Annotated in this window: 51 protein-coding genes and 1 tRNA gene (1 of these 52 cut by a window edge); 18 read left to right on the top strand and 34 right to left on the bottom strand. The window is 58.5% G+C overall.

What is annotated here, in order from left to right; genetic code table 11:
* The 5 genes from iscU to trmJ all read right to left on the bottom strand — a co-directional run.
* Window positions 1-368: the 5' portion of a Fe-S cluster assembly scaffold IscU gene (gene iscU, locus KW849_RS11055; protein ID WP_007982746.1), read on the bottom strand. It extends 19 nt beyond the left edge of the window; 368 of the gene's 387 nt are visible here — the first part of the coding sequence; the start codon lies at window positions 366-368; the stop codon falls past the left edge of the window.
* Between the two features lie 101 nt (window positions 369-469).
* Entirely contained in the window at window positions 470-1,684 is a 1,215-nt protein-coding gene (locus KW849_RS11050) for an IscS subfamily cysteine desulfurase (RefSeq protein ID WP_218429447.1), read from the bottom strand.
* Window positions 1,685-1,734: 50 nt separating this feature from the next.
* Entirely contained in the window at window positions 1,735-2,226 is a 492-nt protein-coding gene (gene iscR, locus KW849_RS11045) for a Fe-S cluster assembly transcriptional regulator IscR (protein WP_038362955.1), read from the bottom strand.
* Between the two features lie 267 nt (window positions 2,227-2,493).
* The gene (gene cysE / locus KW849_RS11040) at window positions 2,494-3,270 is read right to left on the bottom strand and encodes a serine O-acetyltransferase (protein ID WP_007998676.1); all 777 of its coding nucleotides are present in this window, start codon (window positions 3,268-3,270) and stop codon (window positions 2,494-2,496) included.
* A gap of 2 nt (window positions 3,271-3,272) precedes the next feature.
* Window positions 3,273-4,043: a tRNA (cytosine(32)/uridine(32)-2'-O)-methyltransferase TrmJ gene (gene trmJ, locus KW849_RS11035; protein WP_218429446.1), complete on the bottom strand. Its 771-nt coding sequence runs from the start codon at window positions 4,041-4,043 to the stop codon at window positions 3,273-3,275.
* 146 nt (window positions 4,044-4,189) lie between these two features.
* Here trmJ and suhB point away from each other — a divergent pair, with 146 nt between their 5' ends.
* Both suhB and KW849_RS11025 read left to right on the top strand, forming a co-directional pair.
* Window positions 4,190-5,008, top strand: a complete 819-nt coding sequence (suhB, locus tag KW849_RS11030) for an inositol-phosphate phosphatase (protein WP_008053258.1) — start codon at window positions 4,190-4,192, stop codon at window positions 5,006-5,008.
* Between the two features lie 102 nt (window positions 5,009-5,110).
* Window positions 5,111-5,275 (top strand): hypothetical protein, encoded by a 165-nt coding sequence (locus KW849_RS11025; RefSeq protein WP_218429445.1) that lies wholly within the window; start codon window positions 5,111-5,113, stop codon window positions 5,273-5,275.
* Here KW849_RS11025 and KW849_RS11020 read toward each other — a convergent pair.
* From KW849_RS11020 to queA, 6 genes are all read right to left on the bottom strand, one after another.
* Complete coding sequence (locus KW849_RS11020) at window positions 5,269-5,817, bottom strand: glycine zipper 2TM domain-containing protein (RefSeq protein WP_218429444.1); 549 nt, start codon at window positions 5,815-5,817, stop codon at window positions 5,269-5,271. The two genes, KW849_RS11025 and KW849_RS11020, sit on opposite strands and share 7 nt — an antisense overlap.
* 120 nt (window positions 5,818-5,937) lie before the next feature.
* Window positions 5,938-6,852, bottom strand: a complete 915-nt coding sequence (gene secF / locus KW849_RS11015) for a protein translocase subunit SecF (protein ID WP_108216509.1) — start codon at window positions 6,850-6,852, stop codon at window positions 5,938-5,940.
* 9 nt (window positions 6,853-6,861) lie between these two features.
* Window positions 6,862-8,730 (bottom strand): protein translocase subunit SecD, encoded by a 1,869-nt coding sequence (gene secD, locus KW849_RS11010; RefSeq protein ID WP_218429443.1) that lies wholly within the window; start codon window positions 8,728-8,730, stop codon window positions 6,862-6,864.
* Window positions 8,731-8,794: 64 nt separating this feature from the next.
* On the bottom strand, window positions 8,795-9,130 hold the full coding sequence (yajC, locus tag KW849_RS11005; protein WP_007982729.1) for a preprotein translocase subunit YajC: 336 nt from the start codon (window positions 9,128-9,130) through the stop codon (window positions 8,795-8,797).
* 43 nt (window positions 9,131-9,173) lie between these two features.
* Window positions 9,174-10,289 (bottom strand): tRNA guanosine(34) transglycosylase Tgt, encoded by a 1,116-nt coding sequence (gene tgt, locus KW849_RS11000; RefSeq protein ID WP_177413271.1) that lies wholly within the window; start codon window positions 10,287-10,289, stop codon window positions 9,174-9,176.
* A 14-nt stretch (window positions 10,290-10,303) separates the two neighbouring features.
* On the bottom strand, window positions 10,304-11,353 hold the full coding sequence (gene queA, locus KW849_RS10995; RefSeq protein ID WP_218429442.1) for a tRNA preQ1(34) S-adenosylmethionine ribosyltransferase-isomerase QueA: 1,050 nt from the start codon (window positions 11,351-11,353) through the stop codon (window positions 10,304-10,306).
* 108 nt (window positions 11,354-11,461) lie between these two features.
* Here queA and KW849_RS10990 point away from each other — a divergent pair.
* Window positions 11,462-11,546: transfer RNA gene (locus tag KW849_RS10990), tRNA-Leu, on the top strand.
* 182 nt (window positions 11,547-11,728) lie between these two features.
* Window positions 11,729-12,058 carry a hypothetical protein gene (locus KW849_RS10985; RefSeq protein ID WP_218429441.1) on the top strand — a complete coding sequence of 110 codons (330 nt, stop codon included), beginning with the start codon at window positions 11,729-11,731 and terminating at the stop codon, window positions 12,056-12,058.
* A 128-nt stretch (window positions 12,059-12,186) separates the two neighbouring features.
* On the opposite strand, the gene alr is transcribed toward KW849_RS10985, so the two are convergent.
* The 6 genes from alr to KW849_RS10955 all read right to left on the bottom strand — a co-directional run bounded on the left by alr (window position 12,187) and on the right by KW849_RS10955 (window position 18,279).
* Window positions 12,187-13,428: an alanine racemase gene (gene alr, locus KW849_RS10980; RefSeq protein WP_218429440.1), complete on the bottom strand. Its 1,242-nt coding sequence runs from the start codon at window positions 13,426-13,428 to the stop codon at window positions 12,187-12,189.
* A 344-nt stretch (window positions 13,429-13,772) separates the two neighbouring features.
* Window positions 13,773-15,200, bottom strand: a complete 1,428-nt coding sequence (locus tag KW849_RS10975; RefSeq protein WP_218429439.1) for an amidase — start codon at window positions 15,198-15,200, stop codon at window positions 13,773-13,775.
* A 4-nt stretch (window positions 15,201-15,204) separates the two neighbouring features.
* A complete protein-coding gene (locus KW849_RS10970; protein ID WP_218429438.1) occupies window positions 15,205-15,888 on the bottom strand; it encodes an amino acid ABC transporter permease in 684 nt (227 codons plus the stop codon).
* Complete coding sequence (locus KW849_RS10965; protein WP_019582764.1) at window positions 15,885-16,541, bottom strand: amino acid ABC transporter permease; 657 nt, start codon at window positions 16,539-16,541, stop codon at window positions 15,885-15,887. Before KW849_RS10965 ends, KW849_RS10970 begins: the two co-directional genes overlap by 4 nt.
* Entirely contained in the window at window positions 16,541-17,329 is a 789-nt protein-coding gene (locus tag KW849_RS10960) for an amino acid ABC transporter ATP-binding protein (RefSeq protein ID WP_256357168.1), read from the bottom strand. The genes KW849_RS10965 and KW849_RS10960 overlap by 1 nt, the downstream gene beginning before the upstream one ends.
* Window positions 17,330-17,406: 77 nt before the next feature.
* Window positions 17,407-18,279, bottom strand: a complete 873-nt coding sequence (locus KW849_RS10955) for an ABC transporter substrate-binding protein (protein WP_218429437.1) — start codon at window positions 18,277-18,279, stop codon at window positions 17,407-17,409.
* 98 nt (window positions 18,280-18,377) lie between these two features.
* On the opposite strand from KW849_RS10955, the gene KW849_RS10950 reads away from it, so the two are divergent.
* Both KW849_RS10950 and KW849_RS10945 read left to right on the top strand, forming a co-directional pair.
* A complete protein-coding gene (locus KW849_RS10950; protein ID WP_218429436.1) occupies window positions 18,378-19,487 on the top strand; it encodes a GlxA family transcriptional regulator in 1,110 nt (369 codons plus the stop codon).
* Between the two features lie 721 nt (window positions 19,488-20,208).
* Window positions 20,209-20,538 (top strand): hypothetical protein, encoded by a 330-nt coding sequence (locus KW849_RS10945; RefSeq protein ID WP_218429435.1) that lies wholly within the window; start codon window positions 20,209-20,211, stop codon window positions 20,536-20,538.
* A gap of 163 nt (window positions 20,539-20,701) precedes the next feature.
* Here KW849_RS10945 and KW849_RS10940 read toward each other — a convergent pair whose 3' ends face one another.
* Both KW849_RS10940 and KW849_RS10935 read right to left on the bottom strand, forming a co-directional pair.
* Window positions 20,702-21,388, bottom strand: a complete 687-nt coding sequence (locus KW849_RS10940; protein ID WP_218429434.1) for a hypothetical protein — start codon at window positions 21,386-21,388, stop codon at window positions 20,702-20,704.
* 255 nt (window positions 21,389-21,643) lie between these two features.
* Window positions 21,644-22,144, bottom strand: a complete 501-nt coding sequence (locus KW849_RS10935; RefSeq protein WP_218429433.1) for a hypothetical protein — start codon at window positions 22,142-22,144, stop codon at window positions 21,644-21,646.
* 873 nt (window positions 22,145-23,017) lie between these two features.
* On the opposite strand from KW849_RS10935, the gene KW849_RS10930 reads away from it, so the two are divergent.
* The 10 genes from KW849_RS10930 (at window position 23,018) to KW849_RS10885 (ending at window position 35,282) form a co-directional block, all read left to right on the top strand.
* On the top strand, window positions 23,018-25,939 hold the full coding sequence (locus KW849_RS10930) for a DEAD/DEAH box helicase (RefSeq protein ID WP_218429432.1): 2,922 nt from the start codon (window positions 23,018-23,020) through the stop codon (window positions 25,937-25,939).
* Between the two features lie 533 nt (window positions 25,940-26,472).
* Window positions 26,473-26,784, top strand: a complete 312-nt coding sequence (locus tag KW849_RS10925) for a DUF3077 domain-containing protein (protein WP_218429431.1) — start codon at window positions 26,473-26,475, stop codon at window positions 26,782-26,784.
* Window positions 26,785-26,955: 171 nt separating this feature from the next.
* Window positions 26,956-28,092: an ImmA/IrrE family metallo-endopeptidase gene (locus tag KW849_RS10920; protein ID WP_218429430.1), complete on the top strand. Its 1,137-nt coding sequence runs from the start codon at window positions 26,956-26,958 to the stop codon at window positions 28,090-28,092.
* The gene (locus KW849_RS10915; RefSeq protein ID WP_371319130.1) at window positions 28,089-28,193 is read left to right on the top strand and encodes a DUF4411 family protein; all 105 of its coding nucleotides are present in this window, start codon (window positions 28,089-28,091) and stop codon (window positions 28,191-28,193) included. The genes KW849_RS10920 and KW849_RS10915 overlap by 4 nt, the downstream gene beginning before the upstream one ends.
* A 213-nt stretch (window positions 28,194-28,406) precedes the next feature.
* On the top strand, window positions 28,407-28,718 hold the full coding sequence (locus KW849_RS10910) for a DUF3077 domain-containing protein (RefSeq protein WP_218429429.1): 312 nt from the start codon (window positions 28,407-28,409) through the stop codon (window positions 28,716-28,718).
* Between the two features lie 315 nt (window positions 28,719-29,033).
* The gene (locus tag KW849_RS10905; protein ID WP_218429428.1) at window positions 29,034-29,471 is read left to right on the top strand and encodes a hypothetical protein; all 438 of its coding nucleotides are present in this window, start codon (window positions 29,034-29,036) and stop codon (window positions 29,469-29,471) included.
* Window positions 29,472-30,149: 678 nt separating this feature from the next.
* On the top strand, window positions 30,150-30,626 hold the full coding sequence (locus KW849_RS10900) for a formate dehydrogenase subunit gamma (protein ID WP_218429427.1): 477 nt from the start codon (window positions 30,150-30,152) through the stop codon (window positions 30,624-30,626).
* The gene (locus tag KW849_RS10895) at window positions 30,623-32,185 is read left to right on the top strand and encodes an NADH-quinone oxidoreductase subunit NuoF (RefSeq protein ID WP_218429426.1); all 1,563 of its coding nucleotides are present in this window, start codon (window positions 30,623-30,625) and stop codon (window positions 32,183-32,185) included. Before KW849_RS10900 ends, KW849_RS10895 begins: the two co-directional genes overlap by 4 nt.
* The gene (gene fdhF / locus KW849_RS10890) at window positions 32,182-35,064 is read left to right on the top strand and encodes a formate dehydrogenase subunit alpha (protein WP_218429425.1); all 2,883 of its coding nucleotides are present in this window, start codon (window positions 32,182-32,184) and stop codon (window positions 35,062-35,064) included. The genes KW849_RS10895 and fdhF overlap by 4 nt, the downstream gene beginning before the upstream one ends.
* Window positions 35,061-35,282: a formate dehydrogenase subunit delta gene (locus KW849_RS10885; RefSeq protein ID WP_218429424.1), complete on the top strand. Its 222-nt coding sequence runs from the start codon at window positions 35,061-35,063 to the stop codon at window positions 35,280-35,282. The genes fdhF and KW849_RS10885 overlap by 4 nt, the downstream gene beginning before the upstream one ends.
* A gap of 135 nt (window positions 35,283-35,417) precedes the next feature.
* On the opposite strand, the gene KW849_RS10880 is transcribed toward KW849_RS10885, so the two are convergent.
* From KW849_RS10880 to KW849_RS10845, 8 genes are all read right to left on the bottom strand, one after another.
* The gene (locus tag KW849_RS10880; RefSeq protein WP_218429423.1) at window positions 35,418-35,759 is read right to left on the bottom strand and encodes a potassium channel family protein; all 342 of its coding nucleotides are present in this window, start codon (window positions 35,757-35,759) and stop codon (window positions 35,418-35,420) included.
* 334 nt (window positions 35,760-36,093) lie between these two features.
* Window positions 36,094-37,737: a fatty acid--CoA ligase gene (locus KW849_RS10875; RefSeq protein ID WP_218429422.1), complete on the bottom strand. Its 1,644-nt coding sequence runs from the start codon at window positions 37,735-37,737 to the stop codon at window positions 36,094-36,096.
* Between the two features lie 24 nt (window positions 37,738-37,761).
* Window positions 37,762-39,540: an acyl-CoA dehydrogenase C-terminal domain-containing protein gene (locus KW849_RS10870; RefSeq protein ID WP_218429421.1), complete on the bottom strand. Its 1,779-nt coding sequence runs from the start codon at window positions 39,538-39,540 to the stop codon at window positions 37,762-37,764.
* 7 nt (window positions 39,541-39,547) lie between these two features.
* On the bottom strand, window positions 39,548-42,067 hold the full coding sequence (locus KW849_RS10865; protein ID WP_218429420.1) for an RND family transporter: 2,520 nt from the start codon (window positions 42,065-42,067) through the stop codon (window positions 39,548-39,550).
* A 16-nt stretch (window positions 42,068-42,083) separates the two neighbouring features.
* A complete protein-coding gene (locus KW849_RS10860; protein ID WP_218429419.1) occupies window positions 42,084-43,175 on the bottom strand; it encodes a YCF48-related protein in 1,092 nt (363 codons plus the stop codon).
* Between the two features lie 168 nt (window positions 43,176-43,343).
* Window positions 43,344-44,702 carry a DUF1329 domain-containing protein gene (locus KW849_RS10855; RefSeq protein WP_218429418.1) on the bottom strand — a complete coding sequence of 453 codons (1,359 nt, stop codon included), beginning with the start codon at window positions 44,700-44,702 and terminating at the stop codon, window positions 43,344-43,346.
* Window positions 44,703-44,743: 41 nt separating this feature from the next.
* Complete coding sequence (locus KW849_RS10850; RefSeq protein ID WP_218429417.1) at window positions 44,744-46,747, bottom strand: DUF1302 domain-containing protein; 2,004 nt, start codon at window positions 46,745-46,747, stop codon at window positions 44,744-44,746.
* Between the two features lie 123 nt (window positions 46,748-46,870).
* Window positions 46,871-47,437, bottom strand: a complete 567-nt coding sequence (locus KW849_RS10845; protein ID WP_218429416.1) for an alpha/beta hydrolase — start codon at window positions 47,435-47,437, stop codon at window positions 46,871-46,873.
* Between the two features lie 356 nt (window positions 47,438-47,793).
* Here KW849_RS10845 and KW849_RS10840 point away from each other — a divergent pair, with 356 nt between their 5' ends.
* A complete protein-coding gene (locus KW849_RS10840) occupies window positions 47,794-48,810 on the top strand; it encodes an AraC family transcriptional regulator (protein WP_218429415.1) in 1,017 nt (338 codons plus the stop codon).
* Window positions 48,811-49,046: 236 nt separating this feature from the next.
* On the opposite strand, the gene KW849_RS10835 is transcribed toward KW849_RS10840, so the two are convergent.
* From KW849_RS10835 to KW849_RS10805, 7 genes are all read right to left on the bottom strand, one after another.
* Complete coding sequence (locus tag KW849_RS10835; protein ID WP_218429414.1) at window positions 49,047-50,057, bottom strand: YeiH family protein; 1,011 nt, start codon at window positions 50,055-50,057, stop codon at window positions 49,047-49,049.
* The gene (locus tag KW849_RS10830; RefSeq protein ID WP_218429413.1) at window positions 50,054-50,380 is read right to left on the bottom strand and encodes a Rieske 2Fe-2S domain-containing protein; all 327 of its coding nucleotides are present in this window, start codon (window positions 50,378-50,380) and stop codon (window positions 50,054-50,056) included. Before KW849_RS10830 ends, KW849_RS10835 begins: the two co-directional genes overlap by 4 nt.
* Complete coding sequence (locus tag KW849_RS10825) at window positions 50,377-51,039, bottom strand: DsbA family oxidoreductase (protein ID WP_218429412.1); 663 nt, start codon at window positions 51,037-51,039, stop codon at window positions 50,377-50,379. The genes KW849_RS10830 and KW849_RS10825 overlap by 4 nt, the downstream gene beginning before the upstream one ends.
* The gene (locus KW849_RS10820) at window positions 51,036-52,367 is read right to left on the bottom strand and encodes an MFS transporter (RefSeq protein ID WP_218429411.1); all 1,332 of its coding nucleotides are present in this window, start codon (window positions 52,365-52,367) and stop codon (window positions 51,036-51,038) included. The genes KW849_RS10825 and KW849_RS10820 overlap by 4 nt, the downstream gene beginning before the upstream one ends.
* A 92-nt stretch (window positions 52,368-52,459) precedes the next feature.
* Window positions 52,460-53,512, bottom strand: a complete 1,053-nt coding sequence (locus KW849_RS10815; RefSeq protein WP_046040235.1) for a 3-keto-5-aminohexanoate cleavage protein — start codon at window positions 53,510-53,512, stop codon at window positions 52,460-52,462.
* Window positions 53,513-53,640: 128 nt separating this feature from the next.
* Window positions 53,641-54,489 carry a TauD/TfdA family dioxygenase gene (locus tag KW849_RS10810; protein WP_108229043.1) on the bottom strand — a complete coding sequence of 283 codons (849 nt, stop codon included), beginning with the start codon at window positions 54,487-54,489 and terminating at the stop codon, window positions 53,641-53,643.
* Between the two features lie 13 nt (window positions 54,490-54,502).
* Window positions 54,503-55,483: a quinone oxidoreductase gene (locus tag KW849_RS10805; RefSeq protein WP_218429410.1), complete on the bottom strand. Its 981-nt coding sequence runs from the start codon at window positions 55,481-55,483 to the stop codon at window positions 54,503-54,505.
* A gap of 202 nt (window positions 55,484-55,685) precedes the next feature.
* Here KW849_RS10805 and KW849_RS10800 point away from each other — a divergent pair, with 202 nt between their 5' ends.
* On the top strand, window positions 55,686-57,605 hold the full coding sequence (locus KW849_RS10800) for an alkaline phosphatase D family protein (protein WP_218429409.1): 1,920 nt from the start codon (window positions 55,686-55,688) through the stop codon (window positions 57,603-57,605).
* Window positions 57,606-57,671: the final 66 nt, after the last annotated feature.

Genomic DNA, 57,671 nt, shown 5'->3' with positions numbered 1-57,671 from the left:
TGCTTGTAATCGCGAACAGCCGCCTTGATGGCGTCTTCAGCAAGTACCGAGCAGTGGATTTTCACTGGCGGCAGGGCCAATTCTTCAGCCAGCTGAGTGTTCTTGATGGTTTCCGCTTCGTCCAGGGTCTTGCCCTTCATCCACTCGGTGGCGAGGGAGCTGGAAGCGATGGCCGAACCGCAGCCGTAGGTCTTGAACTTGGCATCTTCGATGATGCCGGCGTCGTTGACCTTGATCTGCAGGCGCATCACGTCGCCGCACGCCGGAGCGCCGACCATGCCGGTGCCGACATCAGGATCTTCCGCATCCATCTTGCCGACGTTGCGCGGGTTTTCGTAGTGGTCGATGACCTTTTCGCTGTAAGACATGATTCTCAATCCTCACTCATCAGGGCCGCTCTTGAGGCCCTGCAGTTACGCTGCGTCTATCGCCGCGTTGCTACAGGGCCTGTATCCGGCGGCTTCTATAGTTAGTGTGCCGCCCACTCGATCTTCGAGATATCGACGCCGTCTTTGTACATATCCCACAGCGGCGACAGGGCACGCAGCTTGATAACGGCCTCGCAGACTTTCTGCGCGGCGTAGTCGATTTCTTCTTCGGTGGTGAAACGGCCGAAGGTGAAACGGATCGAGCTGTGTGCCAGTTCGTCGTTGCGGCCCAGGGCACGCAGTACGTACGAAGGCTCAAGGGACGCCGAGGTGCAGGCAGAACCGGACGAAACCGCCAGGTCCTTGAGCGCCATGATCAGCGACTCGCCTTCAACGTAGTTAAAGCTCAGGTTCAGGTTGTGCGGAACGCGGGCGGTCATGCTGCCGTTGACGTACAGCTCTTCCAGATGTTCGACCTGCTTGAAGAAACGGTCGCTCAACGCCTTGATTCGCGCGTTCTCGGCAGCCATGTCTTCCTTGGCTACGCGGAAAGCTTCGCCCATGCCGACGATCTGGTGGGTCGCCAGGGTGCCGGAACGCATGCCACGCTCGTGACCGCCACCGTGCATGGTCGCCTCGATACGTACGCGCGGCTTGCGGCTGACGTACAGGGCGCCGATGCCTTTAGGACCATAGGTCTTGTGGGCGGAGAAGGACATCAGGTCGACTTTCAGCTTCGACAGGTCGATCTCGACCTTGCCGGTGGACTGAGCGGCGTCGACGTGGAACAGGATGCCCCTGGAGCGGGTCAGTTCGCCGATCGCTGCGATGTCGTTGATGGTGCCGATTTCGTTGTTCACGTGCATGACCGACACCAGGATCGTGTCATCGCGCAGTTCGGCTTCGACCATCTCCGGGGTCACCAGGCCATCAGTACGAGGCTCGATGTAGGTCACTTCAAAACCTTCACGCTCCAGTTGGCGCATGGTGTCGAGGACAGCCTTGTGCTCAATCTTGGTGGTGATCAGGTGCTTGCCTTTGGTGGCATAGAAATGCGCCGCACCCTTGATTGCCAGGTTGTCGGACTCGGTGGCACCGGAGGTCCAGACGATTTCGCGCGGGTCGGCGTTGACCAGGTCTGCGACCTGACGACGGGCGTTTTCGACGGACTCTTCGGCTTTCCAGCCGAACACGTGGGAACGGGACGCCGGGTTACCGAAGTTTCCGTCGACCAGCAGGCATTCACTCATTTTTTGCGCGACACGCGGATCAACCGGGGTGGTCGCAGAGTAATCAAGGTAAATCGGCAATTTCATGGACTATCTCCTAAATCAGGCTGGCTGGCGTGCCGCTAGCTCTTCGGCTGTCATTCGACGGCGGACGCTTCAATCTTGTCCAGGCGTGGCGCCTTGCTGTTGCAACGGCGCTGGTCCTGACGCTGGGCTACTTCTTGCACCTCACGGCGAGTCACAAGATCAGCCAAGCTGATACCGCTCAAAAATTCGTGAATCTGCAGGCTCAGATCGCACCACAAGTGGTGAGTCAGGCAAGTGTCGCCGGAATGGCAATCACCCTGCCCCTGGCATTTGGTTGCATCGACCGATTCGTTCACCGCATCGATCACCTGGGCGACCTGAATGCCCTGCATCTCGCGGGACAATTGGTAACCACCGCCCGGACCACGCACGCTGGACACCAGGTTGCTGCGGCGCAGCTTGGCGAAAAGCTGTTCGAGGTAGGACAGGGAGATGCCTTGGCGCTCGGAGATATCGGCCAGGGACACGGGCCCGTGCTGCGCGTGCAACGCCAGGTCAAGCATGGCGGTCACGGCGTATCGGCCTTTTGTAGTCAGTCGCATGGACAATTACCACGGAGTTCGGAATGAGGCGAGTATGCAATTCCCGAGTATTTAAGTCAACTATAAGACCTAGTGCTTTAGTCGGGTTTACCCGCAAAAGAGCGGCGGAATCATAGCAGGGTCTGCGGCTTAATGGCACACCGGTCAGCGTACCGCACATCTCTGAATACGACCCCTGTAGGAGCTGCCGCAGGCTGCGATCTTTTGATCTTTGCCGTTAAAAGCAAGATCAAAAGATCGCAGCCTGCGGCAGCTCCTACAAAAGCATCAGCTGGCCTGACTCTGATCCTTGTCCTTCACACATGCGAAGTCTTCTTCGCGCAGCTCAGGCAGATCTTTCGCACAATAATTGCTGCCCAGATCCTTCAACGCCCCGCACATCCCCTCCAGACGCCCATCGACCGCCTGCAGATGATCGAGCAACTGGTTAATGGCACGCGCCACCGGGTCCGGCATGTCTTCAGTCACGCCATAGGCATCAAAACCGATCTTCTCGGCCATGGCCTTGCGTTTGGCGTCCTGCTCTTCGTCGGGTTTGACGATGATCCGCCCCGGAATCCCCACCACAGTGGCGCCCGGCGGCACCTCTTTGGTCACCACGGCGTTGGAGCCGACCTTCGCACCTGCACCGACAGTGAACGGGCCAAGCACCTTGGCGCCGGCACCAACAACGACACCATCACCCAGCGTCGGGTGACGCTTGCCTTTATTCCAGCTGGTACCACCGAGGGTCACGCCCTGATAAATGGTCACGTCATCGCCGATTTCCGCCGTTTCACCGATGACAATGCCCATGCCATGGTCAATGAAGAAACGACGACCGACCTTGGCCCCCGGATGAATCTCGATCCCGGTCAACCAGCGCCCGAAGTTCGACACCAGGCGCGCCAGCCATTTCAGGTCCGCGCGCCACAGCATCGCCGACAAACGGTGAATCCAGATGGCGTGCATGCCGGGGTAGCAAGTCAGGACTTCAAAAGCGTTACGCGCCGCCGGGTCTCGGTGGAATACGCTCTGGATATCTTCACGCAAACGCTCGAACATCATTAATCCTTCCGGTTTAGTAGCTCACCACGGGCCGCTTTCTGGGTTTCCGTGAGAATGCCACGCAAAATATTCATTTCCGCCCGGCTGACCGAGCTGCGTCCGTACAACCGGCGCAGGCGCGCCATCAAGTGCCGTGGCTTTTCCGGATCAAGGAATTCGATGGCCACGAGGGTCTGCTCCAGGTGCTCATAGAATCGCTCCAGCTCATCCATGGTCGCAAGCTCAGCGCTTTTCACCGAAGCCACTTCTTCCTTCTCGACCTTGCTCGGCTGACCTTGGGCGGCCAGCCAGGACATGCGCACTTCATAGCTCAACACCTGCACCGCCGCCCCAAGGTTCAGCGAGCTGAACTCAGGGTCTGATGGAATGTGCACGTGATAGTGACATCGCTGCAGCTCTTCGTTGGTCAGGCCGGAATCTTCACGACCGAACACCAAGGCGATTTGGGCACCCTGCCCGGCCTCCTCGACCACCTTCGTTCCGCATTCGCGGGGATCGAGCAATGGCCAGGGAATGCGTCGGTCGCGGGCGCTGGTGCCGAGCACCAGATTGCAGCCGACCAAGGCATCTTCCAAGGTGGCGACGACTTGCGCGTTTTCAAGGATGTCACCGGCACCGGAAGCACGGGCATCGGCCTCGTGGTGCGGGAACAGGCGCGGTTCGACCAGCACCAGCCGCGACAGGCCCATGTTCTTCATGGCACGCGCAGCCCCGCCGACATTGCCCGGATGGCTGGTATTGACCAGGACGACACGAATGTTTTGCAGCAAGGGAGGCGCTCTCGAACACAATAATCGGGAGCGGAATCTTACAGCTCATCCTACCGTTAAGCCACGAAAGCGAACGTCGTCCTTCTCCTGTAGAAACTTTCTGATAGAATGCCCGGCTTTCTTTAACAACCTTAGGTGACACATCCATGCAGCCCATGCTGAATATCGCGCTGCGCGCCGCCCGCAGCGCCAGTGAATTGATCTTCCGCTCCATCGAGCGCCTGGATACCATCAAGGTCGACGAAAAAGACGCCAAGGATTACGTATCCGAGGTGGATCGCGCCGCCGAACAGAAAATCATCGACGCCCTGCGCAAGGCCTACCCGAATCACTCGATCCTGGGTGAAGAGACCGGCATGCACGCCGGCACCGGCATCGAAGGCGAAGAGTACCTGTGGATCATCGATCCGCTGGACGGCACCACCAACTTCCTGCGCGGCATTCCTCATTTCGCTGTCAGCATCGCCTGCAAATACCGCGGTCGTCTTGAGCACGCCGTTGTTCTGGACCCGGTTCGCCAGGAAGAATTCACCGCCAGCCGTGGTCGCGGCGCTCAACTGAACGGTCGTCGCCTGCGCGTCAGCGGCCGCACCAGCCTGGACGGCGCCCTGCTGGGTACCGGCTTCCCGTTCCGTGACGACCAGATGGACAACCTCGACAACTACCTGGGCATGTTCCGCGCCCTGGTTGGCCAGACCGCCGGCATCCGCCGTGCAGGCTCGGCGAGCCTGGACCTGGCCTACGTGGCCGCCGGCCGTTTCGACGCGTTCTGGGAGTCGGGCCTGTCCGAGTGGGACATGGCTGCTGGCGCCCTGCTGATCCAGGAAGCTGGCGGCCTGGTGAGCGACTTCACCGGTGGTCACGACTTCCTTGAAAAAGGCCACGTCGTTGCCGGCAACACCAAATGCTTCAAGGCAGTTTTGACGGCGATCCAGCCGCACCTGCCGGCCTCGCTGAAGCGCTAAGCTTCCAGCGACAGAGAAAGCACCCTGCGGGGTGCTTTTTTTATGCCTGGAATTTGCCCTCGATAACACCACAACCCCACTGTAGGAGCGAGCTCGCTCGCGATGGTCGTCAACGATAACGCGGGAATTCTGGATGAGCGCGGTGCCTTTGGGCTCTTCGCGAGCAAGCTCGCTCCTACAGGGATTGGTGTCGGTGCAGAAATGGCAGGCACAAAAAAGCACCCCGCAGGGTGCTTCTTTTTTAATCCGGCATCAGCAGATCAATGAGCCGTCTGATTCTCAGACAGGATCAACTTGCCTTCCTTATCCACCGGAATCTGGTTGCCTGGATCACGATCCATGCGCACCTTGCCTTCCTTGCCATCCAGCGAATACTGCACGTCGTAACCTACAACCTTGTCACTGATGTCGTTAACCGTGTTACAGCGGGTCTGGGTGGTGGTGTAGGTATCACGCTCTTGCATGCCTTCCTGCACCTTGTTGCCGGCATAACCGCCACCGACAGCGCCCGCGACCGTGGCGATCTTCTTGCCGGTACCACCACCGACCTGGTTACCCAGCAGACCACCTGCCAATGCACCGACCACCGTACCGGCGATCTGATGTTGATCTTTCACCGGCGCCTGCCGGGTGACCGTTACATCCTTGCATACTTCACGTGGAGTCTTGATTTGTGTCTTGACCGGCTCAACGGCGAGTACTTGTGCGTACTCCGGGCCGCTTTTAACCAGGCTGTAGGTGGCCACAGCACCCCCGGCAGTTACACCGACAGCACCCAGTACAGCACCAACCAGCATCGACTTGTTCACATGAACCTCCTGGACCATCACATGCGGAACGTGTCCGCGCTTCTCCCTGCCTTGGAGCACAAAAAAAGGCGCGAGTTCAACTCGCGCCTTTTTGGATGACACCGCTTAAGGGTTGCTCCCTCAAGGACGGTCGTCGACTTCCTTCTCGGTATTGGCCGGAGGAATCAGGTCTTCAGTGCTCAGGTTCAGCCAGATCAGCACCACGTTCGCGATGTAGATCGACGAGTAAGTACCCGCCAGAACACCGATGAACAGGGCAATGGAGAAACCGAACAGGTTGTCGCCACCGAAGAACAGCAGGGCCGCGATCGCCAGCAAGGTGGAGATCGAAGTCGCCATGGTCCGCAGCAGGGTTTGCGTGGTCGAAATGTTGATGTTCTCGATCAGGCTGGCCTTGCGCAGTACACGGAAGTTCTCGCGAACCCGGTCGAATACCACGATGGTGTCGTTGAGCGAGTAACCGATGATCGCCAGTACCGCCGCCAGCACTGTCAGGTCGAAGGTGATCTGGAAGAACGACAGGATACCGACAGTCACGATCACGTCGTGGATCAGGGATACGATCGCACCGACCGCAAACTTCCACTGAAAGCGGAACGCCAGGTAGATCAGGATACCGCCCAGCGCCATCAGCATGCCGAGGCCGCCCTGGTCGCGCAGCTCTTCACCCACCTGCGGGCCGACGAACTCGACTCGCTTGACCGTCGCCGGGTTTTCGCCACCCACCTTCTGCAAGGCTTCGGCGACCTGGTGACCCAGTTGCGGGTCTTCGCCAGGCATGCGCACCAGCAAATCGGTGGTCGCACCGAAGTTCTGCACGATGGCTTCGTGATAACCCGCGGTCACCAGCTGCTCACGCACCTTGGTGACATCGGCTGGACGCTCGTAGGTCAGCTCGATGAGCGTACCGCCGGTGAAGTCCAGGCCCCAGTTCATGCCCTTATGGAAGACACTGAATATTGCCAGTGCCGTAAGGAACAATGTGACGCCGAACGCAAAGTTGCGAACGCCCATGAAGTTGATTGTACGTAACATGGCAGCCCCTTAAATCCACAACTTCTTGAAGTCACGACCGCCGAAGATCAGGTTGACCATCGCGCGGGTCACCATGATGGCCGTGAACATCGAGGTAAAGATCCCGAGGGACATGGTCACTGCGAAGCCCTTGACCGGGCCGGTGCCCATGGCAAAGAGGATGCCGCCGACCAGCAAGGTGGTCAGGTTGGCATCGAGAATCGCGGTGAATGCCCGGCCGAAGCCTTCGTTGATTGCGCGCTGCACGGTCATGCCGGCGGCGATCTCTTCACGGATCCGCGAGAAGATCAGCACGTTGGCGTCGACCGCCATACCCATGGTCAACACGATACCGGCGATACCCGGCAGGGTCAGCGTTGCACCCAGCAGCGACATCAGGGCCAGCAGCATCACCATGTTCACCGCCAGAGCGACGGTGGCGATCAGGCCGAAGAAGCGGTAGATGGCCATGATGAACAGCGAGACGAACAGCATGCCCCACAGCGATGCATCGATACCCTTGGTGATGTTGTCGGCACCCAGGCTTGGGCCGATGGTGCGTTCTTCAGCGAAGTACATCGGTGCAGCCAGACCACCGGCACGCAGCAGCAGCGCCAGCTCGGACGACTCGCCTTGGCCATTCAGGCCGGTAATACGGAACTGCGCACCCAGCGGCGACTGAATGGTCGCCAGGCTGATGATCTTCTTCTCTTCCTTGAAGGTCTGAACCGGCACGTCTTTCTCGACGCCATTGACCATCTGCTTGGTGTAAGTGGTGATCGGACGTTGCTCGATGAAGATCACCGCCATGCTGCGACCGACGTTCGAACGGGTCGCACGGTTCATCAACTCGCCGCCGTGACCGTCCAGACGGATGTTCACTTCCGGTGTGCCATGCTCGCCGAAGCCAGCCTTGGCGTCAGTCACCTGGTCACCGGTGATGATCAGGCCACGCTCGATCAGCGCAGGAGGACGCTTGCCCTCACGGAACTCGAATTCCTCGGAAGTGGCTTTCGAAGCACCCGGCTCAGCAGCCAGACGGAACTCCAGGTTGGCCGTCTTGCCGAGGATACGCTTGGCTTCGGCGGTGTCCTGCACGCCCGGCAGCTCAACCACGATGCGGTTGGCGCCCTGGCGCTGAACGATCGGTTCGGCAACACCCAGCTCGTTGACGCGGTTACGCACCGTGGTCAAGTTCTGCTTGATGGAGTATTCGCGGATTTCCGCCAGCTTGGCCGGGGTCATCGCCAGACGCAGCACCGGTTGACCATTGAGGTCGGCCGGAACAATGTCGAAATCGTTGAAGTTCTTGCGGATGATCGTACGGGCCTGTTCGCGGCTGTCTTCATCAGCGAAGCCCAGCTGGATGGCACCGCCCAGTTGCGGCAGGCTGCGATAGCGCAGCTTCTCTTTACGCAGCAGGCTCTTGACGTCGCCTTCGTAGACTTTCAGGCGTGCATCGAGGGCTTTTTCCATGTCCACTTCCAGCAGGAAGTGCACACCACCGGACAAGTCCAGACCCAGCTTCATCGGGTGCGCAGCGAGGTTGCGCAGCCATTGCGGGGTGGTTTGTGCCAGGTTCAGCGCGACGACGTAGTCATCACCCAATGCCTTGCGTACAACGTCCTTGGCCGGCAGCTGGTCTTCAGCCTTGGTCAGGCGAATCAGCCCGCCCTTGCCGCCGGCAGCCAGGGTGGCAGCCTTGACGTTGATCCCGGATTCCTTGAGCGCAGCGCTCACACGGTCCAGATCAGTCTGATTGACCTGCAGCGCCGTGCTGGCACCGCTGACCTGAATGGCCGGGTCATCAGGATAAAGATTGGGAGCGGAATAAATCAGACCGACCGCCAGCACCGCCAGGATCAGAATGTATTTCCACAGAGGATATTTGTTCAGCATCACGCCGCCCGTTTATGACGCGGGGCGCCTTGCGCGCCCCGTCGATTGAAGATGAAGTTGAAACTTAGATCGCTTTGAGCGTGCCTTTTGGCAGCGTCGCGGCGATGGCGCCTTTCTGGAATTTCATTTCGACGGTGTCGGAAACTTCCAGAACGACGAAATCGTCGGCCACTTTAGTGATCTTGCCGGCGATGCCGCCGGTGGTCACAACTTCGTCGCCTTTCTGCAGGCTGCTCAGCAGGTTTTTCTGCTCTTTGGCGCGCTTGGCCTGTGGACGCCAGATCATCAGATAGAAGATGACCAGGAAACCGACCAGGAAAATCCACTCGAAACCGCCACCCATTGGGCCCGCAGCAGGTGCAGCGGCGTCAGCCATGGCATTAGAGATAAAAAAGCTCATTTAGCACTCCAGTTGCAAATGTTGAATCTTGGGGTCAGAAAACTCAGTCCAAAGGCGGCACGGGAAGCCCGCGTTTGGCGTAGAAGGCATCGACAAAGGCGGCCAATGTACCCTGTTGAATAGCCTCGCGCAAACCAGCCATAAGCACTTGATAATGGCGCAAGTTATGGATGGTATTGAGCATGCTTCCCAGCATTTCGCCGCACTTGTCCAGGTGATGCAGATAAGCGCGGGAGAAGTTCTGGCAGGTATAGCAATCGCAGGTCGGATCGAGCGGCGAATCATCATGGCGATGGAACGCGTTACGGATCTTCAGCACGCCGGTATCGATGAACAGATGCCCGTTGCGGGCATTACGGGTTGGCATCACGCAATCGAACATGTCCACACCGCGGCGCACACCCTCAACCAAGTCTTCCGGTTTGCCAACGCCCATAAGGTAACGAGGTTTGTCAGCCGGCATCATGCCCGGCAGATAATCCAGCACCTTGATCATTTCGTGCTTGGGCTCGCCCACCGACAGGCCGCCGATGGCCAGGCCATCGAAGCCGATCTTGTCGAGGCCTTCCAGGGAGCGCATGCGCAGGTCCTGGTGCATGCCGCCCTGGACGATGCCGAACAGCGCCGCCGTGTTGTCGCCATGGGCTTCTTTCGAACGCTTGGCCCAACGCAGGGACAACTCCATCGATACGCGGGCGACGTCTTCGTCGGCCGGGTACGGCGTGCATTCGTCGAAAATCATCACGATGTCGGAGCCCAGGTCACGCTGGACCTGCATCGACTCTTCCGGGCCCATGAACACCTTGGCGCCATCGACCGGGGAAGCGAAGGTCACGCCCTCCTCCTTGATCTTGCGCATGGCGCCCAGGCTGAACACCTGGAAACCACCGGAGTCGGTCAGGATCGGGCCTTTCCACTGCATGAAATCGTGCAGGTCGCCGTGCTTCTTGATCACTTCCGTGCCCGGGCGCAGCCACAGGTGGAAAGTGTTGCCCAGAATGATTTCAGCGCCAGTCGCCTCGATATCCCGTGGCAGCATGCCCTTGACCGTGCCGTAGGTGCCCACCGGCATGAAGGCCGGGGTCTCGACGGTACCGCGCGGGAAGGTCAAACGACCGCGACGAGCCTTGCCGTCAGTAGCAAGTAACTCAAACGACATACGACTGGTGCGACTCATTCTGTTTCCTCAGGGCCACGTGGTGCGGGGTTACGGGTGATAAACATCGCATCACCGTAGCTGAAAAAGCGGTATCCGTTGTCGACGGCGGCCTTGTAGGCAGCCATGGTCTCGGGATAACCGGCGAACGCCGAAACCAGCATCAACAGCGTGGATTCGGGCAAATGGAAGTTGGTGACCAGGGCATCGACCACATGAAACGGCCGGCCCGGGTAGATGAAAATGTCGGTGTCGCCACTGAACGGCTTGAGCACGCCATCGCGGGCAGCGCTTTCCAGGGAACGCACGCTGGTGGTCCCTACGGCCACCACCCGACCACCGCGAGCGCGACAGGCGGCAACGGCATCCACCACGTCCTGGCCGACTTCCAGCCATTCGCTGTGCATGTGGTGATCTTCGATCTTCTCCACCCGCACCGGCTGGAAAGTGCCAGCGCCGACGTGCAGGGTCACGAACGCGGTCTCGACGCCCTTGGCGGCAATCGCCTCCATCAACACCTGATCGAAATGCAGCCCCGCCGTCGGCGCCGCCACCGCGCCCAAACGCTCGGCGTAGACAGTCTGGTAACGCTCGCGGTCGGCGCCTTCATCCGGACGGTCTATATAAGGAGGCAACGGCATGTGCCCGACGCGGTCGAGCAGCGGCAACACCTCCTCGGCGAACTTAAGCTCGAACAACGCATCGTGCCGCGCCAGCATCTCGGCCTCGCCACCGCCATCGATGAGGATCTTCGACCCAGGCTTGGGCGACTTGCTGGAACGCACATGGGCCAGCACGCGATGACTGTCGAGCACCCGCTCCACCAGGATTTCCAGCTTGCCGCCGGAAGCCTTCTGGCCAAACAGCCGCGCCGGAATCACCCGGGTATTGTTGAACACCATCAAATCGCCGGGGCGCAAAAGCTCCAGCAAATCAGTGAATTGACGGTGTGCCAGAGCGCCGCTGACCCCATCCAGGGTCAACAGGCGACTATTGCGCCGCTCGGCCAGCGGATGGCGGGCGATCAGCGAATCAGGGAGCTCGAAGGTAAAGTCAGCAACGCGCATGATGGGGTGTCGTCTAGCAGGGCCGGGAAGTCTAGCGGAAATATCAAAAATTCTCCATGTACCTGATTGACCAGCGGTTATCTCATCTCTATACTTCGCCGCCATTGAGCCCTGATGGCGGAATTGGTAGACGCGGCGGATTCAAAATCCGTTTTCGAAAGGAGTGGGAGTTCGAGTCTCCCTCGGGGCACCAAAATTAAGAAAGGTCTTGCTTTGCAAGGCCTTTTTTTTCGTCTGTGAAAAAGCACCTGACACCCCCACCAACAACGCCCTGACAATGCGCTGACCTGTAGGAGCTGCCGAAGGCTGCGATCTTTTGATCTTGCTTCTCTTCTGCCCTTCTCGCCGGAAGAACATTTCACAAGGATTCCCCCCATGGAATTGCACCTGGAAACCGTCGCCCTCTTCTCCCTCAAACTGGCTTATGAATCGGAAGATTCAAGCCCGATTTTGCGTGACGACCTGGTGATGGGTGACTACCAGCGGGATGTGTTTGAGTTGCTGGTGCGGCGGGGGGATGTTGAGACAATTCAGTTGAAGGTGGATGAGTGTGTGGGATTGGCGCTGGAAGCCATCGGTGGTGTGGATAAGCCATTGGGGCGGGAATTGCGGAGGTTGACGGGGGAGTTTTCCGGGACTCAGACGATGGAGCAGCTTGGTGCTCCGCTCATGGCGCTCAAGGATTATTTGAAGGACATTCAATGACGGAAGACGAGCGGCCCGCCGGGAGCGCAGCGCATCACCGTCCGCATGACAAACCCTCGAGGCGTCACTGCCAAAAGTCGCTACTGTGTGAGCGTTACCACCGCAGTAGCGACTAGCACCCTCACTGGTTAGTCGGAGGCTTTATCCGCCACCAGGGCTTTGGGATTGCTACTCCCCCAAACGGTAGCAAGGTCCACCAGCAATGTTCCGCTGAGTTCTTCAAGTTCACTCTGGGCGATCTCACTGTCGCCTTGTTTACCGAAGAGCACCACTTGATCGCCAGCGCGCACAGCAGGGATATCTGTCACGTCCACCATGAGTGTATTCATGGAGACCTTCCCTACCACTGGAGCACGCTGCCCATCTATAAGGACAACGCCTTTATTGGTAAACGCTCGACGATAGCCATCAGAATAGCCCACTGGAATATTCGCAAGCTTTGAATCACGACTCAGTGTCACTGTTCGGTCATACCCCACTGTATTGCCTTTAGGGTATTGATTAACAGACGCCACGTATGACTTGACCTGCATGACCGGTTTGTACTCGGCATGCGAAGGTTCCATCATCCCATACAAGGCGCCTCCGGCACGTACCATGTCCAAATGCGACTCTGGCACTTCTAACGTCGCGTAAGAGTTCGCCGCATGAAGAGTGATTTTACTTCTATCAATTCCGGCGGCCTTTATCAGCCAAGCCGTTTGCTCATTGAAAGCCTTGAGCCCTTGCCGAACATCATCCTTATCCTGCACCGCGAAGTGAGTCATGATTCCGACCAGCTCCAGAGGAGCCAAACGATTGATCGCCAAGGCTTCTTGCCGACCGTGTTCAGTGCTCATTTCCAGGCCGTTACGACTCATACCACCTGCGTTCAACGCCAAGTGAACCTTCAGGCGATTCCCATGCTTTTCAGCAATAGCGGCCGTTTCTCGAGCATAATCGAGACTACTGACTAACTCCTCTATCTTGTACGGCAATGCTCCTTCCACCTCGGCCAACGTCGCTGTACGCACTCGGACAAGTTCCCCCTTGAATCCACTTTCACGTACAACCCGAGCCTCTTCATTGCTGGCAATGCCTACGCAGGGCACTTCCATTTTTATGACAGACGGCATCAATAACGCGACACCATGACCATAGGCATCCGCCTTGAGGATGGCACAAAGCCGTGATTTATTCGTCAAGGTGTTCTGGAGCGTACGAATATTGTTTTCAAACGCCGCCTGGTTAATTTCAACCCATGCATTACTGGTTGCCACGGCCCGTTCAGACTGACCATTATCCAAAGAAAGCAGCGGTGCAGCCTGAACATACCCCTGCCCTATAATCAGACCTAAAGAAAGAGCAATAACAGTCCGAGTGAAAGGCATACAATACATCTCCTGATACAGAACGTTGTTGATGACAACTAACGATTTGACGACATACATGACTCTGCGCAAGCCACTACCCGACTAAGGAAATGGCCTGACTTTATGGGCGGCAGGAAACACCACTGATAGCGACAAAAGCAAACTCAGTACAGGGCGAACAACGTTATTGAAACGTTATCCTTGGAGTAACCCTTCCGGTGAAATTTTTGATGATTCGCGAAATCACTGGGCAGGTATATATTAAATTTTTATATAGATTTATAGGCGACACTTTCCAACCCCACTTTAACTTGAGGCGCTGGCAGGGTGATATCCAGGGATATATCAAGCAGTTATATCCATCACGCAACCGCGTTGTCCGCCAGCTCCCAGCCCTCAGGCCGTAGCGTGTGCCAATCGCTGACCTGTTGATAGGCATGGCCGATGCGCAGAATCAGCGGTTCGGCGAATGCCCGACCCACAATCTGCATCGAGACCGGCATGCACTTTTCATCGAGCCCGATGGGCAGCGCCACCGAACACAAGTTCAGCAAGTTGGCGAACCGCCCCAACAAGGCCAGTGGCGTGCCATATTCATCGACCTCATCCAACGGCACACTGCCAATAGCGTTGGTCGGGAAAGCGCAGGCGTCTATGTTGGTCATGGCCTCCTGCATGGCGTGCCGAGCGGCGCGGCGCTGATTGTGCAACTGGATATACGACGCTGCGTCGATGGCGCGACCACTGAGTACGCGACGTTGAACATGGGGGTCGAAACGCAGATCGTCGCGCTCGAACAAGCTACCCAGGCTGGCATAACCTTCGGCGCTCATCAGCCCACCAGCGATGCGCATGCACTGCTCCAACGACGTGGGCAGCGGTTGCTCGATCAGTTGCATGCCCAACGCGGCCAACTGCTTGAGCCCCAAATCGTAAGCCTTCAGCACCCCGGGAGCGACATGCGCTCGTTCGGCCTGTGGCAACACCCAGATGCGCAAACCGGCTACCGGCTGATTGAGACCGGCAGCGGCGCTGAATACAGGTGCCTGGGCCGAAACCGGATCCAGCGGGTCCGGGCCCAGCAGTGCATCCAACATCCACGCCGCGTCTTCAACGGTGTGGGTGATAGGCCCTACCGAATCCAGCGAAGGACACAGTTCGATCAAGCCATGGCGACTGATAAGCCCACGCGTGGTTTTCAGCCCGACCAAGCCGCACATGCCCGCCGGAATCCGCACCGAGCCGCCGGTGTCGGTGCCCAACGCAGCACTCGCCAACCCGCTGGCCACGGCCACTGCCGAGCCACTGCTTGAGCCACCCGGAGCGCGATGCACGTTACGGTCCCACGGGTTCCACGGCGTGCCCATCACCGCGTTGGTGCCCCAGCCACCGAAAGCGAATTCGACGGTGTGGGTCTTGCCAAGAATGATTGCACCGGCACGCTCCAGGCGTTGCACTGCAGTGGCGGTCAACCTCGAAACACGCGGTGCCTGTGCCAATGATCCACCCGTGATGGCCTGGCCATCGATCTCGAACAAGTCCTTGATCGCCAGAGGAATGCCATGCAGCGGTCCCAGGTGTATGCCGGACGCACGCTGGCGATCAGCGGCGATGGCCGCGCTCAAAGCACGCGAGGAATAGGTCTCGACATAGGCATTGAGCTGCTCGTCAAAGCGCTCGATGCGCGCCAGTTGCGCACGAACCAGCGCTTCGCTAGTCAGCGATCCCGCCTGCAGCGCCCGCTGCAACTGGGCAATGCTGTGGGAAGTAACTCGATCTATGGTGCTCATATGTTCAACCTCGTACGGTTTTGCGCCCGCGTGAAAAGTGCTTTTCAAGCACACGCGACAGCATTGAAAGAGGGAAAGCGATAACAAAATAGAACAGCCCTACCAGCAGGAAGACATGCATTGGCAGGAAGGTTTCCGAAGCGATGGCCCGCGCCGCCAGCATCAACTCATCGGTGGCGATCAGAGCGCACAACGAGCTGTCCTTGAGGATCGACACGTAGGCGTTAAGCAGTGGCGGCAACATGCCGCGAATCGCTTGCGGCAGGATGACGGTGGTAAACGCTTTCAGCGGCGTCAGTCCGATGGCGATAGCGGCTTCGCGCTGGCCGCGATGCAGCGAATCCAGGCCGCCACGGAGGATTTCCGCAACGTAAGCGGCACCCTGCAAACCCAGACCGATGGCCCCGGCCCAATAGCCGGACAACGTCAACCCCAGGCTGGGCAACGCGAAATACAGGGCCAGCAGCAACGCCAGAAGAGGTACAGCGCGCATGCTCTGAATAAAGAACGCTGCCAACCGTTTCAGGATGACACTCGGACTTCTCATCGCCCAGACCAACAACGCCCCCAGCACGACCGCCAGAGCGAACCCCATCAGGGACAATTCGGCAGTGATCCGTGCACCGAGCAACAGGCGAGCGATCCAGTCGCTCCAGTACTCCGGGTATTGCTGAAAAAAACTGATCATCGCGCGCTCCCAAAATGACGTTCGAGCCGAATGAATCCCACACCGATCGGTAAAATCATCGCGGCGTAGATGCACATCACAGCCAAATAGATCAGTGAAGTCTGGAAGGTGGAGGTCACCAGATTGCGCGCCAGGAACATGATTTCCGGCACGGCGATGGCCGAGGCGATGGAGGTGTCCTTGACCAATTGCGTGACGTAGTTGGCGAACGCTGGCAACGTCACGCGCAGGGCCTGGGGCAAGAGAATGCAGTGCAAAATCTGCATCCGGCTCAGACCGACAGCCAACCCGGCTTCATGCTGACCGACATGCAGCGACTGCAAGCCGCTACGGAAAATATCAGCCAACACCGCGCTGCCCACCAGACTCAAGCCAACGATGGCGGCCAGCCACGCGGGCAAGTTGATGCCAAGGTAGGAGAGACCGAAATAGATCAGGAACAGATGCGCCAGCGCGGGAACATTGCGCATCCACTCAATGAAACAGCCGATCACCCCATGCAACACCCGTGACCGACTGAACGTCAGCAACACCGCCAGTACTACCCCTCCGGCACTCGCCAGCAGCAAGGTACACAGCGCGATTTCCAGGGCGGTGAGCGCGCCTTTCAACAACAGAGGCAGTAGCCCGAGAAAGACCTCGAAGTTCGCCATCAAGCGCCCTCCATGGCCATGCGCCCAAGAAAACTGCGGGTACGCTCATGGCTTGGGTTGTCGATTACCTGCGCCGAAGGCCCTTGCTCGATAATGTGTCCGCCGTCCATGAAGATCACCCGATCCGCCACATCCCGAGCGAAGCGCACTTCGTGGGTCACCATGATCATGGTGCGGCCCTCTTGCGCCAGCTCACGAATCACGGCCAGTACTTCCCCCACCAGTTCGGGGTCCAGCGCCGAGGTCGGCTCGTCGAACAGGATGACTTTAGGTTGTTGGGCCAACGCGCGGGCGATAGCGACCCGCTGTTGCTGTCCGCCGGACAACTGCTCGGGATAGACCTCGGCCTTGTGCCGCAGATGGACTTTTTCCAACATGGCATCAGCCAGCTCATAGGCCTGCTTGCGCGGCATACCCTGTGCCTTGATCGGCCCCAGCGCGACGTTGTCGCGTACGCTCAAATGTGGCCACAGGTAGAAGAGCTGGAACACCATCGCGATCTCGCGTCGCTGCGGAGCCATTTCCCGATCATTCATCAGACGTATGCGTTTACCGTCCTTGATCTGCCCGATCAACTCGTCGCCCAGCCAGATATCGCCTCGAGTGGGTTTTTCCAGGTAATTGATGCAACGCAGGCAAGTGGACTTTCCCGACCCGCTGGGGCCGATCAACGACAGGGTTTCACCGGCTTTCAACTCCAGGTTGATCCCCTTGAGCACCTCAAGATCACCATAACTTTTGTGCAGGTCATGCACTCGCAGCAACGCAGGTTCGGACGGGGTCGACATCTTGGTTAACCTCTTTTTGTTATAGACATGGCGATGAATCGGCGCGGGCCATCAGGCCGATTCATCCGCTCAAGCGCTTACTTGCAGCCGGGCAGTTTCCAGTCCGCCGGGCGGTCGACACCCAGCCTCAGGTCCTTGCCTTCCGGCACATACCAGACATCCTGAGTCAGACCGTAGCGGGCACCGATCTTGCGCATTTCACAGCTTTTCCAGAGGGTCTGGATCTGCTCGTTCACGGCAGCCACCAGCTGCGGGCTGGCCCCTTTATTGAAGCCGTACACCACCTGACCCAGACCCGTCAGCAGTGGGAAATTCGGATCGTTGTCGGTGAAAGCGTTGAAGTGCAGGTGCCACTGCTCGTTGCGAAAAATGGCGTATTGCATGACCGGAGGATCCCCAATCACTGCATCGATGCGCCCGGCGAGGAGATCGCGCACCGCGGCATCGGAGGTGTCGTACAGCGCTACTTGCAGCCCTTCGATCTTGCGCATCTCAGGGATGAACGAGAAACCCGTGATGGTGCCGACCTTCTTGCCCTGCAAATCTTTGAGGCTGCTCCAGTTAGTCTTGTCGGTCTGGGTGATGCCGTTCTTGAAATAGTGAATCGGGTCGCTCACGGTCATGATCTTCGCGCGCTGCTCGGTCCAGCCCATGGTGCCGGCCATGACATCCACGCGTTTAGCTTGTACTGAGGCGATGGTGCCGGCCCAGTCCATCAAGGCAGGTTTAACCTTCAAACCCAGCTTCTCAGATATTTGTTGAAGGATTTCACCGTCGTAGCCGACCATCCGGCTGTCTTGATAACCGGTCCCCGGCATATCGCCAGTGAACGCGATAGTCAGGCTTCCCGGCTCTACCGTTTCCAGTGCGAATGCCGGTACCGAGGCCAGCATGGATACCAGCAGACCCGCATAGATACCGGCAAAACGTTGAACGTTGGGCTTCTTCATCACGTGCTCCTCGATTGTTTTTTTATGAACAGCATGGTGTTGGGCAGGCGCTCATCGTATGGTGATCAGCGGCATAACTGGTTGGATGGTTTGCATGAATGATTGAACATTTGCGACATTTCGGAGATGTACTGTCCAGGGCCTCCAGCGAAAGCCTCGTAGAAGAGCTTGATAATGGTCAGGCACGACATCCGCCAAGCCGACGCGGCGCCACTGAGTTATCTATTGGCATTGTGTTGTGGCCGCGCTTCCCTTTGCTGTCACTGTCAGGGCTGACCGATGCGCTGCGACATGCCGCCGATACGGGCGATCAGAGCCGTCCGATACGCTGCCAATGGAAAGTACTGGGTACCCCTGGGCAAAGAGTCATTTCCAGCTGCGGACTGGATGTGCCTATCGACAGTGAGCTCACCAATCCTCATCAATTTGATTACATCGTGGTGATTGGTGGGCTGCTTGATTCCCTCGAGGCCGCACCAAAGACGTATCCGGCATTTCTGCTTCAGGCAGCCGCCGCTAACGTGCCGTTGATCGGTCTATGCACGGGCAGCTTCGTGCTCGCTCGACATGGCTTGATGGAGGGACGTACCGCTTGCGTACATGCCTACCATTGCGACGACTGGAAACGTCTGTTCCCCAGATTGCGCTTTGTCAGCAACAGTGACTTCCTCATCGACAAGGATCGGATCACCTGCGCAGGCGGTATCTCGGTGATTGAGTTGGCCATCCATCTTATTGGGGTGCATTGCGGCCCGGATCGGGCCGGCAAAGTTGTTCATCAGATGACGGTCGCAAAAAGCAGCTCCGGCAGTTTCGTCGACCGGCGCAAGGCACTTGGCTACGCCAGCTCTTCGAACAGGCGCCTGCACGAAGCCGTCATGCTGATGGAAAAGCACATGACCGAGCCCTTGGATATTGACTCAATCGCGAACCTTGTCGGTACCAGTAAACGGCAACTGGAGCGGCTGTTTGTCGCCGAAACCAGTAACACTCCAGCCCAATTCTACCGTCAGGTTCGACTCAGGTTTGGCCGATGGCTCCTCATCAGCTCGGATCGACATATAGGGGAAATCGCTTTCGAATGCGGGTTCGCCGACGCACCTCATTTCATTCGACATTTTCAGAACATGTTTGGCATGTCCCCCGGAAAATTGCGCAAAGAGTTGATGCGAAAAGCGACACTCACCCAAGGGGGGAGGTTTTTTTAGACAGTGAAGCATTGATCGGTCGCGGGGCAGAATGTGAAGACCAAGTTGGAATGCGATTAACGGTTTTTCGACAGGCAACTTTTGGCTGATTTCTGCCTGTCACCACCGTCAGCTTTGGGACCAGGCTATGTAAAAACGCAGACACTGTTTTGAAGTCTGCGTCGCTACGTAAAATCTGCCAATGATTGGTGTATCAGCCGGACCTGAAATTTGCGTAGGAACGCGATTTTCGTTCTGGTTCTGACTGTCAAACCCGCTCTAAACCGTTTTTACACAGCCTCGGTTGTTTTCTGCCTGTCACGACTGGCTAGTTTGGCTCGATAGTTACCTATAGCGGCAGGCCAGACTCCGCCAAACCTGATTGCTTTGTTAAAAACAATGACTCACACAACATGCATCTCGTCGGAAATTCAAAAGACGGAATCATAAATTCCCCCCGCCCACTTGCTCGCATCAAAATACATGCCAAGTATAAATTCATGTACGCAAAAAGATGTACATCCAATTTAATCTATACTAATCAAGTAATTAATGTTTGTTTCAAGTCTCCCTCGGGCACCAAAATTAAGAAAGGTCTTGCTTTGCAAGGCCTTTTTTTCGCCCGCAAAAAAGCACCTGACACCCCACCGCCCCGTGTAGGAGCTGCCGAAGGCTGCGATCTTTTGATCTTGCCTCTCTTCTACCCTTCACCCCCGCGGAACATTTCACAAGGATTCCCCCCATGGAATTGCAACTGGAAACCGCCGCCCTCTTCTCCCTCAAACTGGCTTACGAATCGGAAGATTCAAGCCCGATTTTGCGTGACGATCTGGTGATGGGTGACTACCAGCGGGATGTGTTTGAGTTGCTGGTGCGGCGGGGGGATGTTGAGGCGATTCAGGTGAAGGTGGGTGAGTGTGTCGGGTTGGCGCTGGAGGCTATTGGGGGCGTGGATAAGCCGTTGGGGCAGGAGTTGCGGAGGTTGGCGGCTGAATTTGCCAATATTCAGACGATAGAGCAGATTGATGCCCCGCTCATTGCACTCAAGGATTATCTGAAAGACATTCAATGAACTGTAGGGACTGCCTAAAAATCTGGAACGTCCGATAGACGCCGGCCGCCAGGGCCCGTTCAATAATAATTCTGTCCCCTTTTCCCTGATATCGAGACGAAAGCGTAAGCATTACGGCAGCATCCCGTTCTTCGGGGATCAGATATTGCTTCAAGCCGCGCAGCTAATCTGCTCTCTTGATCGCGACCCAAGGGTGCCCATTCAACGTCGTATATATGAAATTTTCCTTCCTACGCTTTCCGTCTGCACCGTCATAAGAAATTGAGACATTCCCTGACGTTTCCGGCAACGTGATGAATTTTACCGGTATTGAAATTGAGCGTTTGAAGTCAATCATTGCGAATTTTCCTTCACTGACTCCACCAATAGGTGGGTCAATGACTATCTCAACTGCGTGTGCAACGGACCTTGCGACTCCGATTTCAATACTTGTTTCCGCATAGAACCCTACGCCGCGATTGGAGCTGACCGAGGGCCCGCCGCCAAAAACGAAATTCGCCCGAAAAGTGCGTTCTGTTTCCTCCAACTGCAGTTGCAGCGCCTGCTGCTGTGCATTGATCTGCTGGGTGGCAGCCGCCGCCATAATCGACTGCTGCTCCACAGAGTTTCTGAGCTCTTCGGCCTGCAACTTAAGCGCCTCGGTGCCCTGTCGCAGTTCATCGCCTTGTTGCAGGAAGCCTAGAATAAGCCAGAGAAACGCGACCGGGCCAAAAGCACCCGCAAGAAAATCACCCACCTCATTCAAAGGCATGATCATTAGTGTGTAGGCGCGGCCCGACACCACCGCAGCCAGCCCGAACAAGTAAACGGCCGTAACGACTCCACCGATCAACCCCAAACGTTTACGCATGTACCCTCTAGCCACCGTTTACTTGAATAAGAAAGAATAAAGAAAGGGGGAAGATCTGTTTTCATTTCTGAATAATAAATCTGTCCCAGTTTCCGTACAGTTTCCGTAAAATCGCCGAGTGACGGGATGTACTCAGTTCTGAGCACATCTTTCACTTCTAGGTAAACCTCTGCGGCACCTCGATCACACAGTGTAATATCGCGACGTGTGACGGTTTTATCTCACTGATCGGCAAAATTACAGCTTCTAAACTGCTCAGAATTGATTTTGTATGTACACGTCCCGTATTTCCGCATCAGCCTCGAGGCACGCATACAGGATAGTTAAGGATGACTTCACCAATCGATTATCCCGCCCTGGTGGTGAGTGTGGCGTGTGTTTGCCACCGTGAAAAAGATTGTTCCTTACTTGCTTTGCTGCATCTATAGCTTGCTCAAACCTGCAAACACCATGCAAAGCCCGGTGCTCCCACCGATGAGCGCTTACCTGAAACAAAGGTGGCTCGTCACAAAGATAACTGATCGCTTCTTCAAGGGGCGAGCCCGGTTCCACGATCACCAACTCAGCCGCTTTTTCAGCATACCCCCACCACGCGGGCTCAACTAAACGTCGAATCTCCCGGCAATTCCCTGTCTCTTTAAGCGAGAACTCAAACCGTGAGAAAACAGCGAAAAATTCACAAACGAGCTCTCGATCAAGATGAAGGCCAGCAAATGGTGAGGGGATATCCAAATCTTTGAGTTCCAATACGGTCATTGAGTAGGTAGCAATACTGGCTCATGCGATTATTCGAAGTAGCCTGACAGCAGGCTTGAGCAGGCACGATTCAATTGTGATCCTCGCTCACATTTGAGCATCCGAACTAAAGCAGCAATCCGGCTTTGCCTAGCAATCGACTCCGGGACACGTTTTCATGATTCGAAAAACGCGTCGCGCGCTCCAGCTCTTAGCGAATTTTCCTTGCGTAGCCTTTCTTAACTACGCGTGAAATGTAGCTATTCAGCCCTCTACCGGCTCTAGCCAATCGATGCATTTCTGCAATAGATCCAGGACCCGCGCTCTGATCTGTATATAGGTACTGCGCCCGGTCCATAAATTCGACAGTGATAGATCCATTCCCTATCTCAAATGCAGCCACATTTGAGTCTCCTCCCAGGTTCCTATAGCGTTCCATCGTCGCTCCTTTGAGCAAGTGATTTCATGAGTAAAGCAACGGATTGCACTGCACTCATGACACTAGTCTAGAATTTTCGAATGTCCAAAAAATGTACTGAGTACCCCCCTGACAGCAGGCTGGAGCAGGCGAGATTCAATAGTGATCCTGACTCAAGGAAAAAATGAAAAAATGGGGACGGATTTATTTTCGAGTTTAATCCACTAATAAATCTGTCCCCTTTTCCCAAAACAGCGGAGTGCCCGACGGACAAACCGGCGCTGGTCGCCACGTCTCATCCAATAATAAATCCGTCCCCTTTTCTCCCCCGTCGCCCCTTCCTCGGAAGCGAAGCTGATTTTCTGGTCCAGCCACTGGAGCGCTCCTTATCCTAAAGCCAAATTGACGCTGCCCACCAAGTGATGCTATCTAGCCATTACCTGTTTTTTAGCATCAATCAGCCTGAAGGGAGTCATATGGCAATCAATACTGAGTTGTACGCAGAAAATCCAATATATAAAAGCTGGATTGATAACCCAGTTAAAATCATTGAACCCAGCCCAATTAATAATCATGCCGGATTCAGAAAGCCTCAAAGAGCAGCGATTTTTACATCTCTGGCACATTTGATCTCCGCGCCGCTTAAACCGGCTACTGTGGTAATGCCAACTGGTACGGGAAAAACAGATACAATTTTGGCAATAACACTAGCCGGATTTTTTGAAAAAACCTTGGTAATTGTTCCATCAGATGCACTTAGAGGCCAGACGATTGATAAGTTTCGCGAACTAAAAAATCTTCGTGAAATGGGCGCAATCAGTGAACGCCTCTTATCGCCAGAAGTTTTTCGTCTAAGCGGCACATTAAAACCAGAAGACGAAAACAGCTTTGAAAAAAGCAACGTTGTCATCTCAACTCCAAATGCACTCGATCTTTGTTCCGAACTAGAACTCTCTGAACTCGCGAAGCACTTTAGCCATCTCATAGTAGATGAGGCGCACCACGTAGCTGCAAAAACTTGGAGTCGTGTAAAGCGCTCCTTCACGGGAAAACCTTGCCTGCAATTTACGGCAACACCTTTTAGAGAGGATAAAGCCGCTTTAGACGGCGACATTATTTACAACTACCCTCTAAGAGAAGCCCAAATTGATGGCTACTTTCAAAAAATTGAATTTCACCCTGTAAGAGAATATCAAGCCTCTTTAGCCGACCAAGCAATTGCCGATCAAGCAGTCGAGCTTCTTAGAAAAGACCTATCTGAAGGTAAAGATCACATTTTAATGGCACGAGCCAAAACAATCAAAAAAGCTAAAGAAATTTTCAAAATTTATAGCCCTCATGAAGACCTGTCTCCAATCCTTGTACACAGCAAATCAGGACCTAGCCAGCCAACGATAGACGCAATAAAGGAAAAAAAACACCGTATCGTTGTCTGCGTCAACATGCTGGGAGAGGGATTTGACCTCCCTGAATTGAAAATTGCTGCCTTACACGATCAACACTGTAGTCCTGCAATCACGTTGCAGTTCATTGGTCGTCTTACCCGAGTGAATCCCAAACTCGGCTCAGCAAAATTCGTAGCGAATATCGCAAACCAAAAAGTCGGAGGACAAATGTCCGCCCTTTATGCAGAGAGCGCGGATTGGGGAGTCGTAATCAAGGAGGTCAGCGAGAAAAAGATAACCCGAGAGTTGCAACGAGAGGCGTTCAATGCTCGCTTTGAGGAGGTTGAGGACGGAGATCAAATTCTAGCACTCAACCCTAATCCTAATATAAGTGCCATCGCATACTCGGTACTCCCAACGAATTGGTTGCCATTCGGAGCAAGAGAGATGAAGTCTCAGAATGAAGCAATCAAACTCTATTCAGTCAGCGAAAACTCCGATTTAGTTATGGCAGTCACTCGAGCAGAGCACCCTGTTTCATGGGCCGACACCGCCGAAATCTCCACCATAGACTGGAATTTATACCTGGCATATTACAAGAAAGACACCCAAACTCTTTTCATTAATTGTTCAGGAGACGAAGGGCAGGCGTTAAAATTCAAAAATTTGATTACACGCGAAGCCGTGAGAGTTGTTGGCGATAAAACGTTCAGAGTTTTACACAACATGAATCTACTAAAATTCCAAAATATCGGATTAACACGGGGCACCCGAGACCTTAGATTTACAATGCATGTGGGTCGAGATGTAACGGCGGTTCTTGGAGAACTGGAAGACGGTACAGCCATCAAATCAAACATCTTCGGCATCGGATTTGAAAACGGAGAAAAAAGCACTGCTGGATGCTCTGCAAAAGGCAAAATATGGAGCATGCACACAGACTCAATTGATGAGTGGGTAAAGTGGTGCGATATGGTTTCCACAAAAATAAACAACAGAAATATTAATACTCGAGATATTCTAGAATATGTTGTCAGGACCGAGCAAATAGAAGGCCAATGGCCAGACGGCCTATTTTACGCAGACTGGTCAGAATCTATTTATATTGAAAACGAACGAAGGACTCAGCTAGTAGTAAACGGCAAACAATACAGCCTGATCGATCTTACATGCGGCCAGCCTATATATAAAAACAGCACCGAACTTGCAATTCCAATTTTGGCATCCGACGTTGAAATTTTCTCCATCCAACTTCTCTTACTTTCTGATGGCTACCGAGTGACTTGCGGCAACGTTGAAATATCTAGTAAAGGCGGCATGTCTTTCGCCGACTACTTGGAAGGCAACCCGCTACGTCTACTCAGAACCGATGGATCTGTAATTCTTGGAAACTACAGAAACTACTCCCCCAAGACTCTTAATATATTACTACCTACACGACTCCTAAGCAGTTGGGATTGGGGAGTGACAATGATAAACAAAGAGTCCATGGGTAAGAGCAAGGACCTAAATACGGTTCAAGGTTTCACCTACTCAAAAATCTCTGACATGTACGACATCATCGTTAATGATGATGGAAGTGGTGAAATCGCTGACTTGGTAGCGATCAAAGAGCACCCCGACCATATACAAGTCGATCTATATCACTGTAAATACTGCAACAAGGGCGAGAACCCAGGCGGGCGAGTCAACGACACCTATGTAGTGACAGGACAAGCGAGTCGCTCAGCAAAATGGCTGCACAACGGTGAAGCACTATTCAGCCAACTTCTCTATCGATATAGCACCTCGTTAGAGGAGGGCTTTGATCGTATTTTGAAGGGCAAAGCTGCTCAACTAGATATCTTGCGCAATAAGTGCAGAGACATAGAGCTTCGACTAGGATTCTATATTGTTCAGCCTGCAATATCACAAGCCAAAATCACAAATGAAATGCTGTCAGTTCTCGGAACAAGCTACTCTTACGTCAAGGCAATTTCCGGAGTTGATATTAACGTAATAGTAAACTCATAACACCATAAGCAATCAGCTTCACTACAACCTTATAACAATGGAGATAAATTCAAAAAATAATTAGAAAGGAGAAAAAACAACCATTTCTAACCGTTTGAAAACCGGACGTCCTTCGTCCAATCAGCCCTCCTGCGACAGGCGCTGTACTGTTTGATTGATGGTTGCACCAATTGTGGCTGCACGATACCCTCCCACCCGTCGCTGCCAATTCAGCGACCGGGTGTGGTAACCCGAGTTATTCAAGGCGCAACAGCGCCCCAATCACGTCATCAGGCGCTTTTTTTATGCCTGCGGCGTGAGTTATGGCGGCTGTGCGTGGGACGCCCTCGGGCGTGCCGGTTTCCTTGATTCCCGGTTTACCACCCTGCGCACAGCTGTCACCCATTCGTGTGGTAACGAACGTGGCAGCTCCTCATATCAAGGAGTTGGATAATGCGCAGTATCAATCCGTTTGAAATTTGGCTTTCCCCTCAACGCAATTCCCAATCGCGTAACACCCTCCCACATTGCCTCTCCACCCTCGGAGGTGGCCAATGACTGAACAACCCGAACTCAAAACCATCGGCCTGACACCCGCGATCTACTGCGCGGATCAAGCACTGTTCCATGTCACGCGTGACGTTCCCCTCGGGGATGCGTTGGCGATAGCTTCTGATTTTCTGTTTTTGGCCAAGGCGCTGAGTAAGGATGCGGCTTATGCTAGGGACACGGATTATCACGCCTGGGCAGCGCATTATTTGACGGCGATGGGGAAGGCGGTGGTGGATGATGCGGTGAAGGTGCTGACGCGGAATCGTACTTCTGCAACGGCACCTAAGCAGCCTACGGCGAAATCCGAAGGATAGCGCCTGAGAACCGATGAGCCCCGAGTTATTCGGGGCTTACAAATATGCAGCGCTCGGCGACCAAAAACACGTGACGGCCCCCCTCCCTTGTAGTCAGATACGGCTATCGTTTGAATTGGCTGTGTGGAGGCATTTTGCTGGAATGGTTATGACACCAAAACGGAATCACACATGGAAGCGCTGATTAATCCGGACGTTCTGCGATGGGCGCGTGAGCGAGCATCCCTGAGCACGAGCACCCTGGCCAAAAGTCTTGGTACGCAGGAAGACAATGTGTTGGCGTGGGAGCAAGGCAAGAAAAAGCCCTCCTTCAACCAAGCCATGAATTACGCCCGGCAGACGTACATCCCGTTTGGGTACCTTTACCTGTCTCAGCCACCAGTGGAAAGCCTTCCGCTGCCGGATCTCAGAACAATCAATGGAAAACGTGACCACGGATACAGTCTCGCCCTCATGGATACCATCAGGTGGGCCATGGAAAGACAAGAATGGTATCGCGACTACCTGATCAGCCAAGGCGTCACTGAAAATAGAATTGTCGGAAGGTTTTCGGTAAGCGACAGCGTGGCAGTGATCGTTGCAGACATCCGAGCGACCTTGGGCATACCCAACAAACCAAACCGCGGCGATTTTGATGACTACTTCAAGGACCTGATAAGCAAAATTGAAACAGCGGGCATCCTTGTAATGCGCAATAGTATTGTCAACAACAATACGAGCAGGCCATTGTTTGTAGAAGAGTTCCGTGGCTTTGCAATCAGCGACAAGTTAGCGCCCGTCATTTTTATCAATACAGCCGATTGCCCTGAGCCAAGACTGTTCACGTTAGCTCATGAACTGTCTCATATTTGGATAGGTCGTTCCGGCGTGTCTGACGGTGGCCCTGCCAACCATAGAGCTGAAGAGATCTTGTGTAATACGGTAGCGGCAGAGCTATTAACGCCCGAGCGCGAATTCCTCGCCTCTTGGGAGGCTGACGTTGAGTGGCAAGAAAACATCCCTCCCTTAACAAAATTCTTCCATGTTAGTGGCTGGGTGATAGCCAGGCGCGCCCTGACTTTCAACCTCATAACACCATCCGAATATGGTGCATTTATTGCCAGAAAGATCGCTGAGTACAAAGCTCGCAGCAAGAATGGCACGCAGCCATACAACAGACTGCAGACAGGACGAGTGAGCAAAACGCTGGCTACAGCAGTGGCAAGTGAAGCATTAAGTGGAAGAATGCTTTATCGAGATGCAGCACGTCTGATTGGCGTGAAGCCGCACAAGCTATCTGACTATTCTAAAAAGGAACTTGGATTTTGAGTTATTTGCTAGATGCGAACTCCTACATACAGGCGAAAAACACTCACTACCGGATGGGTTTTTGCCCTGGTTTCTGGGACTGGCTAGACAACGCTTATTGAGAAGCTGGGGAAGTCAACTTCCACGCTCCAGAAACAAGAAGGGCCGAACGTAATGCCGGACTGAGCCAGCACCAGAGGGTCGGGCGCGATTGATATCAATGCTGCCGCAGCCAAATGACCAGGTCAATGTGTACGAAATTTGGCTTTTCCTTTCACAAATTCCCAATCGCGTAACGCCCTCCCCCATTGCCGCCCCATCCTCGGAGGTGGCCAATGACTGAACAATCTGAACTCAAAACCATCGGCCTGACACCGGCCATCTACTGCGCGGATCAAGCGCTATTTCATGTCACTCGCGGCGTTCCTCTCGGCGATGCGTTGTCCATGGCCTCCGATTTTCTATTCCTGGCCAAAACGCTCACTGAAGATGCCGCTTATGCCAGAGATACTGATCGTCACGCCTGGGCTGCGCATTATCTGACCTCGCTGAGTAAGGCATTGGTGGATGATGCGGTGAAGGTGCTGATGCGGGATCGGGCTTGTGCGCCGGCATCTGCGCAGGCGACGTCGAGGTCTGCGGGATAGTGGTCGGGACTGTCGTGTAGCTGCTGTCATGGACGTCAGGCATGACGCGTTGGAAGGCGGGTTTGGTTGGGGAGAGCGAGGGTATTCAGCGGGAATGTGGATGCCTTGCGTTTTTCGCGAGCAAGCTCGCTCCTACAGGGTGGGTGGTCCCACGGAAGTGGGGTGTTGGCCGGAGTTTTGAACAGCGCCCGTTTACGCAACTACAACCCGATGGCTATTGGACCGACCATCCGAATAACCTCAGGATTTGTACAGCTGACTAAAATTCAGTGGGGGATCTCTTCAACGAGCCCTTACAAGGCGGGAGGTTTTACGATGAAAGTCGTAACTTCGCTGGCGTTGATGGTAGCGGCAGGATGGATCTCCGTGGTTGGTGCAGCCCCGAAGCAAATCGTTGCCGTTCCCTTGAACGCAACTACTTACAATGCCGGACATATCGCTCAGGCCATTCTGACCCCCTTGAGCAGTGAGACGGCGCTCTCGTTGTTTGTGGGTGGTGTACCCAATGGCACTGCAATTCCGGCGCACTTGTATACCTATATCTACTCGGGAAGCTGCGCCAGGCACGAGTCCAAGCCGGCCTATTCACTCAATCGCATCGTGGCCGACAACTTCAACGAGCAGGCGGGCATCCAACTCTGGAAGAGCGTGCCTATGGCTTATGACTCGCTGCGGTCCGGCGGATACGCGCTGGTGATGCGGACAAGCCCGGCCGATGGGAATCCCGATATTTTCTGTGGTGAGCTTGGTTAAGGGTTTTCCCCGCCTCCATGCATAGCGTGGGGGCGGGGGATTATCCCTCTCAGGCTGTTTGCAGTATGACGGTGGTCATTCAACAGCAGATGTTGATTGCCTTGCGTTTTTCGCGAGCAGGCTCGCTCCTACAGTAGTGGCTTGTGTTTCTGTTCAGGGTTTTGTGTTGGCTGGGCTGGCGCTTTCGCGGGCAAGCCCGCTCCTACAGGGATTGGGGTTGTCTTGCGGGTATTGTTGGCCCCGGGTTTCGGGGCTTTTGATTGCTCGGGTTCGAAGTAAATGCTGGGGAATCGGTTTTGAGGTTTCCAGCCTCCAGGTTCTTCCGGTGGGCTTGATCGTCACCTTCTCCACAGGTAATCCACTGTGCATAACTTCTGCAACCGCCCCCTCTGGCACGGCGCCTCCACCCTCATTCTTCTAGACTCAACACAAGGTCGTAGACAGAACCGAACACGTCGCTCTGGTGCAGCCGATTCAAGGGCCGCGTGGCAATCTGGCTTTTATGCCCCTTTAGAGGCGCGGCGAAGACCGTGCCGGGCACAACAAGATGCCCGCTCAGGGTGCCCTGGCCGACGGTCTGTAGATGCCACGATACCGTGACGTGGTGTAAATGCCGCAGCCGACACTTTCGGACAACCGACAACCACCTGGTTTGTCCGTGACTGTGAGGATTGCTGAATGCCTGATGAGATGTTGCACCTGCCTGTGGTCAATAGTCTGCTGGAGCGCCACAAGGGCTCTGCGGGTGCGCTGTTGCCCATTCTTCATGATATTCAGGAGCGTATCGGTTACGTCCCCGATGTCGCCGTCCCCGAGATTGCCCATGCCCTCAACCTGAGCCAGGCCGAGGTTCGCGGGGTGATCAGTTTTTACCATGATTTCCGTACTTCGCCGCCCGCGCGGCATATCCTGCGGCTGTGCCGGGCCGAGTCGTGCCAGAGCCGTGGCGCCGAGCAGCTTGCCGCGCAGTTGCGCGAGCGCCTGCAACTGGATGATCACGGTAGCAGCGCCGATGGCAGCATCAGTTTGCGTCCGGTGTATTGCCTGGGTGCCTGTGCCTGTTCGCCCGCTCTGGAGCTGGATGGCCGGGTGCATGCGCGGCTCAGTGCCGAGCGTCTGGATGCCCTGCTCGACGCTTGCCGGGAGGACGCATGATGCCGATGCTCTATCTGCCTTGTGATTCTCTTGCCCGTGCCGTGGGTGCCGATGAGGTCGCTGTGGCCCTGATCACGCTGGCTCAGGAACGCAATCTGCCGCTGGAGTTGCAGCGCACCAGTTCACGTGGCCTGTATTGGCTGGAACCGCTGCTGGAAGTGGACAGCCCGCAAGGTCGTATCGGCTTCGGCCCGCTGACGGCTGACGATGTGCCGTCCGTGCTGGATGCCCTGAATGGCGATCCTTCCACTCATCCGCTGGCCTTGGGCCTGGTGGAAGAGCTGCCTTATCTGAAGTCTCAACAACGCCTGCTGTTCGCCCGCGCCGGCATTACCCAGCCGCTGTCTCTGGAGGATTACCAGGCCCACGGCGGTTTCGAGGGTTTGACCCAGGCCATCGCCATTGGCGGCGAGCAGACCGCGACAGCAGTGTTCGATTCAGGCCTGCGTGGCCGTGGCGGCGCAGCATTCCCGGCCGGGATCAAGTGGCGCACAGTGCGCGGCACTCAAGCTGCGCAGAAGTACATCGTATGCAACGCCGACGAAGGCGACTCCGGCACTTTCGCCGACCGCATGCTGATGGAGGGCGACCCCTTCCTGCTGATCGAAGGCATGGCGATTGCCGGCATTACCGTCGGCGCCACCTACGGCTACATCTATGTGCGCTCGGAATATCCGGATGCAGTGGCCACGCTGCGTGAAGCATTGAACATCGCCCGAGAAGCCGGTTACCTCGGCGCCAATGTCGGCGGCAGCGGCCAGGCCTTCGATATGGAAGTGCGCGTCGGTGCCGGTGCTTACATCTGCGGAGAAGAAACCGCGCTGCTGGACTCCCTCGAAGGCAAGCGCGGGATCGTCCGCGCCAAGCCGCCGATTCCAGCGTTGCAGGGCTTGTTCGGTCTACCGACCCTGGTGCACAACGTGCTGACTTTGGCCTCGGTGCCGCTGATTCTGGCCAAGGGTGCGCAGTTCTACCGCGATTACGGCATGGGCCGCTCCCTGGGCACCATGCCTTTCCAGTTGGCGGGCAATGTTCGTCACGGCGGCTTGGTGGAACGGGCCTTTGGCCTGACCTTGCGCGAACTGGTGGAAGACTACGGCGGCGGGACCGCCAGTGGCCGGCCGTTGAAGGCGGCACAGGTGGGCGGCCCGCTCGGCGCCTGGGTGCCACCTGCGCAATTCGACACGCCGCTGGATTACGAAGCCTTTATGGCCATCGGCGCGATGCTCGGTCACGGTGGAGTGGTGGTGGCTGACGACACACTGGACATGGCCCGCATGGCACGTTTCGCGATGCAGTTCTGCGCCGAGGAATCCTGTGGCAAATGCACGCCTTGCCGCATCGGTTCGACCCGTGGCGTCGAGGTGATCGACCGCCTGCTGGCCGCGCCCGACCAGAGCGGTCGTGATGAGCAGGTGATCATCCTCAAGGACCTGTGCGACACCCTGCAATACGGTTCGCTGTGCGCGTTGGGCGGCATGACGTCTTATCCCGTGGCCAGCGCCCTCAAGCACTTCCCCGCTGACTTCGGTCTGCAAGCCTCGGAGGCCGAGCAATGATTACTCTCTTCGACCCGAAAACCGATATCGACCTCGGTACGCCAGCCCGCAACAGCCAGGTACAAGTCACCCTGAACATCGACGGCCGCAGCATCAGCGTGCCCGAAGGCACCTCGGTGATGCACGCCGCCGCGCTGCTGGGCACGACTATTCCCAAACTCTGTGCCACCGACAGCCTGGAACCTTTTGGCTCCTGCCGCATGTGCCTGGTGGAGATCGACGGCATGCGCGGTTATCCGGCGTCCTGCACCACGCCGGTCACCGAAGGCATGAGCGTGCATACCCAGACGCCAAAGCTCGCGACCCTGCGCCGTAACGTCATGGAGCTGTACATCTCCGATCACCCGCTGGACTGCCTGACCTGCTCGGCCAACGGCAACTGCGAGCTGCAAACCGTGGCCGGTCAGGTCGGCCTGCGGGAAGTGCGTTATGGCTATGAAGGCGAGAACCATCTGGAGGACGTGAAAGACACCTCCAACCCGTATTTCGACTACGACCCGAGCAAGTGCATCGTCTGCAACCGCTGCGTGCGCGCCTGCGAAGAAACCCAGGGCACCTTTGCCCTGACCATTACCGGGCGCGGTTTCGAATCTCGGGTGGCCGCTGCAGGTGGCGAGAACTTCCTCGACTCGGAATGCGTGTCCTGCGGCGCCTGTGTGCAAGCCTGCCCCACCGCGACCCTGATGGAAAAAAGCGTGGTCGAACTGGGCCAGCCCGAACGCAGCGTGATCACTACCTGTGCCTATTGCGGCGTGGGCTGCTCGTTCCGTGCCGAGATGAAAGGCGACCAACTGGTGCGCATGGTTCCGGACAAGAACGGCCAGGCCAACCACGGCCACTCCTGCGTCAAGGGGCGCTTCGCCTGGGGCTACGCCACCCACCCGGATCGCATCACCAAGCCGATGATCCGCAAGCACATCAGCGACCCGTGGCAGGAAGTCAGCTGGGATGAAGCGGTGACCTACGCCGCCAGCGAATTCCGCCGCCTGCAGCAAAAATATGGTCGCGACTCCATCGGTGGCATCACCTCCAGCCGCTGCACCAACGAAGAAACCTATCTGGTGCAAAAACTGGTGCGCGCCGCGTTCGGCAACAACAACGTCGACACCTGTGCGCGAGTCTGCCACTCGCCGACCGGCTATGGCCTGAAGCAGACCCTTGGCGAGTCCGCCGGCACCCAGAGTTTCGACTCGGTGATGCAGGCCGACGTGATCCTGGTGATAGGCGCCAACCCCAGCGACGCCCACCCGGTGTTCGCCTCCCAGCTCAAACGCCGTCTGCGTGAAGGCGCGCGGCTGATCGTCATCGATCCACGACGCATCGATCTGGTGGATACGGTGCATGCCCGCGCCGAGTATCACCTGGCCCTGCGCCCCGGCACTAACGTTGCCATGCTCAACGCCCTGGCCCACGTGATTGTCACCGAAGGCTTGCTCAACCAGACCTTTATCGACGCCCGTTGCGAGGGCAGCGATTTCGCGATCTGGAGTGAATTCGTCAGCCGTGCGGAAAACTCGCCGGAAGCCCTTGGCCCTGTCTGCGGTGTACCCGCTGCCGACATCCGTGCCGCTGCGCGCCTGTATGCCACCGGTGGCAATGCGGCGATCTACTACGGTTTGGGCGTCACCGAACACAGTCAGGGCAGTACTTCTGTGATGGGTATTGCCAACCTCGCCATGGCCACCGGCAACATTGGCCGCGAAGGCGTGGGCGTGAACCCGCTGCGTGGGCAGAACAACGTGCAGGGCTCCTGTGACATGGGTTCCTTCCCCCACGAGCTGCCCGGCTACCGGCATGTTTCCAACGAAACGGTACGGGCGCAGTTCGAACAAGCCTGGAACGTCACCCTGCAACCCGATCCGGGCCTGCGCATCCCCAACATGTTCGAGTCGGCCCTGACCGGCAGCTTCAAGGGCCTGTATTGCCAGGGCGAAGACATCGCCCAGAGCGACCCCAATACCCAGCACGTCACCGCGGCTCTGTCGGCCATGGAGTGCATCGTGGTGCAGGACATTTTCCTCAACGAAACCGCCAAGTTCGCCCACGTGTTCCTGCCGGGCTGCTCGTTCCTGGAAAAAGACGGCACCTTCACCAACGCCGAACGACGCATCTCCCGCGTGCGCAAAGTCATGGAGCCGCTGGGCGGCAAGGCCGACTGGGAAGGCACCGTAGCCCTGGCCAACGCCCTAGGCTACCCGATGAATTACCAGCACCCGTCGCAAATCATGGATGAAATCGCCAGCCTGACGCCGACTTTCACCAACGTCAGCTACGCCGAACTGGACCGCCATGGCAGCCTGCAATGGCCGTGCAACGCCGAGGCACCGGACGGCACACCGACCATGCACATCGAAGAATTCGTGCGTGGCAAGGGGCGCTTCATGCTCACCGGCTACGTGCCTACCGAGGAGAAGGTCAACAGTCGCTATCCGCTGCTGCTGACCACCGGGCGCATCCTCAGCCAGTACAACGTCGGCGCCCAGACCCGGCGCACCGACAACGTCGCCTGGCATGACGAAGATCGCCTGGAAATCCATCCGACCGACGCCGAGAGCCGTGGCATCAACGAAGGCGACTGGGTCGGTATCGGCAGCCGCGCCGGCCAGACCGTGCTACGTGCGCGGATTACCGAACGGGTCGCCCCGGGCGTGGTGTACACCACCTTCCACTTCCCGGAGTCGGGCGCCAACGTCATCACCACCGACAACTCCGACTGGGCCACCAACTGTCCGGAGTACAAGGTCACCGCCGTGGAAGTCAGCCGCGTCTACCACCCTTCGGAGTGGCAAAAACGCTTCCAGGAATTCAGCGATGAACAACAGCGTCTGCTCGACGCACGTCGCCAGGCACGCGGGACCAAAGCCGAGGTACGCCGATGAGCACGGACAACCTGATCAAGATGGCCAACCAGATTGCCCAGTACTTTGCCAGCCAGCCGGACCAGCAACAGGCGGCGCTCAGCGTGCGCAATCATATGCAGATGTACTGGGCGCCGAGCATGCGCAGGGAATTGCTGGCCTGGCAGACGGAACATCAGGGGGCGGACTTGCACCCTTTGGTGCAGGCGGCGGTGACTGGGGCGGGTTGGGAGGCTTAGCCTTGGACAATTGCCCACGGACTGCTGGCTGAACAAAACCTGTAGGAGCGAGCTTGCTCGCGAAGGTCGTCAACGATAACGCGCGAATCCTGGATAAGCGCGGTGTCCTTGAGAGCTTCGCGAGCGAGCTCGCTCCTACACACCCTTGCGTGTCGCCGTCACCGTCACTTCAATCGCCCGGACACTGATCGCCGCGAACGTCGCGGTCATCAGCACGCCGTTGAAACCCAGCAACACTGCCAGCACTCGCGAGACGCCCAGTTTGGGCACCAGTTCTCCATAGCCGATGGTCAGGCCCGTCACGAAGGCGAAGTAGACACCGTCATCAGGGCTCCATCCTTCCAGTTGGGCGATGATGAGGCCGAACGCAATGATCACTAACAGCAGTATCGAGAAGATCGGCCAGACCACTTTGAAGTAGAACCAGACGGCTTTGTAGAACTCGTGGCGGACGTTTGATGCGCGGGTGAAGTTCATGTCGTGGGCTTCCTGGGATTTGACTGACCGGCAATTGAATACGCGGCGGTTCAATACCCCGTTCAGCTTGGCACAAGTACTGAAAACTGCGACCAACGGGGCGTTATCTTTGGCGAGGACTATGACAAAGATGACGCCAACCGGGCTATCCAGAAACCGCCCGCTGCTGGACTCGTTGTAGGAGCGAGCTTGCTCGCGATGGATTCGAGAACGCGGCGTTTAACCAGTGAGCACGCGTTATCGTTAACGACCTTCGCGAGCAAGCTCGCTCCTACAACAACAACAACAACAACAACAACAACAACAACAACAACAACAGTGGCAGGCTTATCCCTCAGTTCGTTTCCGTTTCCCGAATCAGCTTCTTGTTGATCTTTCCGACGCTGGTCTTGGGGATTTCGGCGACGAATTTGAACTGCTTGGGGATCGCCCATTTGTTGATGCGCCCGCCGTCGACGAACGCTTGCAAATGCACCTCCAGAATCTTGCGGTCGAGGTATTGCCCCGGTTCGCAGACGACCATGGCCATCGGGCGTTCGCCCCATTGTTCGTCGGCAATGCCCACGACGGCGACGGACATCACGGCCGGGTGTTCGCTGATCAGGCTTTCCAGTTCCAGGGAGCTGATCCACTCGCCGCCGGTCTTGATCACGTCCTTGATGCGGTCCTTGATTTCCACGCCGCCCAAAGCGTCGATAGAGGCCATGTCGCCAGTGTGCAGCCAGCCGTTGTGCCACAGCTCCGCGCCTTTGTCCGGGGCTTTCAGATAGCCCTGGGTCAGCCACGGAGCGCGCACCACGATCTCGCCCAGGGACTCGCCGTCATGGGCCACGTCGTTGCCGTCGGCGTCGATGATCTTCAGGTCGACCATCGGCACCGGTGTGCCGGTCTTGATGCGAATCGGCAGTTGCGCTTCGGCGGACAGCTGCAAGTCTTCGTCGCGCAGGTAGGTCAGGCACAGCAACGGGCAAGTCTCGGACATGCCGTAGCCGGCGTGCACCACCATGCCTTTGGCACTGGCTTCGCTGGCAACGCCGAGGGTCAGCGCACTGCCACCGAGGAGCATTTTCCAGCCGTCGAAACGGGTCGCCTTGCCTTCCTCGCAATTGAGGATCATCTGCAAAATGGTCGGCACGCAGTGGGAGAAGGTCACCTTTTCTTCGCGGTACAGCCGGACCAGGCTGTTGGGCTCGTAGCGGCCGGGGTAGACCTGCTTGATGCCCATCAGGGTCGCGACATAGGGCACGCCCCAGGCATGCACGTGGAACATCGGCGTGATGGGCATGTACACGTCGTCGGAGCGCAACAGCGGCGCACCTTGATAGACGCCCAGAGTGCCGACGGCATTCAGGGTGTGCAGGACCAGTTGCCGGTGGCTGAAGTACACGCCTTTCGGGTCGCCGGTGGTGCCGGTGGTGTAGAACAGCGTGGCGACCGAGTTCTCGTCGAAATCGGGGAAGTCGTACTGGTCCGGGGCCAGGGACAGCAGGTGCTCGTACTCGCCCAGCACCGGTAGCGAGGTCGCAGTCGCCTCGTCATCGGTGAGCTGCAGGTAGCCTTTTACGGTGTCCAGCCGTCCGTGGATCTGCTCGACCAGGGGCAGGAAATCATCATGCACCAGCACCAGGTCATCCTCGGCGTGGTTCATGGTGAACAGCACCTGCTCCGGCGACAGGCGAATGTTCACCGTGTGCAGCACCGCGCCGATCATCGGCACGGCGAAGAAACACTCCAGATAACGGTGGCTGTCCCAGTCGAGCAGGGCCACGGTGTCACCGGCCTTGACCCCGGCCGCCGTCAGCGCATTGGCCAGGCGGCGAATACGCTTGTTGAGGGTCTCGTAGCTGTAGCGCAGCTTGTCGGCGTAGACGATTTCCCGGCCCGGCTGGTAGCGCACGCCGGACAGCAGCAGTTGCTTGATCAGCAACGGATAGGCATAAGCGCCGTCGGCGGGCGGGATTATTTTTGTCGCCATCATGATTAAGGTTCCTTGTCCTTTCGATCAGAACTGATCGGCTTGCAGCTCGTAGAGGCAGTCGCTGCCGGCCTTGGCCGATGCGCTCAACGAGTGGATACGCGGCAGCAACCGGGCGAAGTAGAAACGCGCGGTGGCCAGTTTGCTGGTGTAGAAATCGTCCTCGGCATCGCCGCTCATGACGACCTTGGCCATGCGCGCCCACATGTAGGCGTACGCGGTGTAGCCGAACACGTGCAGGTACTCGACCGAGGCCGCGCCGATTTCGTTCGGGTTGTTTTGTGCCCGGTCGAGCAACCACGCGGTCAGTTCGTCGAGGGTGTCCACGGCGGCGTTCAACGGCTGGGTGAACTCGCCGAGGTCCGCGCAGGCAGTGGCCGTGAAACTGCGGATTTCCGAGGCGAACAAGCGGTAGAGCGCCCCGCCGCTGCCGACGATCTTGCGCCCGGCCAGGTCCAGGGACTGGATGCCGTTGGTGCCTTCGTAGATCTGGGTGATGCGCACATCGCGCACCAGTTGCTCCTGGCCCCATTCGCGGATGTAGCCGTGGCCGCCAAAGACCTGCTGGCCGTGAATGGTGGTTTCCAGGCCCATGTCGGTGAGGAAGGCCTTCGCCACCGGGGTCAGCAGCGATACCAGGTCCTGCGCGCGCTGGCGTGTCGGTGCGTCTTCGCTGTACTTGGCGATGTCCAGTTGCAGGGCCACGTAGCTGGAGAACGCACGGCCGCCTTCGTTCAAGGCTTTCATGGTCAGCAGCATGCGGCGCACGTCCGGGTGCACGATGATCGGGTCGGCCGCTTTGTCCTTGTGCTGCGCGCCGGTCGGTGCACGGCTTTGCAGGCGGTCACGGGCGTAGGCGACGGCGTTCTGGTACGAACGCTCACCCTGGGCCAGGCCCTGGATGCCCACGCCCAGACGCTCGTAATTCATCATGGTGAACATGGCCGCCAGGCCTTTGTTCGGTGCGTCGACGATCCAGCCGGTGGCACCGTCGAAGTTCATCACGCAAGTGGCGGAGGCCTTGATGCCCATCTTGTGTTCGATGGAACCGCAGGACAGCGCGTTGTTTTCACCCAGCGAACCGTCGGCATTGACCAGCACTTTCGGCACCAGGAACAGCGAGATGCCTTTCGGTCCGGCCGGCGCATCGGGCAGTCGCGCCAGTACCAGATGGATGATGTTTTCGGTGAGGTCGTGCTCGCCACCGGTGATGAAAATCTTGCTGCCGCTGACCTTGTAGCTGCCATCGGCCTGGGGTTCGGCCTTGGTGCGAATCAGGCCCAGGTCGGTACCGGAATGGGCTTCGGTCAGGCACATCGAACCGGTCCAGGTGCCGGCGTACATGTTCGGCAAGTAAGCCGCTTTCAGTTCTTCACTGGCGTGGGCCTTGATCGACAGGCAGGCGCCGGCGGTCAGCATCGGGTACAGGCCGAACGACAGGCTGGCCGAGTTGACCATCTCCTCGACCTGAGCGGAAATCGCCTTGGGCATGCCCATGCCGCCGTACTGCGGATCACCACCGACACCCACCCAACCGCCCTCGGCGAAGGCTTGATAGGCCTGGGCGAAACCGTCCGGAGCGGTGACCGCGCCATTGCTCCAGGTGCAGCCCTGTTCGTCGCTGGCGCGGTTCAGTGGCGCAATCACTTCACCGCTGATCTTGCCGGCCTCTTCGAGGATGGCGGCGGCGGTCTCTTCATCGATCACGTCGGCCAGGCCGGGCAATTGCGCCCAGAGCCGGGACACCTGGAAAACCTCGTTGAGTACGAAGCGCATGTCGCGCAGGGGAGCTTTGTAATCAGACATCTTGGCTTTACTCGGAAGTGGTCACGACATGGGGCATGCCGGGACGTTCAGTGGATTCAGTGGTTTCGCCTGCCGAAACAGAACCGGGCTGCGGTGCCCGTTCGCGCAACAGGAACCAGGACAGGGCCGGGATCAGGATCAGCGCGCCGAGCATGTTCCACAGGAACATGAAGGTCAGCAGGATGCCCATGTCGGCCTGGAACTTGATCGGCGACCAGACCCAGCACACCACGCCGGCGGCCAGGGTGATGCCCACCAGCCCGACCACTCTGCCTGTGAACGACACGGCATTGCGGTAAGCCTGGGACAACGGCAGGCCCTGACGCTGGAAGTGCAGTTGCACGCTGAGCAGGTACAAGGCGTAGTCGACGCCAATGCCCACGCCGAGGGCGATCACCGGCAGGGTCGCGACTTTCACGCCGATGCCCATGGCCACCATCAAGGCTTCGCAGAGGATCGAAGTCAGCACCAGCGGCAACAGCGCCACCAGCGTGGCGCGCCAGCTGCGGAAGGTGATCAGGCAGAACAGCGTCACTGCCGCATACACGTAGAGCAGCATGGTGCGGTTGGCTTCGCGCACCACGATGTTGGTCGCGGCCTCGATCCCGGCGGTGCCGGCGGCGAGCAGGAACTGGCGATCCGCGGTACTGTTTTCCTTGGCGAACTTGTCGGCAATCGCCACCACGGCATCGAGGGTTTCGGCCTTGTGATCCTTGAGAAAAGTGATCACCGGCATCAGCGAACAGTCGGTGTTGAACAGCTCCGGGGAGTTGACCGAGGCTTGTTGCGCGGCGTAGTTGAGCACGTCCTGGTTGCGCTGGATGCTGTTGAGCTTGGGGTTGCCTTCGTAGGTGCCGGCGGTGATCTGCCGTACGGCGTTGACCAGCGAAGCCGTGGCCTGCACCCCCGGGTACTGTTGCAGCTCCCAGGCCAGGCGGTCGGCGAGGACCAGGGTCTTGTAGTTCAGGCAGCCTTCCGGCGCCGTCTTGATCATCACCGCGAACAGGTCGCTGGACAGCGCGTAATGCTGGGTGATGTAGGCGTTGTCGCGGTTGTAGCGCGAGTCGGCGCGCAACTCCGGCGCCCCGCTTTCCAGGTCGCCGATCTTCAGGTTCAGGCTGACCATGAAACCGCCGATGCCCATCAACACCGCAACCAGAACGGCGCCCGTGGCCCATTTGGCGGTGGTGAAGCGATCGAGCGCGTCCCAGAGTTTGCCGAAGCCTTTGTGCTTCTCTGCGCGGTTGTCGATTTTCAGCGCACGCTCGGCCGCTTTCGCGCCCACACCGACATAGGACAGCGCCACCGGCATCAGCAGCAACGAGGTGAAGATCAGCACCGCGACACCGATGCTAGCGGTGATCGCCAGGTCCTGGATCACCGGAATGTCGATCAGCATCAACACGGCGAAGCCCACGGCGTCGGCCAGCAGCGCGGTGACACCGGCGATGAACAGACGGCGGAAGGTGTAGCGCGCGGCGATCAGTTTATGGGTGCCACGGGCGATGTCCTGCATGATGCCGTTCATCTTCTGCGCGGCATGGGACACGCCGATGGCGAAGATCAGAAACGGCACCAGCACCGAGTACGGATCGATGGCATAACCCAGCCAGGCGACGATGCCCAGTTGCCAGACCACCGCGATCAGCGAGCAGCCGACCACCAGCAGGGTGCTGCGCACGCAACGGGTGTAGGCGTAGATGATGATCAACGAAGTGGCCACGGCCAGGCCGAAGAACATCATCACCTGGATCAGGCCGTCGATCAGGTCGCCCATGAGCTTGGCGAAGCCGATCACCCGGACCTTGTAATGGCCGGTGCCTTCGACCCCGGATTTACGCGCATCGTTGTCGCCGGCGTATTCGATCTTGTCGCGCAACTGCTCTTCGAGCATCTGCGAGAAGGCGTGGTAGTTGATGCGTTGACCACCGGCGGCGGCTTTGTCCATCAGCGGCACGACCAGCATGGTCGACTTGAAGTCGCTGGCCACAAGACTGCCCACCAGACCGGCGCGGGAGATGTTCTGGCGTAATTGTTCGATTTGCTCAGGCTGACCCGAATAGCTGTCGGGCATCACCGGGCCACCCTGGAAGCCGTCCTCGGTGACTTCGGTCCAGCGCACCGCCGGGCTCCACAGCGACTTCATCCAGGCACGGTCGACGCCTTCGGTGAGGAACAACTGGTCGTTGACCTGCTTGAGCACGTCGAGGTACTCGGGGTCGAAAATGTCACCCTGGGTGTTCTCGACCACGACGCGCACCGAGTTGCCCAAGCCGCGCAGCGAAGCGCGGTTTTCCAGGAAGTTCTGGATGTACGGCTGGCTCTGGGGAATCATTTTTTCGAAGCTGGGGCGCAACTCCAGGCGAGTCACGGCCATGAAGCCCAGCACCACGGTGGCGAGCGCCATCAGCAGCATGAACAGCGGACGGTAGTTGAACACCAGCCGCTCGAGGAGGTTGCCGGAGCGACGATCGAAATCACGCAGATCGCGAATCACCGGCATGGCGTCTTGTTTGATATTGCCCATGTCTGGGTTCTCGCTCTTAGGGTTCGAGGGCTGGGTCGGCGGACAGCGTCCGGGCACCACGGCTGCCTGCCAGCACCAATGCGCCATCGGCGGACTGGGTGGCGCCGGCGACCGGGGTCGGTGCCGGTTGCTGCTTCAGATGCAACTGCGCGCCCGTCCCTTGGCTGACCAGCATCTGCCCGCCCTGGGTGAACAAGCGATAATTGCCACGGGCATCGATCAGACCCGCGGTGATGCTGACGTGCAGGCCGCTGTCCAGCGCAGTCCAGCTCTGGCCGCCGTCGGTGCTGCGCAGCACGTTGCCGCGCAGACCGTAGATCAGCACTTCGCCGGGCTTGCCGAGCACGCCGAAGAAGCTGCCTTGATAAGGCGTTGGCACGGCATTGAAGCGCTGGTCGCTGTCGTCCCACTTGAGCAACAGGCCTTGCTCGCCAGCGATGTACACACCGTCGCCGGTGGAGGCGATGGCGTTGAGGTGAAAACCCTGGGGGTTGTCGGTGCGGTCCTGGAATGGCGTCCAGGTCAGGCCACCGTCGTCGGTGCGCAGGATCAGGTTGAACACGCCGACTACATAGCCGGTTTTGTCGTTGGCGAACCAGACGTCGAGCAGTGGTTTGTCCGCGCCCTGGTCGGCTAGCTTCTGGCCCTCGGTGACCAGCAGCGGCCATTGCTCATTGCCCGGTTCAGCGCTGGCCAGCGCCGTGTAGTGCTTGACCAGCAAGGCGCCGATCTGACGACCGTCGAGCTGTTTTTGCCAGGTCGCACCGGCGTCACTGCTGTGCAGCACCACGCCGTCATTACCCACCGCCCAGCCTTGGGTGGCAGTCGGAAAGTTCACCGCAGTGAGGTCGGCGCTGGCCGGCACGGAGGCCTGCTGCCAATGCTTGCCGGCATCATCGGAAAACAGAATATGGCCACGCTGGCCGACGGCGATCACGCGCCCGCCGGCGCGGGCCATGCCGGACAACGGGCTATTGATCGCCAAGGCGCTGACCCTGGCAGGCAGGTCCAGCACATCGACGTACTCGGCCGCCTGGGTGACGCCCTGCGACAGGCCGAGCACGACACCAAACGCCAGCCGCAAAATATTATTTTTATACGAACACATACTGCGTCCTCTTCGGAAAACCGCGCCACACCTCGCGCCGTGCAGCTCATGCCGCTGTAGGAGCGAGCTTGCTCGCGATGGTCGTGAACGATTACGCGTGCTGTCTGGATGCCCGCGTCGCCCTCTGGTTCATCGCGAGCAAGCTCGCTCCTACACAATGCGTTTGGCTTAGCGAATGCCGGCGCCGGCGAGGGATTCCGACGACCACTGCGCCTTGGAGAGCGGCTCGATGTACTTGATGCCGCCGTAAGGGCCGACTACGCCGTTGATGTTGTACGAACCACCGACCAGGTCGTAGATCATGAAGGGCGTCGAATCCGGCACCTGCTTGTCGTAGCTCTGGCTCAGGAAGGCAAACGAACCACGATAAAGCTGACCACGGGCGTCATATTGATCCGAGGCCAAAGCGGTCCAGCTGTCTTCGTCGAGGTAGAAGCGGCGCTTGGCGTAGATGTGACGGGCACCGGCCTTGAGGTTGCCTTCGACGACCCACACGCGGTGTTTTTCCCAACGCACGAAGTCCGGTGACAGGTGATTGGCCGTGGTCAGCGACTTCGGATCCTGCACGTAGGTCAGCTTGTAGGTGTTGTAGGGCACGATCATTTCCTGCTTGCCGACCAGTTTCCAGTCGTAGCGATCCAGTGCACCGTTGAACACGAACACGTCATCGTAGGTGCCCGCACCCGCGGTGCCCGGGTTGGGCGTGTCGTAGGCCAGGCTCGGCGCCAGTTTCACTCGACGCTGCCCCGGCAAGTACTGCCAGGCGCGGCGCGGTTGCTGCAACGGATTGGCGGCGTCCTTGAGCATGATCGCCTCACCGGCGCGGCGCGCAGGGCCGGTGTACGCCAGCTTCATTTGGTAGTACACATCGGCGCTGCTGATCGGCTGCGAGAGGTTTTCATAGATCGGGTAGGAGATGTTCGCCTGCCCGGTGGTCGCCAGGCTAGGAACGCCCGCGGAGTCAACGTTCCAGGAGTCGTACTTGGAGCTGATGCTGACGCCTTGGTAGCGCAACAGGAAGTTCCACATCGCTTCGTTGCCCGACTGCGGAATCGGGAACGGAATGCCCGGCAGGACGTTGTCGATGGCCAGGCCACCTTCCAGGGACTTGGCGCCACTGGCGTTCTTCACGCCGTTATCCAGAATCGCCTGGGGCAGCGACACAGTGCGGTGCGTCGGAAACACGTCGACACGGAACGTCGGGAAACGCTTGGCCAGTTCTACCGTGGTCGCCGTGAGCAGGCCCTTGTACTGATCGACGTTCTTGCCGTCGATCACCAGTACCGGCTTTTCACTGGCAAACGGGTCCGGGCGCATGCTGTCACCGGCTTTGAAACTGGCCGGCGGCGTGGTCAGGCCACCGTTGTAGGCAGGAATGGAACCATCAGCGTTCCCGGCTTTTTCAGCGCCTGCCTGTGTCAAGCTGGTGCCCAGTTTGGCAGCTTCCTGGGTTGAAACAGCGGCCTGTGCCTGGGCGGCAAGGACCATGGCCAGCGAAGCGGCCAACACGGTTTGTGCGAATTTCATCTTGTTATTCTCCTGCTTGCATTGAGCAAATCAGTGGTGAATCAAAAGGTTGTTTTCATCGTCAGGTACACCGCGCCACGGTCCTCAGTCGTGGCACCACCTCCGGAGAAGGACGAGTAGCCACCGGCGAAACAGGCGTAGTTTTCGTTGCCGCTAAAGGCGTTCGGGGTGGAGCCGTCACCGCCGGTCGGGCCGGTACTCACACCGCTGGTGTTGCACTTGTCGGTCTGGCCAAAGGAGTCCACGTACTTCAGGTCAACGAAGTATTTGTTGTACACAACGGCACCGACGCCCACGGCATAGTTGCCGGTGTCCTTGGCACCGCCACCGGAGACCGGTGACACGCCGGCGAGACCGACGTTGACCGACATCGGCGCGTTGAGGTCGACACCGGGAAACACCTGGTACCAGGTCGGTGTGAAGTTGACCGCGATGCCCCAGTTGTCCCGGGTCGGCGCGTCGATACCGCGATAGCTGTCCTTGCCCTTGTAGAGAGCTTCGTTCTTGCTATCGAGCTTGAGCAGGTTGCTGTAGTACAGCTCGGCAAGCACGGTTGCCTGATCGAACACCGGCGTTTTCGGCAGGGTCATCAGACCGTTGAGCGTCCAGTGCAAGGTGTCACCGGTGGCGCTCATGCTGTCGCCGCGGCTCGGGGTGTCGTAGACCACACCGGTGGCGTCGGTACGAGCAGGCAGCAGACCAAGCCCTTGCCCCAGGCCCAGCGGGCTGCGGGTACTGACGATCGCCGGGATACTGGCCAGCGGCATGTTGTGACGGATGTTCAGGTCCGAACCGACGCTGATCCCGCCCACGTCCTTGGACAGGCTCAGGCCGACGATCTTGATGTTGTCGGCATAGGCCATCTGATAGGTGGCGGTGTCCAGCGAATTGAGGGTGTTGATCACCGCCGGCACTTGCCCTGCCGGCCGGGTGCCGTTCGGGTTGGCCGAGGTGATGCCCCTGGCGTCCAGAAAGGCTTGCGGCAGGATTTCCGAGGTTTCGCGGTAGTAAACGCCGAGGGTGCCATCCAGCCAGGCCGGTGACCACTTGGCCATGATGCCCCAGTCGCCGCTGCTGCCCGGTGTCAGGTCATGGCCGCGACGCACGTTGGTCAACGCGTTGCACGGCGCCAGGCCACAACCCAACGGACTGCCAGGCACCACGCCGTTGGTGTTGCCGAGCAGGAACGATTGCGCACCAAAGCCGACCAGGTCGGAACCACCGTAGTAAGTACCGGCTTCCGGCAGACGCGCGGCGTCCCAATCGAGGAAGTACTGGGCACCCACGGTCAACTCGGGATTGACGGTGAACGACATCGACAACTGGTTACGCGGAACAAACAGTTCCTTGGCTTCGGTGCCCGGCGACGCGGCCAGCTTGGCCAGGTCGAGGCCGGACTGGCCGTAGCTGACCGAGTGCACCGGGTTGAGAATGGTCTCGCCCCAGAACACGTTGTGCTGGCCGGCCTTGACGCTGAGCATCGACTCCTCGCCCACTTCGGTGCTGTAGAACACGAAGGCATCGAGGATTTCGCCCGAAGGACCGCTGTAGTAGCGCTGGGCATAGTTGCTCAGGTGCGAGCTGCCATTGCCGACGTTGTCATGGGTGACCCCGGCCAGGCGCGGGTCGTTGGCGATCAGGCCCGAACGCGCATCGTTGCCGTTGACGAACGGGTTGGAATTGGAACCAGTGTTGTCATAGGCCTTGTCGTACCAGCTGGCGGCGCTGACGCGAAAGCCCATGGCGTTCTTGTAGACCACGTCCATTTCGGTCAACAGGTCGATACGGTTGGTGATGTTGGTGCCGGCCTTGCGGAAGTTGTAGTCGCCGTCGTTGTTGTTCGGCGTTCCCAACATGCGTTTGTCGGCGCTTTCGGTGCGCACGCCGTAGTTGTACTTCACGGTGTTATCCAGACGCGCGGTCCAGTCCGGATTGCCCAGATCGAGCTCGAACCCATGGGCCGCCGGCGCGATGACAGCCAGAATGGCCGAGGCCAGCAAGGTGTAGCGCGCTACGGTGCAGCCGTGACTCTTATTGTTGTGCATTGCGTTGTCTCCGCCTTTTTGTATTTGTTTTAAGCGCAGCCGCCCTCGCGCAAGCCTCTCTGGGTTTGCGTTTAAGGAATGAGGGCAAATGCCGGTGGCGTACTGCCAGTCCAGCTCCTTGTACTAGCGATCCAGCTCCAGGATGAGTGCTTCGGCTTGCTGCCAGTGGCCAAATCCTGCGGCCGGATTGAGATGGCCGACATCGCCCAGATCGAGCAATTCGGCGCCCCAGCCTTCTGCCATGCGGGTGACCGCAGCAAGACTGGCAAGGTGATCGTTGGTGCTGCCGGCCACGATGCTGCGAAATGGCAGCGGGCCTTGTGGCAGAGGATTCCAGCCCTGGCTACGCAGGGTTTCGGAAGAAGGATAGTTTGCCGGCCAGACCGCATCGAGGTCCGGTGGCGCGGCCAGCAAGGCGCCCTTGATCGGACGGCTGTAGTGCGCAGCCCAGTGCGCGACCATCAGCACGCCGGCGCTGTGGGCCACCAGAATCACGGGCCCGTCGATCTGCTCGAGTTCGTGTTGAATCGCCCGGACACGGGCCATGCAGTCGAGCTTGTCGGTCGTAAGCGGCGCAACACTGCGTACGTTGCTCAGCCTGGCTGCAAGCAATGTTTGCCAATGTTCGGCCACGTGCTCGCGCAGACCCGGAACGATCAGAATGGTGGCGGCAGTTTGCAGTTTGTCCACGGTCAACACCTTCGCTTTCTCGATAACTCGACTGGCTGTTTTCGCCAGGGGCTTTTTGTAGGGTCGACATTAAAGAGCGCCCACCCTAAGCGCTTTACATTGGACGTCAGGCACTTTTCTTTTGATGACAAATTGTCGGACACTCGGTCGCCGCGACCGCTGGTCGAGAAATCCCCCAGGTTGGCGCAAGGTCACTGTAATCAACGGATGAGCGCTGATCGCTCCCTGCAGCGTAGAGGATGGGTGGCCGGACAGCACGAAATCCATCAACGACATGACAACTGTTCAACTGTTGATACGCTGGATATAGTCGCCACGCTCACGCCAACCGCCATCGGCCCAGGGAAGACTTTCGCATGACCAAGCTTGTTCGCGCCGCTGTCTTGACCAACTACCTGGAGGTCACCCAGTACCTGGGTTTCAACCCGCGCGACGTGCTGGCCGCTGTCGGCCTGAGCAGGGCCCAACTGCAAGCCCCTGAACACCGCATCCAGATCGATGCCGCCGTGCGGTTGCTGGAAGACTCGGCCGCCGCCAGCGGCTGCCAGACCTTCGGCCTGAGCATGGCCGAGTCGCGCCAGCTCTCGGACTTCGGCGTGGTCAGCCTGCTGCTCAGCCACCAGCGCACCCTGCGCGATGCCTTGCAGGTCGTGGTGGATTACCGACACCTGATGAACGACTCGCTGGCGATCTTCATCGAAGAGGCCGGCAAGATGGTGATCATTCGCGAAGAGGTGGTCACCGAAACGCCCATGCCCAGCCGCCAGGCCACGGAGCTGGCCATCGGCGTGATGTTCCGGTTGTGCTCGGCCCTGCTCGGCTCGCACTGGCACCCCTACAGCGTCAACTTCATGCACCAGCCACCGGACAACCTGCACCTGCACCGCCGCCTGTTCGGCTGCAACCTGGAGTTCGGCAGCGAGTTCAACGGCATCGTCTGCCCGGACGTCAGCCTCGACATGACCAACCCCAATGCCGACCCGGCCATGGCCCGCTATGCCCAGGGCTACCTCGACTCGCTGCAGAACCACGAAGGCGCCTCGATGCTGTTCGAGGTGCGCAAGGCCATCTACCTGTTGCTGCCCATGGGGCGCGCCACCATCGAACAAGTCGCCCAAAGCCAGGGCATGAACGTGCGCACCCTGCAACGCCGCCTCAAGGATGACGGCTGCGCCTTCAACGACGTGATCAACGACGTGCGCCGAGATCTGGTGCTACGTTACCTGGACAACCCCAACTACTCCCTCAGCCGCATTGCCGACATGCTCGGCTACTCGATGGCGAGTTCGTTTACGCGGTGGTTTATCAGCCAGTTTGGTATGCCGCCGGCGACGTGGCGGGCGCAGAAACAGGCGGGGACGAAGCCGTCCTGACAGCCCGGCAAAAAAAAACGGCGACTGCTGGTACAGTCGCCGAAAAGAGCGAATTTGGAATTGAGTCCCTTGTGGGAGCGAGCTGTGGCGAGGGGGCTTGTCGGAACGCCGCACCGCCCCGTTGGGCTGCGAAGCAGCCCCAAAATTTCCGACGTATCGAAGATCTTGTGAGTGCTGCGCACTCAAACGGGGGCAAGCCCCCTCGCCACAGCTCGCTCCCACAGGTTTCGTGATGCCTAGAAACCCCAGCGCAGCAACAACAGCACCAGCACCACCAGGAACACCGTCTCCCCCACCATCAGCAGAATCGGCTTGATTCCGACCGCCGCCAGCTCCCTGAGCCGGGTCTTCATGCCCAGGGCACTGATGGAAATCACCAGGCACCAGCGCGACAGTTCGTTGACCGATCCTTGCACCGCCGGCGCTATCCAGCCGGTGCTGTTGATGCAGGCCAGTATCAGAAAGCCGACGGCGAACCACGGCAACAGCGGCGGGCGCTTGCCGGTCGGGTCGGCGCCTTGCATGCGGGTGATCATCGCCGCGGTGACGATCACCGGCAGCAGCATCGCAACTCGCATCAGCTTGACCACAGTGGCGGTGTCACCGGTCTCGGTCGACATGCTGTAGCCGGCGCCGACCACCTGGGCCACGTCGTGGATCGTGGCGCCGAGGAATACGCCTGCGACCTGCGGCGACAACTCCAGCCAGTTGGCGATCATCGGGTAGACGATCATCGCCAGAGTCGACAGCGCCGAGACGCCGATGACGGTGAACAGTGTGGCGCGTTCTTTCTGCGGATGGTTCGGCAGCGCCGCCGCCAGCGCCAGGGCCGCCGAGGCGCCGCAGATGGCCGTCGCGCCGCCGGTGAGCATGCCGAACAGGCGCTGGAAGCCCAAAGCCTTGGCGGCGATCACAGACACGCTGATGGTCACCACCACCAGGATCACCACCAGCGCTATCGGCTTCCAGCCCAGCGCCGCCATTTGCTCCAGGGTGATGCGCATGCCCAGCAGCGCCACGCCGATGCGCAGCACCGTGCGGGCGGTGAACTCGATGCCGGCCTTGCACGGCCCGTCATCGGCGAGAAAATTCAGGGCCATGCCCAACAACAAGGCGAACAGCATGACCGGCGCACCGTAGTGCTCGGACAAAAACGACGCGGCGGCCGCCACGATCAGGCTGACGATAAGCCCCGGTGCCAGTTCGCGCGTGCGACTGTGGATGCGGGTAAGAGCAATGGCGCTCATGGCGCGTTCTCCTCGGATGCAATGACGATAAACGCCTGGCCGTCGATGGTCTCGACCGGGTAGTGGGTGACTTTGACCTGGGTGGAATTGAGCATGTAGCCGCTGCGCAAATCGAAGCGCAAACCATGGGCGAGGCATTGAATCACCCGCCCCTCAAGACGCCCGCCACACAACGAGGAACCCTGGTGCGGGCAGCTGTCGTCAATGGCGAACAACTGCCCGTCAACGTTAAACAGCGCCAGGCTTTTGTCTTCGAATTCGAACAGCGCCCGGCCGCCGGCCTGCGGGTGTTTGCCGGCAGGTACGGGAATACGCCGGGTCATGCCGGTTGCCGCTCGCGATCACTTTCCTTGAGGGCCTCGTTCATGGCCCCGAGCAGCGCCTGAGCAGGCTGTGCGCCGATCACCGTCATGCGGTTGTCGAACTTGAAGCTCGGCACGCCACTGGTCGCGTCGGGGGATCCTTCAAACGGCGTGGCATCGCCCTTCAGGCAATCGAGCAGCCCGTCCGGGGCGATGCCGCAGGAGTGAGCAATGGCGAGCAAGGTCTCACGACAGCCGAGATTTTCGCGCCTGAGGAAATAAGCGGCGAACAGCCGTTCGAGCAACATTTCACGCTGACTGGCGTTGCCCAGTGCGCTGGCACGCTCGAACAAGCGATGGGCGTCCGCGGTGTTGGGCATCGTCTCGATACGGCTGAGGTCGATGGCCAGTCCGACTGCACTGGCAGCCTGCTGTACCTGGTTCTGACGCATGGCCACCGCGTCGGCATTGCCCAGACGCTTGCGGTAGAAATCGGCGAAAGGTTCACCTTCTACCGGTATCTGCGGCAGCAACTGCACGCCATGCCACACCGTAGTGATCTGCACGTCCGGGTGACGACTGCGAAACTGCACCTGCGCATGTTCGAGTTGGCGTTTGCCGATCAGGCACCAAGGGCAGATAAAATCGAAAAACACATCAATACGTAAACGACGACTCACAACTTCACCTCTATCCCGACTGCACTGACGGGCTCAGGCACGCTATGACCCTCAAGCCGGGCAATATCTTTGTGGTAATGACACTTGGCATAAAAGAACACCGCCGCCGCCGCGAGGCTGACCAGTGGCACCAGTTGAAACGCGGCATGCAGACCGATGAGGTCGGACACGCGGCCAGTCAGGAACGGCCCGGGGGCCAGCCCCAGCAGGTTATTGGCCAGGGTCAGCGTGGCGAACGCCGTACCGTGGACGGAGTAATGGGTCAGGTTGGCAACCATCGCACCGGCGGGGCCAGTGGTGCCGGTGGCAATCGCCATGCCCAGACAGATCAGCGCCAGTTGCACAGGCCCTGCCGACAATGCGAACGCTGCCGACAGCAGCAGGCAACTGCCCAGGCAAAAACCAATGGCCAGGCTGACCTTGCGCTCCGGCGAGTTGCGACACAGACGATCACTCAACATGCCGCACAGAATCATCCCCGCACCGCTGCACAACACGATGATTGCCGCCATGCCGCCGGCCTTGTCGGTGGGCATGTCGTAGTAGCGGTTGAGGTAGCTGGGAATCCACACCATCACCGTACCGCCGACGAACAACTGCAAACCGCTGGCGATGTAGGTCGACACCACCGAACGGCTGGACCACAGCGTGCGCAGCGGACGCTTGACCGCCGCAGCCGTCTTGTTCGCAATCTGCGCGGCACGTTGTGGCGCAATGCGCGCTTCCTTGACGATGAGCGGGTAAAGCACCGCCAGAAACAGGCCAAACAGCGACATGCCGGCGAACGACCAGCGCCAGCCCAGCTTGGCGGCAATCGCACCGCCCAAAGCCATGCCCAACACCGAACCGAACATCCCGCCAGCCATGAAGGCACTGGCCAGGGTGGCGCGCATGTGTTTGGGGAACACCGAAATCACGACCGCGATGCCCACGCTGCCGTAGGCGGCTTCGCCGACGCCGACCATGAACCGCGCGATGAACATCTGCTGGTAGTCCTGAGCCAGCGCGCAACCCAGGGTCGCCACGCTCCACAGGAACGCCATCAGCGCCAGGCTCTTGACCCGGCCGAAACGGTCGGCCATCAACGACAGCGGAAACGTCAGCAGGCCGACCATCAGGGCAACGATGCCGCTGAGCAAACCGAGCTGTCCGTCGCTCAACGCCCACTCAGTCTTGAGCAGCGGGAACACCGCGTTCAGTACCTGACGCGACATGTAATCGGAAATCAACAGGCCGAACGTCAAGGCAAAGACGATCCAGGCATATTGGCGCGCAACGCCGACTCCGCTGGAGTCGTCATCGTCAGCGGCTATTGGGTGAAAGGCCATGCAGCCTCCTCAAGAGCTTTGTTTTATTTTTGTTATCAAGCGTGTAACGGTCGGGCGGACGAGAGGTCACGGCCTCTCGTCCCGACCCTCAGTCAGCCGCGTTGTGGCGTACCTTTCTGCCCAGCCTTGCGGTTGGGGGCCATGCCGTTGGCCAACAGGGTCTCTTCGATGGTTTCGTACTGCACGCCGATGCGGTAGATCTCGCGGGCTTCTTTGCCGGTGGCGATTTCACGGCCCAGTTCATGGGCAATACGCACGGTTTGCTGGATCTGCGCAACCGAGCCGAAACGATCGCCCTTGTGGTCAATGATAGTGTCTTCATTGCCCACGCGCGGGTGCATGCCCATGGCCATCGACATGGTGTTGAACGGCATGACGTTCTTGAGCAGCGATTCGGAGGTCAGGGTGCAGCCGTCCGGCGCGCGGTGGATGAAGTTGAAGAAGTTGAACGGGTTCGGGCCGTCGAAACCGCCGCCGATGCCGATCCAGGTCAGGTTCAGCGGGCCCTTGTAGACGCCACGGCGCACCAGGCGCTCGAGGGTTTCCATGGCGTGCATGCCGGTCAACTGGAAGTGTGGCTGGATGCCGTTGTCCATCAGGCGCTTGAGGTGCTCGGCAACCCAGCCCGGACCTGCCGGTACGGTCATTTCGCTGTAGGCGGCGTGGATCAACGGGTTGTCCAGGGAAGTGCCTTTCAGGTACTCCGGGTACAACAACTCCATGATGTTCATTTGCGTGGTGTTGATCGCGACCGTGACCTGGTCCGGCTTCGGCGTCAGCTCGGCCAGCATGTGGCGAGTGTCGTCGGACAGCCACTTGGCCGCTTCGCCATCGCTTTCCGGAGCGAAGGAAATCGAGCCGCCGACCTGGATGATCATGTCCGGCACGGCTTCACGCACACCGGCGATCAGTTCGTTGAACTTCGACAGGCGCTTGGAGCCCTTGCCGTCCAGTTCACGCACATGCAGGTGCAGCACGGTGGCGCCGGCTTCGTAGCATTCGACCGCTTTCTGGACTTGCTCATCCATGGTCAACGGGATGTCTTCCGGGAAGTCTTCGGGCATCCACTCCGGGCCGTACGGGGCCACGGTAATGACTACCTTTTCCATGTTTTCCGGGTGCAGGGAATCGTCGAAGAATTGCATGGTTACTCCAGTTCTTATGCCAGTTCTTATGATTGTTCCGTCCACCCGGGGTCGTGCCGGGCGGACATGTTTACGAATGCAAATGCTACGAGTGCGAATGCTGCGAGTGCGACGCAGGTGGCGTTCGATCAGAACGTCTTGTCGCCGATAATCCCGGCACGCTCCATCTTGCGATGGCACGGCGGGTAATCCATGACGGCGTAGTGCTGGGTACTGCGGTTGTCCCAGATGGCGATGCTGTTGGGCTTCCAGCGCCAGCGCACCTGATACTCGGGGATGTATGCCTGGCTGATCAGGTAGCGCAGCAACTCGCCCGCGCCGGGGTTGGCGTCCTGGCCGAAGCGCACCCGCTCAGGGGTGTGGTAGTTGCTGAAGTGGGTGGTGAAGGCGTTGACGAACAGCACCTTCTCGCCGGTTTCCGGATGGGTGCGCACCACCGGGTGCTCGGCGTCCGGGTACATCGCCTTGAGCGCCAGGCGTTTTTCAATCGGCATGGCGGCACCGAAGCTCGCTTCGATGCTGTGACGGGCGCGCAGGTCAGCGATCTTGACCTTTACGTCTTCCGGCAAGTTCGCATAGGCCTGGACCATGTTGGCCCACATGGTGTCGCCGCCCACTGGCGGGCATTCCACGCAACGCAGCACGCAACCCATCGGCGGTGCTTCGCGCCAGGTGGCATCGGTGTGCCAGGCGTTTTCGTAGCGGTCCATCGGCTGGTCCGGATTCTTGTAGATCCGCACCAAACCCGGATGATCCGGATCGCTGCCGGCCACCGGATGATCTTCCAGCTCGCCGAAGCGCCGGGCGAAGGCCACGTGCTCGGCGCGGGTGATGTCCTGGTCTCGCAGGAACACCACGCGGTGCTTGAGCAACTGGGCACGAATCTCGGCAAACAGACCGTCGTCATGCACCGCGTCGGCCAGGTTGACGCCGATCAGTTCGGCGCCAATGCTGCAGGTCAATTGTTCGACTTTCATGGCTGGCCGCTCCTTAAACGACGAAAATCGAAGAGCCGGTAGTCTTGCGAGATTCAAGGTCGCGATGGGCCTGCACGGCATCCTGCAAGGCGTAGTGCTGGTTGATCTCGATCTTGATCCGGCCGCTGCCGACGTGGTCGAACAACTCGCCAGCCAGGGCGGCTTTTTCGGCCGGGTCGCTGATGTAGTTGGCCAGGGCCGGACGGGTCAGGAACAGCGAGCCTTTCATCGCCAGCATCACCGGGTCGAACGCCGGGATCGGGCCGGAAGCGGTACCCACGCAGACCATCAGGCCACGGGGTTTCAACGAATCCAGCGAACCCATGAAGGTGTTCTTGCCAACGCTGTCGAACACCACGTTGACGCCCACGCCGTCGGTCAATTCGCGAACGCGAGCGGCGACGTCTTCATGGCTGTAATTGATCGTATGGTCGCAACCGTGAGCCCGGGCGATTTCCGCCTTTTGCTCGGTCGACACCGTGCCGATCACGTTCAGGCCCAGCAACTTGGCCCACTGCGAAACGATCAGACCGACACCGCCGGCGGCGGCATGCAACAGGATGCTGTCGCCCGGTTTGAAGTCGTAGATGCGGCGCATCAGGTACGAGGACGTCAAACCGCGCATGGTCATCGCGGCGGCGGTCTCGAAGCTGATGGTTTCCGGCAGCTTGATCAGCGGCGCGGCCGGAATCAGGCGCTCGGTGCTGTAGGCGCCGAGGGTGTTGAGGAAACCGGTGTAGGTGACGCGATCACCGACCTCGACGTTGGTGACCCCTTCACCAACGGCCTGGACTACCCCAGAGGCCTCGACACCCATGCCGTTGGGCAACGGGATCGCATAGGTACCGTTACGGAAATAGGTGTCGGCATAGTTCAGGCCAACTGCCACATGACGAAGCCGAACCTGGCCGGGACCGGGTTCGCCGACTTCGACGTCCTCATAACGCAGGACTTCGGGACCACCGGTTTCGTAGAAGCGTACGGCTTTTGCCATTTTTCTTATTCTCCAATCTGCCATATGGGCGTGTTGCATCGAATTGCGTTGATTGGACTGTAGGACGAGGCCTGTCAGGACGCTTCTCATCAGACGACAATGGCTTTTCATTTGGTGACAGGCAGAAACGGGATCGCTCCAGCCAGTCCCGCCGCCACCTGCGCTATCATCGCCCGCCACGCCCCAAGAGTCTTGAAGCCGGATGTCCGACACGCTGCCACTGCCTGATGATAATGCCCTGCCCCCGGTCCTGGCGGGCCCGCTGTTGCGGCGTCTAGAGCCCACGCGGCTGGTACTGTGGCTGGTGGGTTCCCGGGCACTGGCGCTGACCTTGCGCTTGCAGGGCGTCGGTGATATCCGTCTCGATGCGGGGCAATGCACGGTAATTGCAGTGGGTGCACATGCCTATGTGCACTTGATCGATGTGCAACTCGATTGCGCCCTGCCCCGGGACGAGTCGATCGACTATGACCTGCTGATCGATGGCACAGAAAAAGGCATCGCCGACTGGGCGCCGCACCTGATGTATGGCGATGCCCGTTGCCCGAACTTCGTCCTGCGCGCACGGGTCGATCAGTTGCTGCACGGCTCTTGCCGCAAGCCTCATCACCCGGCGGCAGACGGCTTGCTCTGCGTCGACCAGTTGCTGGCGCAAGAACACAGCGCCAAGGACCGCCCGGCACTGCTGATGATGACCGGCGATCAGGTCTACGCCGACGATGTCGCGGGGCCGATGTTGCGGGCGATTCACGCCTTGATCAAGCGTCTGGGTCTATTCGGGGAACACCTCGAAGGCGCGGTGGTCAGCGACAGCGCCAGGCTCTACGAGCATCCGGCCAGTTACTACCACCGCGCCGATCTGCTGCCGGCGCTGCAAAGCAATGAAACCCTGCGCGAGCGTTTTTTCGGTGGTGCACGCAAGCCGATTTTCACCAGCAGCAGCGCCGACAATCACCTGGTGACCTTCGCCGAAGTGATGGCTATGTACTTGTTGGTCTGGTCGCCAGTGCCCTGGACCCTGATCGCGCCCCAGGCACCGACGCTGACGCCGGAAAGGCTCAAGCGCTACGACCTTGAACAGACGCGCATCGATGCTTTCAAGGCAGGCCTGGGCAACGTCGCCCGGGCACTGGCGCATCTGCCGACGCTGATGATTTTCGACGACCACGACATCACCGATGACTGGAACCTTAGCGCGCAATGGGAGGAAACGGCCTACGGCCATCCGTTCTCCCGGCGCATCATCGGCAACGCGCTGCTGGCGTACATGCTGTGCCAGGGCTGGGGCAACAATCCGGATGCGTTTGGTGCCCTGCTGGAAAAGGCCGGTGCGTTGAGCACCAGCGCACACCAGAGTCACCTCGACAGCACGGTTCAGGATGATTTGATCAGTGATCTGCTGAAGTTTCAGCACTGGCATTACGTGCTGCCAACCACCCCGGCCATGGTGGTGATCGACACCCGCACCCGGCGCTGGCGCAGCGAAATGAACCTCAAGCAGCCTTCCGGTCTGCTCGACTGGGAAGCCCTGAGCGAACTGCAACAGGAACTGCTGGACCACCCGAGTGCGATCATCGTTTCGCCGGCGCCGATCTTCGGCGTCAAGCTGATTGAAACCGTGCAGCGAATCTTCAGCTGGTGCGGTTATCCACTGCTGGTGGACGCGGAAAACTGGATGGCCCATCGCGGTGCGGCACAGGTGATCCTGAACATTTTCCGCCACTCGCGCACACCGGGTAACTACGTGGTGCTGTCGGGCGATGTGCACTACTCCTTCGTCTACGAAGTGCTGATCCGCCACCGCAAGGCCGGGCCGCGCATCTGGCAGATCACCAGCAGCGGCATCAAGAACGAATTCCCGGCCACCCTGCTCGAGTGGTTCGACCGCCTCAACCGCTGGCTGTACTCACCACGTTCACCGCTGAACTGGCTGACCAAACGACGACGCATGCGCATCGTGCCGCATGTGCCCGAACACGCCGAAGCCGGTGAACGGCTATGGAATTCGGCGGGGATTGGGCAGGTGTTCTTTAATGAAAAAGGTCAGCCGCAGGACATTTTTCAGTACAACGCCAATGGCTCGCCGAAGACGCGGATGATGGCGCCGGAGAGTGAGGACTAAAGGTATAGCCCCCTGTGGGAGCGAGCTTGCTCGCGATGGCGGTGTATCAGTCGACATCAATGTTGG

Origin of the sequence: Pseudomonas sp. PDM26 (genome assembly GCF_019219185.1) — a bacterium.
Lineage (GTDB): Bacteria > Pseudomonadota > Gammaproteobacteria > Pseudomonadales > Pseudomonadaceae > Aquipseudomonas.
The sequence above is the reverse complement of the archived record's forward strand: the minus strand, read 5'-3'. Positions and strand labels throughout refer to the sequence as shown.

What these genes read in the sequence shown, in the direction of transcription:
- KW849_RS11050 (WP_218429447.1), bottom strand. Translation starts at nt 1,684, where the DNA reads ATGAAATTGCCGATTTACCTTGATTACTCTGCGACCACCCCGGTTGAT.
- iscR (WP_038362955.1), bottom strand. Translation starts at nt 2,226, where the DNA reads ATGCGACTGACTACAAAAGGCCGATACGCCGTGACCGCCATGCTTGAC.
- cysE (WP_007998676.1), bottom strand. Translation starts at nt 3,270, where the DNA reads ATGTTCGAGCGTTTGCGTGAAGATATCCAGAGCGTATTCCACCGAGAC.
- suhB (WP_008053258.1), top strand. Translation starts at nt 4,190, where the DNA reads ATGCAGCCCATGCTGAATATCGCGCTGCGCGCCGCCCGCAGCGCCAGT.
- KW849_RS11025 (WP_218429445.1), top strand. Translation starts at nt 5,111, where the DNA reads ATGGTCGTCAACGATAACGCGGGAATTCTGGATGAGCGCGGTGCCTTT.
- secF (WP_108216509.1), bottom strand. Translation starts at nt 6,852, where the DNA reads ATGTTACGTACAATCAACTTCATGGGCGTTCGCAACTTTGCGTTCGGC.
- secD (WP_218429443.1), bottom strand. Translation starts at nt 8,730, where the DNA reads ATGCTGAACAAATATCCTCTGTGGAAATACATTCTGATCCTGGCGGTG.
- yajC (WP_007982729.1), bottom strand. Translation starts at nt 9,130, where the DNA reads ATGAGCTTTTTTATCTCTAATGCCATGGCTGACGCCGCTGCACCTGCT.
- tgt (WP_177413271.1), bottom strand. Translation starts at nt 10,289, where the DNA reads ATGTCGTTTGAGTTACTTGCTACTGACGGCAAGGCTCGTCGCGGTCGT.
- queA (WP_218429442.1), bottom strand. Translation starts at nt 11,353, where the DNA reads ATGCGCGTTGCTGACTTTACCTTCGAGCTCCCTGATTCGCTGATCGCC.
- KW849_RS10985 (WP_218429441.1), top strand. Translation starts at nt 11,729, where the DNA reads ATGGAATTGCACCTGGAAACCGTCGCCCTCTTCTCCCTCAAACTGGCT.
- alr (WP_218429440.1), bottom strand. Translation starts at nt 13,428, where the DNA reads ATGCCTTTCACTCGGACTGTTATTGCTCTTTCTTTAGGTCTGATTATA.
- KW849_RS10975 (WP_218429439.1), bottom strand. Translation starts at nt 15,200, where the DNA reads ATGAGCACCATAGATCGAGTTACTTCCCACAGCATTGCCCAGTTGCAG.
- KW849_RS10970 (WP_218429438.1), bottom strand. Translation starts at nt 15,888, where the DNA reads ATGATCAGTTTTTTTCAGCAATACCCGGAGTACTGGAGCGACTGGATC.
- KW849_RS10965 (WP_019582764.1), bottom strand. Translation starts at nt 16,541, where the DNA reads ATGGCGAACTTCGAGGTCTTTCTCGGGCTACTGCCTCTGTTGTTGAAA.
- KW849_RS10960 (WP_256357168.1), bottom strand. Translation starts at nt 17,329, where the DNA reads ATGTCGACCCCGTCCGAACCTGCGTTGCTGCGAGTGCATGACCTGCAC.
- KW849_RS10955 (WP_218429437.1), bottom strand. Translation starts at nt 18,279, where the DNA reads ATGAAGAAGCCCAACGTTCAACGTTTTGCCGGTATCTATGCGGGTCTG.
- KW849_RS10950 (WP_218429436.1), top strand. Translation starts at nt 18,378, where the DNA reads ATGATTGAACATTTGCGACATTTCGGAGATGTACTGTCCAGGGCCTCC.
- KW849_RS10945 (WP_218429435.1), top strand. Translation starts at nt 20,209, where the DNA reads ATGGAATTGCAACTGGAAACCGCCGCCCTCTTCTCCCTCAAACTGGCT.
- KW849_RS10940 (WP_218429434.1), bottom strand. Translation starts at nt 21,388, where the DNA reads ATGCGTAAACGTTTGGGGTTGATCGGTGGAGTCGTTACGGCCGTTTAC.
- KW849_RS10935 (WP_218429433.1), bottom strand. Translation starts at nt 22,144, where the DNA reads ATGACCGTATTGGAACTCAAAGATTTGGATATCCCCTCACCATTTGCT.
- KW849_RS10930 (WP_218429432.1), top strand. Translation starts at nt 23,018, where the DNA reads ATGGCAATCAATACTGAGTTGTACGCAGAAAATCCAATATATAAAAGC.
- KW849_RS10925 (WP_218429431.1), top strand. Translation starts at nt 26,473, where the DNA reads ATGACTGAACAACCCGAACTCAAAACCATCGGCCTGACACCCGCGATC.
- KW849_RS10920 (WP_218429430.1), top strand. Translation starts at nt 26,956, where the DNA reads ATGGAAGCGCTGATTAATCCGGACGTTCTGCGATGGGCGCGTGAGCGA.
- KW849_RS10910 (WP_218429429.1), top strand. Translation starts at nt 28,407, where the DNA reads ATGACTGAACAATCTGAACTCAAAACCATCGGCCTGACACCGGCCATC.
- KW849_RS10905 (WP_218429428.1), top strand. Translation starts at nt 29,034, where the DNA reads ATGAAAGTCGTAACTTCGCTGGCGTTGATGGTAGCGGCAGGATGGATC.
- KW849_RS10900 (WP_218429427.1), top strand. Translation starts at nt 30,150, where the DNA reads ATGCCTGATGAGATGTTGCACCTGCCTGTGGTCAATAGTCTGCTGGAG.
- KW849_RS10895 (WP_218429426.1), top strand. Translation starts at nt 30,623, where the DNA reads ATGATGCCGATGCTCTATCTGCCTTGTGATTCTCTTGCCCGTGCCGTG.
- fdhF (WP_218429425.1), top strand. Translation starts at nt 32,182, where the DNA reads ATGATTACTCTCTTCGACCCGAAAACCGATATCGACCTCGGTACGCCA.
- KW849_RS10885 (WP_218429424.1), top strand. Translation starts at nt 35,061, where the DNA reads ATGAGCACGGACAACCTGATCAAGATGGCCAACCAGATTGCCCAGTAC.
- KW849_RS10880 (WP_218429423.1), bottom strand. Translation starts at nt 35,759, where the DNA reads ATGAACTTCACCCGCGCATCAAACGTCCGCCACGAGTTCTACAAAGCC.
- KW849_RS10875 (WP_218429422.1), bottom strand. Translation starts at nt 37,737, where the DNA reads ATGATGGCGACAAAAATAATCCCGCCCGCCGACGGCGCTTATGCCTAT.
- KW849_RS10870 (WP_218429421.1), bottom strand. Translation starts at nt 39,540, where the DNA reads ATGTCTGATTACAAAGCTCCCCTGCGCGACATGCGCTTCGTACTCAAC.
- KW849_RS10865 (WP_218429420.1), bottom strand. Translation starts at nt 42,067, where the DNA reads ATGGGCAATATCAAACAAGACGCCATGCCGGTGATTCGCGATCTGCGT.
- KW849_RS10860 (WP_218429419.1), bottom strand. Translation starts at nt 43,175, where the DNA reads ATGTGTTCGTATAAAAATAATATTTTGCGGCTGGCGTTTGGTGTCGTG.
- KW849_RS10855 (WP_218429418.1), bottom strand. Translation starts at nt 44,702, where the DNA reads ATGAAATTCGCACAAACCGTGTTGGCCGCTTCGCTGGCCATGGTCCTT.
- KW849_RS10850 (WP_218429417.1), bottom strand. Translation starts at nt 46,747, where the DNA reads ATGCACAACAATAAGAGTCACGGCTGCACCGTAGCGCGCTACACCTTG.
- KW849_RS10840 (WP_218429415.1), top strand. Translation starts at nt 47,794, where the DNA reads ATGACCAAGCTTGTTCGCGCCGCTGTCTTGACCAACTACCTGGAGGTC.
- KW849_RS10835 (WP_218429414.1), bottom strand. Translation starts at nt 50,057, where the DNA reads ATGAGCGCCATTGCTCTTACCCGCATCCACAGTCGCACGCGCGAACTG.
- KW849_RS10830 (WP_218429413.1), bottom strand. Translation starts at nt 50,380, where the DNA reads ATGACCCGGCGTATTCCCGTACCTGCCGGCAAACACCCGCAGGCCGGC.
- KW849_RS10820 (WP_218429411.1), bottom strand. Translation starts at nt 52,367, where the DNA reads ATGGCCTTTCACCCAATAGCCGCTGACGATGACGACTCCAGCGGAGTC.
- KW849_RS10815 (WP_046040235.1), bottom strand. Translation starts at nt 53,512, where the DNA reads ATGCAATTCTTCGACGATTCCCTGCACCCGGAAAACATGGAAAAGGTA.
- KW849_RS10810 (WP_108229043.1), bottom strand. Translation starts at nt 54,489, where the DNA reads ATGAAAGTCGAACAATTGACCTGCAGCATTGGCGCCGAACTGATCGGC.
- KW849_RS10805 (WP_218429410.1), bottom strand. Translation starts at nt 55,483, where the DNA reads ATGGCAAAAGCCGTACGCTTCTACGAAACCGGTGGTCCCGAAGTCCTG.
- KW849_RS10800 (WP_218429409.1), top strand. Translation starts at nt 55,686, where the DNA reads ATGTCCGACACGCTGCCACTGCCTGATGATAATGCCCTGCCCCCGGTC.